The organism is Providencia rustigianii DSM 4541, assembly GCF_000156395.1.
Lineage (GTDB): Bacteria > Pseudomonadota > Gammaproteobacteria > Enterobacterales > Enterobacteriaceae > Providencia > Providencia rustigianii.
The window spans coordinates 1,639-59,309 of sequence record NZ_GG703821.1; the positions used below are offsets into that span (position 1 = coordinate 1,639).

Here is a 57,671-nt window from a genome sequence, read left to right on the forward strand (position 1 = left end):
GTATATTACGCTTCCCTCAGTGAGAGTCAAGCATTTTTTTTGCTTAATCTTTTCAGATTCTCTCGCTGCCGGTTCAGTGTCCATCGCGCTTTGCGTTGGCTTGTTCCCGGTCAGTGGATGCGCATTATAGGGAGTCAGAAAAATCTGGCAACCCTTTTTTTGATATTTTTTATCAACCGCCGATTATTTCAACAAATCGTGCAAAACAGCCACATTTTGTTGAAAAATAGTACTATAAATTCTCAAACTCTATAGCAAAAGCAGCAACACTATCCCAATTAGTATATTCAATTTCTGTTTTTGGGTCTGTTGGTCCCCCCGTCATCTTCATAATTAGCCGGATCATTACTTTATCAAGCCACTTATAACGAGGATAAAACAGCGCTCCTGCAAATACCGCCTTCAATGTTGGCTGCCACGGACATTTTTCTAAAAACTTGCGAGTATAAACATTTGTCTCAGCGGTATCTTTCCCCTCCTTTCTTGCTGTTAGGTTTACAGCAAAAAAGGCGCTCTTCATCGAATTGAGTTGGGTTTGATGTGTTGCTACGAAGCGTTCAAGTTGCTTATTAAAATGACCGTAACGGATAGATGCGCCAACCAATACTTTATTGTAAGCCGATAAATTGAAGTTTTTATCCGTATTTAAATCACGGATGTCACACTCACACCCAGAGCGACGTAATTGGTCTGCTATCTTTAAAATGATTTTTTTCGTTTGCCCATCAGTGCTGGAGTGTAAAAGTAGATAACTCATCTTCTGTAAAATTCCTAATCATTGCTATCCATTGTTTACTCACGCCAAAACGTTGGCGTAAATAAAACTAATAAAGTAAAGACTTCAAGACGACCAAATAACATTGTCACCACTAAAATCCATTTCCCAGCCGGATTCATACTTGTGAAGTTCTCGGCAACCGTTCCTAACCCAGGCCCAAGGTTATTCAATGTGGTAGCAATTGCAGAAAACGCGGAGAACTCATCAACACCGGTTGCGATAAGTAGCAGTAAACTCACTACAAATACCAAGGCGTATGCAGAAAAGAATCCCCAAACAGCTTCAATAATCCTTTCTGGTAAAGCTCTTTGGCCTAATTTAATGGTATATACCGCATTGGGATGTACCAATCGTTTCAGTTCACGGGAGCCTTGTAGAAATAAAAGAAGGATACGAATAACTTTTAATCCTCCACCTGTTGAACCCGCGCATCCCCCAACAAATGCTGCACATAATAAAAGCATCGGTAAGAATAGTGGCCATCCAGAGAAACTGTCCGTTGTGAAGCCTGCGGTGGTTGCCATAGAAACCACTTGGAAAAAGGCCTGATCTAATGTTTGCCCAAAATCAGCATACACAGAGTGGAACATCAACACTGCGGTACAGATCACCACCAGCACAAATTGGAAGCTAATAAACATTCTAAATTCAGGGTCACGCCAATAAATACCAAGGCTTCGTCCTGTTAATACTGCAAAGTGCAAACCGAAGTTACAGCCGGAGATAATTAAAAAAATACCAATAATGGTATTAATTGCTGGGCTATTGAAATAACCAATACTGGCGTCATGGGTAGAAAACCCTCCAATAGCAATAGTAGAGAAGCTATGAGAGATTGCATCAAACACATCCATACCCGCGATCCACAAAGCTATTGCGCACGCGATAGTCAATAGAACGTAGATCAACCAAAGTGTTTTCGCCGTTTCAGCAATCCTAGGACGCATCTTATTATCTTTTAGTGGCCCAGGCATTTCAGCTCGATAGAGCTGCATTCCCCCAACACCTAATAGAGGCAAGATGGCAACTGCCAATACAATGATCCCCATACCACCCAGCCATTGCAACATTTGACGATAAAATAAAATGGCTTTTGGTAACGAATCCAACCCCGTTAAGGTTGTGGCTCCTGTGGTGGTTAAACCGGAAAATGATTCAAAAAATGCATCAGTGACTGATAAGTTTGGTTTTTCCGAGAAGATAAACGGCAACGCCCCAACACTGCCTAGTACTGTCCAGAACAAGACAACAATAAGAAATCCTTCCTTTGCCTTTAACTCATGTCGACTATTGCGAGTCGGTAGCCATAGAAAAAGACCGATTAATAAGGCAGTTACGAATGTTTGGCTAAAAGCTCGCCCCGCACCATCGCGATATATAAGCGCAACAATGCCAGGAATGACCATCGTAAAAGAGAAAATAATGACGAGTAACCCAACGATACGGGTTATTGCGCGAAAGTGCATTCGGCCAGTTCCTTGCTTAGGCTATTTACTATTGCGATTGTTCGATGAGTTTTAATTCACCACGGCTAATATCGCGTAATTTATCATTGACCTCCTGCTCACAGCTAGCAGGAATAGAAATTTGCAAAGATACAGACTCATTATAATCACTGTGTAGAATCATACCATTTACCTGAGCCAATAATTGCTCAACTCCATTGATAAGGGAGTAATCACATATCAAATTAAAGATCTTTTGAGGAACTTTTATTTTTGTGGGCAGGATTTTAAGCGCTTGCTGTACGCCACTTCCATAAGCACGAACCAGCCCTCCTGTTCCTAGCTTTATCCCGCCAAAATAGCGCACTACAACACAGGTAACTTCACCCAAATGACTTCCAAGTAATTGTGCCATGATAGGCTTGCCGGCCGTTCCTGTTGGCTCCCCATCATCAGAAAATCCTAACTGCTGGGAATCATCAGGTCGACCAGCAACAAATGCCCAGCAATGGTGCCGGGCATCTGGGTATTGAGCTTTGATTGATTGGATATAATCTTTCGCGGCATCAATACCTTCGGTATGCGCTATATAAGTAATAAAACGGCTTTTTTTGATCTCTTCCGCGAAAGAGATCGTTTCTGCCGGAATTGAATAGGGTCTCATTACGGTAAATGCAAATCTCGAGTCATATTTTCAATATGGTTATGATGGATAACGATATTATCTTCAATACGAATACCACCATAAGGTTTGAATTGCTCGATTTTATCCCAATTGAAATGTTGACTAAACTCTCCAGCGCGCCAGCCAGATAATAAAGATTCAATAAAATAGAGACCTGGTTCGATTGTTAGCACCATTCTTGGCTCTAATACTCGAGTACAGCGCAAGAAAGGATACATTTTTGGTGCAGCTAAATGTGTACCATCCTCATCTTGCATAAAACCAGCGACATCATGAACTTGCAATCCAAGAGGGTGACCTAAACCATGAGGTAAAAATGGCGTCGTTAACCCATGTTCTACCATTGAGTCTTCGCTAATTCCTTTAACTATCCCATGTTTAACCAATAATCTGGCGATACGGTGATGCATATCAACATGGTAATCCGTATAACGAACGCCAGCTTTAATCGTATGAATTAACGCTAACTGCTCTGCATTTAAATCCGCGACTAATGCAGCAAATTCACTTTTACTTTTGGCGGCATAAGTACGAGTAATATCCGCAGCGTAACCATTATATTCAGCACCTGCATCAATCAGGAAGCTACGAACTTCATTGGGAACAGTTTGCTGTAATTTCGTGTAGTGAAGTACTGCGGCATTTTCATTAAGAGCCACAATATTACCATAAGGAACATTAGTATCTCGGTGCCCCGTAGCCTCTAGATAACTAATATTAATATCAAATTCGCTAGCACCTGCTTGGAATGCTTCAAATGCAGAAAGATGACCATTCACAGCCATTTTTTGCGCTTCACGCATGCAGCACAATTCATAATCTGTTTTATATGAACGGTGATAATGGTAGTAATCCAGCACTGGTTTTGGATTGATATTGTGAGAGGAGATACCTAAAGATTCTGCTTTCGCTGTCGCAGAACCAATATAAGCGACATGCTCTTTTGGCAGATTAGCTAAAAAATCTTTGATTTCATCTGCATTTTTCAGATGAATTAATTCAACTTCTTTCGTCCAAAAACTATTTGGTAATGGTTCTACACTGTGCCAGTAATCTACTGGTGAATAAAACCATAGCTTAGGCTTATTAACACCATCAACTAATAACCACGAGTGCGGGACATCGGTGACCGGCACCCAAGCTTTAAAGTGTGGGTTAACTTTAAATGGGTAATCACTGTCATCAAGGAAGATGCGAATCGGCTCCCCTGAGTGAATTAAGATGGCATCTAATTTACTGCGTTGTAAAACTTGCTGAGTTGTTTTTTGTAGTGTTTTGATGTGTTCAGCGTAGAGTCCAGCCAGTTTTTCCATTTCATTCAACCTTACAGTATTCGTTAGAAAAATAGAGCTTATCACGTTCTGATATTAACGTGTATGCACTCTATTATATTCATTTATTAATATATTGATAATTAACAAAAATACCATATTAACATTACGTTATTTCACTTTATTCCTGTGAGCAGCATTCCACTTTTGTTATTAAGCATTTGCAATTAATTAACATTCTAGTCACACTAAATTTCATCTGGTCATACCAGATAACTCAGTTATCTAAAGGAGAACAGCATGCTTTATCAAAGTGAAACAATCTATATTCAATGGTTGAAAAAAGGTATTGCAGAATTGGTGTTTAATGCATCAGGTCCAATCAATAAATTGGATACCCATACCGTTGCTTCACTTGATGAAGCTGTTACCGTTCTTGAACGGCAATCTGATTTGCAAGGTGTTATTCTGCGTTCAGATAAACCCGCATTTATTGTTGGTGCTGACATAAAAGAATTTTTATCTCTCTTTGAAGCTTCAAAAGAGACTTTAAGTGAGTGGTTATCTTACGCTAATCATATTTTTAATCGCCTCGAAGACCTTCCCGTTCCAACTATTAGCGCAATCAATGGTTATGCTCTCGGTGGTGGTTGCGAATGTATCTTAGCCACTGATTTTAGAATTGCTTCTCCAGATGCCAGAATTGGTTTACCTGAAACAAAATTAGGTATTATGCCCGGCTTTGGCGGTTCCGTTCGATTACCTCGTTTAATTGGGCTTGATAGCGCATTAGAGATTATTACCGCAGGAAAAGATGTTAGCGGTACACAAGCACTTAAACTCGGTCTCGTTGATGCTGTTGTAGAAACAGAAAAACTCCCACAAGCGGCATTACAAATTATCGAGCAAGCTATTGCTGGTGCTATTAATTGGAAGCAAAAACGTCAGCCAAAACTCGAAACTCTCAAACTATCTCCTATTGAGCAGACGATGAGTTTTAGTGTTGCTAAAGGAATGGTCTACCAAGTCGCTGGTAAACATTATCCAGCCCCAATGACAGCCGTAAATACAATTGAAAAAGCCGCTAACTGTACTCGTGAAGAAGCATTAAAACATGAAACAGCTGCCTTTGTACCTCTCGCACATAGTGATGTTGCCCGTGCATTAGTTAGCGTATTTCTTAATGATCAACAAGTTAAAGCAACCAGTAAAAAAATTGCTGGCAAAGTAACAGCACCGACACAAGCTGCTGTTCTGGGCGCGGGAATCATGGGGGGCGGTATCGCCTACCAATCTGCCAGCAAAGGCATTGCGGTCTTAATGAAAGATATCAACGAAAAATCTCTGGATCTTGGCATCAATGAAGCCAAAAAATTACTCAATGGCCAATTTGAAAGAGGCAAAATTACTGCCGATAGAATGGCGACAACATTAGCCTCTATTCATCCATCGTTATCTTATTCTGGTATTGAGAACGTGCAGATTATTGTTGAAGCTGTTGTTGAAAATCCCAAAATTAAAGCTGCGGTATTATCCGAAGTTGAATCATTAATCACATCGGAGACTCTACTTGCGTCAAACACATCTACGATCCCAATTACAGAGCTCGCTAACTCATTAAAGCGCCCAGAAAATTTCTGCGGGATGCATTTTTTTAATCCAGTCCATCGTATGCCTTTGGTCGAAATTATACGTGGAGAAAAGACCTCCGAAGAGACCATAGCCAAAGTTGTTTCATTCGCAAACAAGATGGGAAAAACCCCGATTGTTGTTAATGATTGCCCTGGTTTTTTTGTTAACCGAGTTTTATTCCCCTACTTCGCAGGCTTTAATTTATTGATTCAAGATGGTGCCGATTTTAGAGAAATCGATAAAGTCATGGAGAAAGAGTTTGGGTGGCCGATGGGACCTGCTTACTTACTTGATGTGGTCGGGATTGATACTGCATTTCATGCAGAGCAAGTTATGGCTCAAGGCTTTCCACAACGTATGCAAAAAGTGGGTAAAAATGCCATCGATATTATGTTTGAACAGCAACGCTTTGGTCAGAAAAATGGTAAAGGTTTTTATCTGTATGAAACAGATAAAAAAGGCAAACCGAAAAAAATCGATGACCCACATACAGACGAGTTATTATTCGCTATTCGCCAAAATAAACGTTCGTTTACCAAGGAAGAAATTATTGCCCGCATGATGGCACCAATGGTTAATGAAGTGGTTCGATGTTTAGAAGAAGGCATTATTCAAAGTCCTTCAGATGCTGATATTGCATTAGTTTACGGACTTGGCTTTCCACCATTCCGAGGAGGCGTATTCTGTTACCTTGATACCCTCGGCAGTCAATCTTATGTCAAAACTGCAGAATCTTATTCCCACTTAAGCCCGCTTTATCAAGTGCCAAATGGATTAAAAGAGAAAGCGGCAACCAATGCCAGATATTATCCGCAGCCACCCGTTGTGGCTATCGATGTCAAAAAAGTTGTGAGGGGTTAATCCTATGGAAAATGTCTTCATTATTGATGGTATACGCACTCCAATGGGGCGTTCCAAAGGTGGTGTATTTCGTCATGTAAGAGCAGAAGACCTCTCTGCACAACTGATGAATGCGATTTTTGAACGCAATCCCAATGCTCAAAAGAAAGAGCTTGATGACATCATCTGGGGCTGCGTCCAGCAAACCTTAGAGCAAGGGTTTAATGTTGCCAAAAATGCAGCCCTTTTAACGGATATTCCTCATACCGTTCCCGCAGTAACAATTAACCGCTTATGCGGTTCATCCATGCAAGCGATCCATGACGCTAGCCGCTTTATCATGACTGGGGATGCGCATTCAGTCTTAATTGGCGGAGTTGAACATATGGGGCATGTGCCTATGACCCATGGTATTGATTTTAATCCGAAGCTAACTTTGCGTGTAGCTAAAGCCGCTGGCGCGATGGGATTAACTGCAGAGATGCTGGCTAAGATGTATAAAATAAGTCGCGAAGAGCAAGATGCCTTTGCATTGAGATCTCATCAACGTGCCTCTGCGGCAACAAAAAGTGGCAAATTTGGTCAGGAGATCGTCCCTATTTTAGGCCATGATGCTGATGGTAATTTAGTTTCTGTTACATACGATGAAGTCATTCGCTTTGATGCAAGCTTAGAGGGTTTAGCTTCCTTACGACCTGCTTTTGACCCTGTCAGTGGCACCGTTACCGCAGGAAATTCATCCGCACTTTCAGATGGTGCCTCAGCCATGCTATTAGCTAGTGAATCCTACACAAATCAGCATGGCCTCAAGCCTAGAGCCAAGATCCGCGCCATGTCAGTTGTCGGCTGTGACCCTTCAATTATGGGGTTCGGACCAGTTCCTGCAACCGAGCTAGCTTTAAAACGAGCGGGATTATCTTTAAATGATATCGATATTATTGAGCTGAATGAAGCATTTGCAGCCCAGTCGATTGCCTGTATGAAAGGTTTAAGAATTCCAGAAAGCCAAATTGATCAAAAAGTTAATCTAAGTGGTGGCGCCATTGCATTGGGCCATCCATTAGGTTGCTCTGGAGCAAGAATAACAACAGCGCTATTAAACCAACTAGAACAGCAAGATAAGCAGTTTGGATTAGCGACTATGTGTATTGGATTTGGGCAAGGTATCGCCACAATCATTGAAAGAATTTAAGAAGTTTTGCCGTTACATTGTCATGTTTGTCAATGTTCCCGCCTAGTCAGGGGCGGGATTTTTTTTATCCACAAAACAGTCAAACTAGCTCAGTAAAACTCAACACATCATAATTTTAAAAACAACTCCACCAATCCTTTACGACATACTTAATAGCTCTAAATAGTTCAAGTTGTAGGTAGGCGGCTAATGAGGATATCCCTAGGAGCATACATGAGTATGTGACTTGGGTAACCGAGTGCAGCCAACACCCCTACAACTTGAAATATGACGAGTTACAGGAAATCAAAGGCATCGCCGAACAACTGAGCCGCCTTAGCATTCCTCTCGCCACAAAACCGATCTCTCGCAATCTTCGCCATCTCAAACCGACCTGCAATATAAATATCGTGTTCAGATAGATCGCCAAAATCTTCCAGCACCGAACTCAATACAGTCCCTGTTCTGCCTCGCCAATTTTCATCAGGTTGCTCAACAACAGGGATAACTTTGAGATTAGAATAACGTTCACTGAGAGCTTGCAGTTCACCCAAGTCGTATAGATGCTCTAACTGGCGGCCCCCCCAATAGAACGTAATATCTCTGTGAGGATTTTCTGCAAGGGCGGCAAGCAGGATGGAATGGGTATAAGAAAATCCCGTCCCCCCTGCAATTAAAATGATTGGATTTTGACTATTCTCACGGAACCATGCTTTGCCATGAGGGATATCGATATCAATCCGCTGTTGTTCTAAAATTCTATCTAACACGGCCATCGCATATAGATTGAATTCAGAAGCTCCGATATGCAGCTCAATAGACTGTTTATTTTCAGGTGTTGAAGCCATCGAAAATGGACGCTTATCCCTTTCATCCATAACAACCATGAGATATTGACCGGCTTTGAAATGAAAAGGACCATCTGGCAACAAAATAACCCGATAAACCGTATCCGTGATGGACTCGACAAATGTGACTTTACAGCTCAAAGTTGCCATGGATTTCCTCTTACTTTTCAAAAATATTCAATTGTTCCCAAATATCATCAACGCGGGATTTAACGCTTTCAGTCATCACAATTGGGCGCCCCCATTCACGACTCGTTTCTCCCGGCCATTTATTTGTCGCATCAAGTCCCATTTTTGAGCCAAGGCCAGAAATCGGAGATGCAAAGTCGAGATAGTCTATTGGCGTATTTTCCATCATTATCGTATCGCGGGCTGGATCCATACGGGTAGTGATTGCCCAAATGACATCTTTCCAATCACGGGCATTGATATCATCATCACAAACAATCACAAACTTAGTGTACATGAATTGTCGCAGGTAAGACCAGACCCCCATCATTACTCTTTTTGCGTGTCCTGCATACTGTTTTTTCATGGTTACCACAGCCAAACGATATGAACATCCTTCTGGAGGTAAGTAGAAATCGACAATTTCAGGGAACTGCTTTTGTAAAATAGGCACCAAGACTTCATTGAGGGCTTCACCTAATACCGCGGGCTCATCGGGTGGGCGTCCAGTATAGGTAGAATGGTAAATCGCATCACGGCGCTGAGTAACATGAGTGACGGTGAAAACAGGAAAATCATCAATTTCATTATAGTAACCAGTATGATCACCATAAGGTCCTTCAGGCGCCATTTCTCCAGGTTCAATATAACCTTCAAGAATAATTTCTGCGCCAGCAGGAACTTCGAGATCGTTAGAAATACATTTTACGACCTCAGTTTTATTGCCACGGAGTAACCCAGCAAAAGCATACTCTGAGAGCGTATCAGGTACCGGGGTCACTGCCGCTAGAATTGTCGCAGGATCTGCACCAAGAGCAACCGCTACAGGGAATTTTTCTCCTGGGTGTTGTTGGCACCATTCTTGGAAATCTAAAGCTCCACCACGATGGGAAAGCCAACGCATAATAACCTTGTTTTTCCCCAGGACTTGCTGGCGATAAATGCCTAAATTTTGGCGCTCTTTATGAGGACCTTTAGTCACCGTTAAACCCCAAGTAATCAACGGTGCGGCATCTTCTGGCCAACAGTGCATTACAGGAATTTTGGTCAGGTCAACGTCATCCCCAGCCCAAATTTGCTCCTGACATGGCGCTGAGTTTAAACGTTTAGCTGGCATATTAAGCACTTGTTTAAACTTAGGAAGCTTATCCATTAGATCACGGAAACCTTTCGGAGGATCAGGTTCTTTAAGAAAAGCGAGTAACTTGCCTACATCATGAAGCGCTTTAATATCTTCTTGTCCCATCCCCATAGCAACCCGTTTGGTAGTTCCAAATAAGTTACACAAAACAGGCATCTTATAGCCTTTAGGATTTTCAAATAGTAAGGCTGGTCCCCCTGCTCTTAGCGTACGATCTGCGATTTCAGTCATTTCCAAATAAGGATCGACTTCCATCGTAATGCGTTTTAGTTCGCCTTGCTTTTCAAGCTGCGCGATAAAATCTCTAAGGTCACGGTATTTCATTATCTTCTTTTACAATTACAGGGGGAACCTCATTATAAGGCTCCCAGCCAAGGTTACAAGTTACTGTTAAACATGCTTAATAATCAGTATTCTTGAGATTAAGTGTATCACTTTACTTACAATCAAACGGGACATAATCCGTCAATGATACGGTATCGAATTGTTCAGGGAATGTTTTGTTGTGCTGAAACAATTTAAAACCCTCGTTTTTGCCACTAAAGTAGCTCAATTCATTACCTTTAATTTGTAAGCCACTACCTTCACGTAACGCAACAACAACCTCATGAGGGTTAATTACACAAAATTCTTGCAAACGTTCATCACGAGTTTCGCCCATGTGCCCTGAAATGTGAGCATCGATGTAGTGAGGGTTAATTTGCATCGGGAACAATCCCAGCGATGGCATAATAACCGCATTGCTTACTGGCATATCATTAGTCGTACGGATACTTGGAGTTGCCACATTACAACCCGCACTCCAGCCAATATAAGGAACGCCACGTTCACGTACTGCACGCTGAATGGCAACAATCAATCCATTTTCATGCAGGCATTTATTCAGCCACCATGTATTACCACCGCTCACCAAAATACATTCTGCTTGTTCAATTGCTTCGACTGGACTTGAGAAATGTTCGATAGAAGTGACTTCGATACCTAGAGCTTCAGAGAGCTGAGCTGCTCTTTCATCATGAGAGCCACGTAAAACAGCATACGGGACTAATACCGCTGACTTAATTTTTTTACGCTCAATCATTTCATTAATACGTGGTAATGCATAACTCAGCCATACCGGATTGCCCGAAAGTTTGCCATTACTCAATAAAAAGATATCCATGGTGTCTCCTACAAAAAGTGTATTTGTTGCTGTGATTATAATGTACCCAAGTTTTGTAACTACTGAATTAATCTATACTTGTGGGTATGAATAATATTGCGTGGCTCATCATTAGTCACATTGTTATGCCTTAATTTGTTATCATAAGCATAATTTTGTTGGATGGGATCAAAAAATGGAAAAATGGTATTTGCTGTATTGCAAACGCGGTCAGCTTGATAGAGCGATTGAGCACTTAACTCGACAATATGTCACTTGCATGACTCCCATGACAGAAATGGAAAAAGTCGTTCGAGGTAAGAGAGTTATTGTTACTGAAGCGCTTTTCCCAAATTATCTATTTGTAAAATTCGACCATGAAAAAATCCACACGACCACGGTCCAATCTACTCGTGGAGTTAGCCACTTTATACGCTTTGGTAAACTTCCCGTCGAGGTCCCTGAAGAAATTATGGAGCTTCTACAGCAAGCTCCTATTGGTCATTCTAAAGCTCCAGACCTTCCTGCTCACGGGGATAGTGTCATTATTACTGACGGGATATTTGCTGGCGTAAAAGCCATCTTTGACGAACCAGATGGCGAGTCTCGCTCTATATTATTACTCAATATTTTAAACACTAATGTTGTTAAAGTAATTGATAATACTCAATTTAAAAAATTGACTGAATAATTTAATCGTTAGCGAGATATAAAAAGCCCATTATAAAATGGGCTTTTTAATGTCTAAATCATTTTAAAAATGATGATTATTCTTCGGTTTCAGCGTCTTCTTCATTTTCTTCTCGACCTTTTCTACCTTTACCAACATAGAAATTCGAGAGTAAAACCCCAAGCTCAAATAACAGATACATAGGCACTGCCAATAAAGTTTGAGATAAGACATCAGGAGGGGTTAAGAACATCCCCACAATAAATGCACCGACTAATATATATGGACGCTTACGTCTGAGAGATTCTGGCGTTGTTACACCAGTCCAGCACAGTAAAATGATAGCAATCGGAACTTCAAACGCAGCCCCAAACGCCATAAACAACGTCATGACAAAACTGAGATATTTACTGATGTCAGGTATGAAGTTAACACTGTCTGGCGTCGTTTTTACGAAGAAACCAAATGCTAACGGAAACACCACAAAGTAAGCAAATGCCATTCCCAGATAGAATAAGAAACTACTTGAAACTAACAGTGGCAACATCAACCTGCGTTCATGCTTATATAGCGCTGGTGCGATAAATGCCCAAATTTGGTACAAAATGACCGGTATCGAGACAAACACAGATACCATCATTGTTAATTTAATTGGGGTAAAAAACGTTGAAGCAACATCTGTCGCACTCATTTGAGAGCCAACAGGTAGCTTATCAATCAAAGGTGCAGCGACCAACCGGTAGATGTCATTTGAAAAATAAGCGAGTGCCGCAAATATGATTAATACTGTAATCAAACAGTTTAATAGCCGCTTTCTAAGTTCAATTAGATGGCTAATAAGTGGTTGAGTATCATTGACAGCCATGTGTTATTTTTCACTTTCTGTTTGATTGGAGTTTGTTACTTTAGCATCGAGTGGCTTGGTGTCTGTTAATGTTGTTGAAGCAGGTTTTTCTTCAACGACCGCAGCCATTTTAGCAGCATGCTCAGGATCAGGATCTGATTCTTGAATTTGCTGAGAACTCGCATGGGATTCCTTTACCGCAGCATCGTAGTTTTCTGTGAGCTCTTTTGCTTTGTTCAACTCAGATTGAACACCATTGGACGTTGCTTGATAACCGCTTTGTAAGGACAAGGCAGCATGACGCAAATCATCCATCGACTTTTTAAGTTCAGGAGAAAGTGTTTCTAGACCAGCCTTCTCTTCAACTTTTTTTAGAGTCTCTTGCAGCTCTTGCAATTTTAGTTCTTGTGATAGCTCATTCTGTACATTTGTCGCCATAGAGCGCATAGCACGAATCCAACCAGCAACAGTTCGCACTGCTACTGGAAGGCGCTGAGGACCGAGTACCACAAGACCAATAATAGCAACAAGCAGTAGTTCACTAAAACCTATGTCAAACACGGTTTATCCCTGCTCTTTATTTTTGCTCTCAACTGGGCTGTCTTTCTTTTCAGAAGCCTGTTGTTCAGTAATATTTTTCGTTGCAAAATCAGCATCTTGCTTTTCTTGCTCTGCTTTCGCTTTCGCAGCTTCATCATCATTCATGGCTTTTTTAAAGCCTTTAAGTGATTCACCTAAATCAGAACCTAAAGAACGTAGTTTTTTGGTACCGAAAATCAAAATGATAAGCAAAGCAATAATAATTAATTGCCAAGGGCTGCCGAAAGAAGCCATTGCAAAAGTTGATTCCATTGTTAATACCTCTATAGTTTTGGGATCAATTGTATCTAACTCTATTATATACAACCTACTCTAAATACGGAAATGTTCACAGCCTTATAAACTTGTCGCAAAACAAAGTCTACTTAATTATCGTCTCCTTTACACCAACCCACAAGCCACGATAATGCCCCCACAGTCATAAATACTGCTGCAATTCGAGTTAAGTCAGAGATAAAGAATAAACTACCACAAAGAATAAATGTTGCTCCGATACCTAAAAGGTACTGAGATTTACGCTGCTTAGCACGTTGATGCTTTAATTCTTGAGTAAGCTGCTCAATATTAGATTGTAAAAATCGGTGCTGCTTTAGTGCTCCGTATATAAGGTCAGGAATTTCTGGCATTTTCTCAGCCCAATAAGGGGCTTTTTCTTTTAAAGCTTTTGTGATCGCTGGAATACCGACCTGACTGTGAATCCAATCTTCTAAAAAGGGTTTTGCCGTCTTCCATAAATCTAATTGTGGATACAGTTGACGCCCCAGTCCTTCAACATACAACAGCGTCTTTTGTAGTAGCACCAATTGTGGCTGAACTTCCATATTAAAGCGGCGGGCGGTATTAAAGAGATTTAATAACACATGCCCAAAGGAAATTTCAGCGAGTGGTTTTTCAAAAATTGGCTCACATACCGTACGAATAGCAAATTCAAAATCTTCTACATTGGTATCAGGGGGAACCCAACCAGAATCGACATGTAGCTCTGCGACTTTACGGTAGTCACGGTTAAAAAAGGCAATAAAGTTTTCCGCTAAATAGCGCTTATCTTCTTTGTTCAATGAGCCAACAATTCCACAATCAATCCCAATATAGAGCGGATCTTCAGGATGTTCACGACTTACAAAGATATTGCCCGGATGCATATCAGCATGGAAGAAACTGTCACGAAACACCTGCGTGAAAAAGACTTTTACCCCTCTTTCTGCTAATAGCTTCATGTTAGTACCTTGCGCTTCTAGTGCCGCTATATCCGATACCGGAATACCATAAATACGTTCCATGACCATGACGTTTTCACGGCAATAATCTGGATATACTTCTGGAATATATAGCATTGAGCTATTTTCAAAATTACGTCTTAACTGAATTGCATTAGCCGATTCACGCAATAAATTTAGCTCATCAATTAGCGTTTTTTCGTATTCACGCACAACCTCTTTTGGACGTAAGCGTCGCCCATCAGGAAGAAGGGGAATCCAATTAGCAATACGATACATCAGCTTAATATCTGCTCTGATGACGGGCAAAATATCAGGTCGAATTACTTTTAATACAACATTTTTACCATTTTCTTTCAGAATTGCCGTATGCACTTGGGCAATAGAGGCAGAAGCTAATGCTTGCTCATCAAAATCATCAAACCATTGTTCTAGGGGACCACCAAGCGACTCTTCGATGTAACGACGCGCTAATTTACCATCAAAACTTGCGACTTTATCTTGTAATAAAGAAAGCTGATCGGCAATTTCTGGTGGAAAAAGGTCTCGGCGAGTTGACAGCATTTGACCAAATTTGATCCATACTGGACCGAGTTCCTGCAATGCTAAGCGAAGTCTTTCACCGACATCTTTATCTTTATGTTTATTTCTGATCCAAAAAAAGCCTAACCGCCCAATTCTTAACGGCAGTGTTAACTTAATTTTAGGGATCAGCTCATCTAACCCGTAAGAGAGAAAAACCCGAATAATGAAGTAAAGGCGTTTTATTTCACCGGGAGTCATTCTTCTCCTCCAACTGATTGAGCCGTTGTTCTAATTGGCTCATTGTGTTTGATATCTGTTCAACTTCATCACTAAAGTAGACGAGTTCTAACTGGCTAGGCGCCATTTTCCACTCTTCAAGGATGACATCTTTCACATAGGTTTTCTGGCTTTTGACTAAACGAGAGGCCAGACAAGCACCTTTACTCAACACCTTGCTAATCCCTTCAGCCGCAACATCACCAATATAAGGTGATAAATAATGGGCAGGATTCCAAATAGCCAAGTCCAATAATGAAGACCAATGCTGAACAATCTGCATATCGCCTTCAATCACGATGTCACCACGACTGATCAACTGTGAAAGTTGCTGTTTATCTTTCAATTTAATCAACGTAAACAGGGATGTTTTGATCGTGCAATCGGCAGGTTCTTGCCATTCACTCAATACATCCACATGATTTTCAGCAAAAATCAGGGTTAACGTTTTATTCAGCTCTTTCAACTCAATCGCCATGACTTTGCCTGCCAGACGCATTCTTGCAGGTTGCAGAACTTTCTCCTTAAACAACATATGGTTTAAAGAGGTTTCCATCATTGCGGTAACCAAGGAGTACAAGACCGTATTTGGATTTTCACTATGTGTTGATGGTGCTTCCATCTTAGAATTTAAACCCTTTATGCAATGCTACAATACCGCCAGTCATATTGTCGTAGGACACTTGCTCAAAACCTGCATTTTCCATCATCCCTTTTAGGGTTTCTTGGTTTGGATGCATACGAATAGACTCTGCTAAATAGCGATAGCTATCCGGATCATTCACAATCGCCTGACCTATACGAGGTAATATATGGAATGAATAAGCGTCATAAGCTTTATTTAGCGGTTCAATAATAGGTTTAGAGAACTCAAGAACTAATAAGCGTCCACCTGGTTTTAATACGCGGAACATCGAGCGCAGCGCTTTATCTTTATCGGTAACATTACGTAAACCAAAAGAGATGGTGATACAGTCAAAATAGTTATCTGGGAATGGCAGTTCTTCTGCATTAGCTTGTACGTAATTTACATTACCTACAATACCGAGATCACGCAGTTTCTCACGACCCATTTTTAACATTGAATCATTGATATCAGCGAGAACGACTTCACCTTTTTCGCCTACTAATCGAGAGAATTTTGCGGTCAGGTCACCGGTTCCACCAGCAAGGTCAAGAACACGTTGATTACGACGTACCCCGCTCGCTTCAATTGTGAAACGTTTCCAAATACGATGAATACCGAATGACATCAGGTCATTCATCAGATCATATTTTGCAGCTACAGAGTGAAAAACATTCGCAACTAGGCTCTCTTTTTCTTCTTTCTCTACAGTACGGAAACCAAAATCAATGGTTTCTTTATTTGGTTCGGTCATTTCTATTATGCCTGTTAATCGTTCAAACTTTTTTGAGAAGTGTACCAGCCTTTGAGGTAAAACCCTATTAGAAGTCTAAGATTCCGCACAATTAGACTTCTGAGCTCGCTCAATGAGTTGAGTGTCTATAGACTGCTTTACTTCTACGCCTAACTCTTTAAAACTTTCCGCCTGAGCGAGTAAATTACCTCGCCCATCAGCAAGACGTTTCATCGCTGATAGATAAGTATTATTGGCTTTATCTAGGCTAGAGCCCAAAACTTGCATGTCATCAACAAATAAGCGTAGCTTGTCGTACATTTTAGCTGCTCTATCTGCGATCTCTTGTGCATTTTGCTCTTGCCGTTCATAGCGCCATAAATTATTAATTGTGCGTACTGCCACTAATAATGTGGATGGGCAAACCAACATAATATTCAGTTTCAACCCTTCATCAAGTAGCTCAGGCGCCTCTTTCAGCGCCAGCAAATACGCTGGTTCAATGGGAATAAACATCAAAACATAATCCAGTGAACGTACACCCGGTAATTGGTGGTAGTCTTTACGACTTAGCATTTTCATGTGGTTACGAATTGATGCCACATGATCTTTAATCCCTTGTTTTTGTTGCTCAGGATCGTCACTGTTAAAATAATGTTCATACGCGACCAATGACATTTTCGCATCGACAACAACATCTTTACCCTCTGGAAGATGGATAATCACATCCGGTTGATATCGACTATTATAGCCAGTATTTATACTAACTTGCGTTTCAAACTCACTTCCTTGACGTAGACCAGAAACTTCTAAGATACGGGTTAGAATTGTTTCACCCCAATTTCCCTGAATTTTATTATCGCCTTTGAGTGCGCGAGTCAGGTTTATCGCCTCTTTGGTCATTTGATTATTCAGTTGTTGAAGTTGGCGAATTTCATAAGCCAGAGTATGGCGCTCTTTGGCTTCTTCACCATAACTTTGCTGGACTTGTTGGCGAAAACCTTCCAATTGCTCACGAAAAGGTGACAACATGGCCATTAAATTTTTTTGATGTTGTTCTGATGCCCTGCGCTCATTTTGTTCAAAAATACGATTAGCTAGGTTTTCAAATTGTGCAGTGAGACGCTGTTCACTATTTTGTAGTATGCGTTGTTTTTCTTCATTCGCTAGTTGGCTTTGTTCGAAGCGGGTCATGACTTCCCGTAATTCGGCTTCTTGCTCACGATTAATATCTCGCTGTGTTCTGAGTTCTTGATCCAATCGGTCACACTCATCTTTCCATTGAGCGAGATGACTGTTTTTTTCATCACTGACCGCTATTTGACGATAAGCTTCTTGTAACTCTCTCTCCTTTACGACTACTTTTTGAGCAATAGAAAACCAGACCGCTAAACCACCAGTCAAAATGCCACTCAAGGCGCCAATAATTGCATATAAAAGAGAGGTATCCACAGTTAAACCCTTACTTTACAGAACCTAGAGTAAGGTAATGGGATACTGTATAAGTGTCCAGAGGGAAATCACTATACTGCGACTTTTTTGCGAGCCGCTTCGCAGCTTATCCCATCCAACTCGCAAACCAGCGAATCCCTAAAGCCCCCGGAGCGAGGATCCCAAAAGCCCACACCATCGCAGAGCCCATATTCGCCAACTGAAAATAACGTTGTGGCATTTCACAAATACCCGCAACAAGGGGGATAACAGCCCGAATAGGGCCAAAGAAACGACCAAAGAATATTCCCCAAACACCCCAACGCTCAAAGAAGCGATGTCCTTTATCAATCATTTCAGGGTTACGGGAAAGTGGCCACATCTCACGCACTTTGTCTTTGTAGTGAAAACCAAACCAATATGATACCCAGTCCCCAAAGAAAGCCCCTAATGCTGCGGCGATCCAAATTGGGAAAAAGGCAATTTCACTCTCACCTATCAATGCCCCTAACCCCAGTAAAATAACCGTTGCGGGCAATAATAAAGATAAAAAAGCGAGAGATTCACCAAAAGCGAGAAAGAAAATGATAGGCCACGCCCACACTTCATGCTCGCGTGTAAAATCCGTGATGAGAGTAACGATTTCATTGAGGGTCAAAGGCGATGTCCTATCACTAATTAGTTTGATAATATTATTATAGTGAATTGAAATAAATAAAGTTGCAACGAAACCGCAGGGTTGCAACTTGAAATAATCAGACAGTATTATTCGAGAAAATGGCTCTGTAGCACGCTTCGTTGGGCACTATCTAGCCCAAAATCTTTTTCTAACCACTTGTCCACATTACCATAATTTGTATCGATACTTTTCAACGCGGTGAGTAAAAATTCTTCACGTACAGAAAAAATATACTCGAATTTTTTCAGCACATTTTCGCTCATGGTTTTTGAAAATTCTTCTAGTAGGTGATTACGGAATGGAGCCAATGTTTCATTGGTTAATAAATAATCGTCCATAACCGTATTTACATCGGCCCCAAGTGCAAATAAGACTAATGCAGAACCAATTCCTGTACGATCTTTCCCCACTGCACAGTGTTGCACCAGCCCACCCTTTTCAGGCTGTTTCAACATACTGACTAACTGATGATAAGCCGCATTATTAAGCGGTAGCAATTCATAAAGGCGGAACATAAAGGATTGAGGATCAAACTGTTCTAGCACTTCCGGCGTTAGTTTGTCTAAATTTGCACTCACTTCTTTTGCCAATGGATTTGCCGGTGCATGAACATAATGGGCACCGTTCCAGACGATATCTGGCTTATCTATGATTTCAGCTTCATCTCGATAATCAATGATTTGAAATAGATTTTGTGACTGTAAAACTTTCTCGTCATCTTGCGTTAAGCGGTCGAGAGCCCCCGAGCGAAACAGTACTCCAGGCTTAATTTTCCCACCATTTGCTAACTTCTTGCCGCCTAAATCACGAAAATTTATCCCTCCCTTTAAAGGAAGTACAGAAGGATGAAGGTAAGGTTTTGTTGACATGTATTTTCCCTTTCCATTCCTATACCAACCAAATTAACAAGTAAGAGAGTTAAGGCAATTACCTATAATTTGAGTAAGTTAAGGAGTTTTTGTGAGTCTGATTAAAAAGACAATAACAGATTCATCGACTAAGTGAATAAGAAAAAATGAGAAAAGAAATAGGGTTTTAATAAAGCGACGAGGTATGAGTTCCAAGAAAAAAACGCGTTCTGATAACGTAAATAGATAACTAAACCCGCTTACTCGTTATCCACAACCGAGTGAAATAAGTAAGCGGGTCAGTTAATTAGAAAACTAGAGGAGGCGACGAGCAGCTTCAACAACAATGCTCAATACGTTGCCTTCTGTCTTTTTCAGTAATGCTTCATTTGGAATTTCTTGCTGAGTACGGTTCACAATCACACCAGCAACCATACCTGCACGTAAACCTTGGCTTGCACACATTGTTAACAGTGTTGCAGATTCCATTTCATAGTTCATCACGCCCATATCTTGCCACTCTTTCATCGAGCCTCTGAAATGGCGCATAACACGACCAGTGTAGGTATCATAACGCTCTTGACCTGGGTAGAAAGTATCTGAAGATGCGGTAACACCTACGTGAACTGTCGCTCCCGCATCTTTCGCTGCTGCGTACAATGCATTAGTACAGGTGAAATCAGCAACCGCAGGGAATTCGATTGGTGCAAAATGCTGGCTAGCACCATCTAAACGCACCGCACCAGTGGTAACGAGTACATCACCAACATTGATATTTTCTTGAATGGCGCCAGTTGTACCAATACGCAAGAACGTGCGGATACCCAGTTGAGCTAACTCTTCAACTGCGATAGACGTTGATGGGCCACCGATACCCGTAGAGCAAACAATAACCGCTTTTCCATCAAGCTCACCACGCCATGACGTAAATTCACGTAATGAAGCAAGATGTACAGGGTTATCCATCAGACGTGCAATTTTTTCAACACGGTTAGGATCCCCAGGAACAATTGCAACAGTAGCGCCCTGTAAGTCACTCTTTTTTAAACCTAAGTGGAAAACGTCAGACATATAAAACTCCTTTACACAATGGCATCATTGAATTAGTACATTAGGGTTAATATAGCGTTTAATACGGACTCATTTAGTGATGAATGTCTCTTTTAATGAAAACGCAACTGATTCATTTTCAGTAAAACGAGATCTTGATCATAAAAAAGGCTGCAAAACTTTAAGCCCAAGAATGAGATACAACCAGTATAGATGAATGCATGCGATTATCGAAAAAAAGCGCCCATAAGGGCGCTTTAGATAGGCTGAATAGAAATATCTTGTAAAATCAGAGCACAACATCAAGGATCAGAACACCAATCAATCCGATACCCCAAGCTATTGTGGTTGGAATAGACCAAACAATCATTTGTTGCTTAACGTCCTTAATCCCCATCATTCTGTTCACAACCCAGTAAAGGCTGTCGTTAAAATAACCGAAGAACAGCGATCCCATCGTTGCCGCTTGGGCAGCAACTAATAAGTTAATATCCGGTATTTCACTAATAATCGGTGCTGAAATAGATGCCGCGGTAATCATTGCAACCGTTCCAGATCCCTGAATTAAACGCACTAATGTTGCGATAATAAATGGAATCAATACTGGCGTAATTGGCAGGTTTGCCACATGCTCCGCCAAAATATTGCCTGTTCCACTATCACGTAAAACTGCGCCTAATGCCCCACCAGCCCCCGTGACTAAAAGAATAATTCCCGCCGCCTGCAAACCTTCTTCCATGCGGTCAATGACTTCTTCTTTAGAAGCTTTTGGCATCAATGTATAAACTGAAATCAGTACACTGATAGAAAGCGCGATTATTGGTGCCCCCAAGAATTGGAATGATTGGAAATACCAATTGTCATCCATACCTTGGAATGTTGAAGTTTTTAGTAATAATCCGTTGATGGCATTAATAAAAATTAACAGAATTGGTGTAATGATCGGTAATAATGATAAGAATAAGCTGGGTAATGGTTTGTTAGCTTTTTCTTCCATATAACGAGCATGCACGTCTTTTAAATCATCATTACCCGTTTCATCTGGAATAAATTCTGGGTATTTTTTGCCTAACCATTTTGCATAGAAAACAATACCAATAACGCAAGGAATAGCCAGCGCCATACCTGCTAGAATCATCGCACCAACATCAACACCAAAAATACCCGCAACACCCAAAGGACCCGGAGTGGGTGGCACTGTATGATGCGTGACAACTAAGCCACCCGCTAATGCAACCCCAAGCGTTAATATACTGCGCTTTCCATTCTTAGCTAATGCTTTTGCTAGTGGGTATAAAATAACAAAAGCGGAGTCGACGAAAATAGGGATACTGACGATATAACCGGTAATTGCCAGCGCCCATTCCTCACGTTTTTTACCCAACCATTTAATAAAACTGTAGGCTATCTGCTCAGCAGCGCCGGAAACTTCCAGCACTCTTCCCATCATGACCCCAAGACCGATAACAATACCAATGCTACCAAGAGTTGAACCAAAACCCTTTGTAATCACGGTAACCGTTTCCGCAGCCGTTAATCCCCCCGAAATCCCAGCAATGGCTGCAGCGATCAACATCGCTAACAGTGCGTGTACACGCGTACGTAATACTAAGAAAATAAGGACAAATATGGCCACCGCTAGGCCAATAATAGGAATATAGGACATTATTTAATCTCCTATTTGGCCGAGCCATGATGCTTAATGAACGAACGGATCCCATCACTGAATGATCCATCCGCGCGGAACCCCAAGCTCAAAGCACGGGTAATATCGAATTTACCCGGCCAGCTTGCCACAATACGATTAATTGCTTCATCTGGCTCAAAACGGATTAAATCCACCGCTTTTTGCCCAGCAACATCACGCAGTGCGTCAATCATATCCTGTACCGTAACGGTAATTCCCGGCAAATTAACGGTGCGAGATTGACCAAATTGTTGAGCAGGAATACTGACTGCATGGATAAAGTTACTAATGACCGTTTCAGGACTTGATAGCCATAGAGCTAAGTTAGGAGAAACAGGGCAAACACTTTCGATGCCATTTAATGGCTCACGAATAATGCCGCTAGCGAAAGAAGAAGCGGCTTTATTAGGAACTCCAGGACGAATACTGATTGTTGGTAAACGCATCACCCGCCCATCAACATAACCTTTGCGTGAGTAATCATTCACCATCAGTTCGCACATGGCTTTTTGAGCGCCGTAAGATGACTGCGGATTAACAACGCATAAGTCAGTAATCACATCCGGCAATTCACCACCAAATACTGCCAGTGAGCTAGTGAATAAGAATTTGATTGCTGGATTTTTTGCACGAGCAACTTCCAGCAACTGGCGAGTTGCTTCAAAGTTCACCTTCATACCTAAATCAAAATCACTTTCTGCATGACTACTAACAATGGCGGCAAGATGGAAAATAACATCAGTTTCAGCATCAATTAATTTATCTGCAGCGCCAGATTGAGTTAAATCTAATGCGATACAACTTACTCGAGGATCTTCAATAGGCGATGTAGGGCATTGAATATCCACTAGAATAAGTTGGTTAAATTTTAATCCTTGGTTATTTTTAAGCAAAGCAGCGGCTAGCTGCTGGCCCAGAAAACCTGCGCCACCAGTAATAATAACTTTCATTGTCATTCTCCTTGCTATAACTCTTAAGAGCTATGCATCACTAGGTAAGATGTTTTTTTATGTATTTATTAAATGAAGTTTTATATTTTTTTCGATTATCTGCTGCACAACATCAGCAGGCAGTTGGTTATCACAAATAATGTCGTGCAACTGATCTAATGGGCAAACACGGAACATGCCATATTTACCGAATTTACTGCTATCTGAAACGAGTACACAACGGCGAGCAACATCAAGTAATGTCTGTTTAATTTGCACCTTTTCTTCATGTGGAGTTGATACCCCATGGAGTAAATCCCATGAACTGGTGCTAATAAAAGCAATATCCACATTCAGTGTTCGTAACATCGATGCGGCAGTATTTCCCACGCAAGAATGATTACGCTTATCCACTTGTCCACCCGTGTGATACAAGTTGAGCTGCGATTTATTCATCAGATACTGCATGATGGAAAAATCGTTCGTCACTATCGTTAAATTAAAACGCTCTCCTAACACTTTCGCGATTTCAAACGTGGTGGTTCCTGCATCGAGATAAACCACTTGACCGTCTTCAACTAATGAGCTGGAGAATTGCCCTATTTCACGCTTAGTTCGATGATGTAATCTTGCTTTCTCACTCCATGGGAGCTCTTGGCGTAATGCGTCATTAAGTTTCACACCACCACTAATCCCGATGACCTTACCCTCTTCCTCCAGCATGCGAATATCGCGTCTTACCGTCATGTGAGATACATTCATTAACTCGACCAAGTCACCAATAGACACAGTCTGATGTTCATAGACATAACGATAAATAAAATCACGACGTTCGGAAGGGATCATAAGGTTCTCCTAGAGATTAGCTTGCTTTAGCCAGCCCAAACCATCTTCTGTACGCCCTGCGGGATGATATTCACATCCAAGCCAACCTTCATATCCCATTTCATCTAATTGATTGAAAATCCATGGATAATTGACTTCACCGCTATCAGGCTCATGACGAAAAGGAACTGACGCTATCTGAATATGACTAAATTTACCCCATAGACGCTCAATTGTTTTCAATAAATCACCCTCCATAATTTGGCAGTGATATAAATCCAACTGAATAAAGACGTTATCGCGATCAATTTCGGGTAATAGTGACTCTGCTTGCTTTTGAGTTGTTAAAAAATACCCCGGCATATCACGAGTATTAATTGGCTCGATAAGTACACGAATTCCATGCTCCGCCATCACATCAGCAGCATATTGAATATTCTGAATAAAACAGGCTTTTTGCTGTTCTGGCGTGAATTTTTCATTCATTTTTCCAGCCATAGCATGGACTTGCTTGCAGCCGAGTGCATTGGCATATTTCAGTGCCGTTTGAACGCCTTGAGCGAATTCATCTTCACGACCCGGAATTGATGCCATCCCTCGCTCCCCTGCCCCCCAGTTTCCGGCTGGCATATTAAACAGAGCTTGGGTTAAATGATGTTTTTTAAGTTCGGCGGCGATAGCCTCTGCATCTTCTTCATAAGGAAAAAGATACTCAACACCCGTAAAGCCAGCATTAGCTGCACGTTCAAAACGTTGCATAAATGGAACTTCGTTAAACATCATACTGAGATTTGCTGCAAATTTAGCCATTTCTATGCCCTCATTTCTGTGGATAACGGCTTTCGAGCTCTTGAACTTGCTCTGGCGTTAGCGTGGTAAAACCATGTGGACGCAATGTGATATACAAGCGTGCCGTATCTTCTAATTCTTCAGCATTAAAAAATGCTTGTCTTAAGGTTTTCCCACCCACAACAGGACCATGGTTAGATAACAAAACGGCATTATGATTAGGTGCCAATTTTGCAATTTCCTCTCCAATGCGATCGTCCCCTGGAGGTAAATATTCAATGAGCGGTAATTTTCCTACGCGCATCACGTAATACGGTGTAATCGGTGGTAGGCAATTTGTTGCATCCAAGTTAGGTAAACAGGATAGCGCCGTTAGCCAAGGTGAATGAAGATGCACCACGGCTTGGCAATCTGGACGCTGCAAATACATCGCCATATGCATGGAAACTTCTTTTGTGGGCTTATCACCATCAATCCAATTTCCTTGCGCATCAAGCTTACTCAGGCGCTCGGGAACAAGGTCGCCAAAGCTTGAATTGGTTGGCGTGACAATAATGCAACCATCAGGTAAACGAGCACTAATATTGCCTGCACCACCACTGCTGTAGCCTCGGTTAAACATCGATTTAGCCCAATCGACTAGCTCTTGGCGTAGCGTCTGTTCGTGACTACTCATTAAACATCTCCTGTGCTAACTGGAAAAAATTTTCCTGACCGAAATTTCCGGATTTCAGTGCTAACCAGTTACCATTTGCTAAATCCTGTACCCATGGCACTCCCGGTGCGATAGGCGAACCAATACTTAATTGTTCAGTCCCAAGGCTTTGAACCACTTTTCCTGAGGTTTCTCCACCAGCAATAATGAACGTGTTATAGCCTTGTTCTTCGAGTAACTTGACCACATCACCAAAGACGTTTTCTACCGCTAAACTGGATTGAGATGCACCGTATTTTTCTTGAGTTTGCTTCAATAGCTCTGGTGATTGAGTCGCATATAGCAAAGGGGCTAAACCCGTTGTTTTCTGGGACATAACCCATGCTGCCAGTGATTTCGCATACTCTAGGTTATTCAAGCACTCACCAACATCCAAAGCCTTACTTGGCGCAACTTGAAGGTAATGTTGTACTTGCTTGTTAGTCATTAACGAGCAACTACCTGACAAAATCACCGTTTTACGATGTTGCCCAGTAGGTTTGCTACCATGGCTTATTCCTGCCCCCCAAGTTGATTGACTATCAATATTGGCTATTGCAGCACCTAAACCCGACCCTCCTGTTAATAACGGCATTGACTTAGTCGCTTGAGCAATTGGCAGTAAGTCATCCATCGTCAGCGTGTCAACGACGGCATAACTCACACCTTGCTGACGTAACGAATCTAATTGTTCTTTAATTGCCGCACTTCCTGCTTGAACATCCACTAATTTGATCAGTCCTGCTTTTCCTGATGACTGCTTTTCCATCACTCTCATCAGATTTGCATCTGTCATTGGCGTCACAGGATGATGCTGCATGCCACTTTCATTAAGTAGCTGCCCATTAACAAACAAATGACCATGCACAACGGTACGACCATTTACGGGTAAAGCAGGGCAAACTAACGCTAAGTCGGTACCAAGTTGCTTCATTAGCGCGTCAGTCACAGGGCCAATATTGCCTTTTTCCGTTGAATCAAACGTAGAACAATATTTAAAAAATACTTGCTGGCAATTCGCTTTATTCTTCAACCAATCACACGCATTTACCGACGCATTTACCGCTTCATCTACTGGGCAAGAACGACTTTTTAGACTGATAACAATTGCATCCACATTGTGTGGTACTTGGGTATGCTCAGTGGGTTCATTCAGTAACTGAACCACTTTCCAGCCATTTTGAACCATGAAACCTGCGATATCGGTGGCTCCGGTAAAATCATCAGCAATCACACCTAATTTCACTGTCATGCCTTTTTCTCCGGTAAAGTAATGCCTTTAAAGGTTTTAATCACCGCACTATCATCCTGTAAGCCAAAACCTTCATTACTGGCTGAAATAAACATTTGATGTGCTGTTGCTGCTAGAGGTAATGGAAAATTCAATGCTTTGCCTGTTTCCATTACTAAACCAAGGTCTTTCACAAAGATATCAACCGAGGATTTTGGTGTGTAGTCACCATCAAGAACGTGCTGCATTCGGTTTTCGAACATCCATGAATTGCCCGCAGCATGGGTAACAATGTCATACATCACATCCAAATTAATGCCTGCCTTAGCGGCAAGAGCCATACTTTCAGCTGCTACAGCAATATGCACCCCCGCTAAAAGCTGATGGATAGTTTTTACTGTAGAACCTAAGCCAACCTCATCGCCCACGCGATATAAACGCTCTGAAATTGCATCGAATACCTGAGCAAGTTGATCGAATAGCTGCGACTCACCGGATGCCATTACTGTTAACTTACCTTCAGCTGCCTTAACGGCTCCACCGGAGATAGGCGCATCAACAAGCGGTAACTGATATGGTGCAAGGCGCGCAGCAATATTTTTAGTTTGCTCAGCGGCTAAGGTGCTATGCAATACAATAATGGTATTTGGACGAAGCTGCTCAACCAGCGGCTTCTCTCCACCAAATAGAATATTGTCGACTTGGCGACCATTAACGACCACCATCAGCAACGCATCAAGTTGTTGAGCAAATTCAATTGCACTGGCTCCAGCAGCTTTAGCGCCATACTCAAGTAACGCATTGCAAGCTTGTGGATTTAAATCGAATCCATAGGTAGGAATATTTTTTCTTATAAGAGACTGAGCTATCCCCATCCCCATGGAACCAAGGCCAATAACACCAATATTTTTCATTGTGACCCCTGATATTGTTAATTCTCGTGAATGTTGTGAATTTTCACATAACAAAATTCACAAACATATGACAATCATCACATTGACGAGAATATAAAAATCAACAATAAAAACATCAATATATTGATATTTAATGGCATTTTAAATACAGGACAACCAAACAACATTCACAACGTCATGTGATAAAATTTGTGATCTTTATACTGTTTTTCTAATATCGCGCTTTTCACTCCACTTTTATTCTCACCTAATTCTTTATTTTCATTGACGTGTGATACAAATTACTCAAAATAGCCGCCTATTAATTTTTATAAAATGTTCCATACTTTGTATTGAGCACATAATTACCTTATCGAGGAATCTAAATGGGTCTGTTTGATCAAATGTTAAGTCTGGTTGCTGGCGATAAAATGCAGCAGTTTCAATCTGTTATTGATTGGGTTGAAAACCAAGGTGGGCTTTCAGGTGTGGTCGATAAGTTTAACCAAGAGGGGTTAGGCAATATTGCAGCATCGTGGATTGGTGAAGGTGAAAATTTACCGATTGATGCTAGCCAATTAACTGAAGTATTCGGCAATTTAGGAATTGAAGAATTAGCACAGCATGTCGGGTTAGACCCGCAACAAACATCTGATTTAGTTGCTAAATACCTGCCTACATTAGTCGACGGTGCAACGCCAGATGGCGTCTTACCTGAGAATATTGACTTAGCATCTATTGGCATGAATCTACTTAAACAAAAACTGTTTGGCTAAGTTTTATATAATGAAAGCCCACTCATTCGTGGGCTTTTGCTTCCTTCATTAACGCTGATACTCATTTCTCAATTTTTTCGCGGCTTCCACCATGTTGGCTAACGCTTGGCGAGTTTCTTCCCAACCTCGCGTTTTTAATCCACAATCAGGATTCACCCATAAACGTTCCACAGGTACACGTTTCGCAGCCTTGCGCAGTAATGCCACAATCCATTCCACATTTGGTACGTTTGGTGAATGAATATCATAAACCCCCGGCCCAATTTCATTTGGATAATCAAAGTGTTCAAATGCATCCAATAAATCCATATCAGAGCGTGAAGTTTCGATGGTGATAACATCCGCATCCAGCGCAGCAATAGAATCCATAATATCGTTGAACTCGCAATAACACATATGGGTGTGAATTTGCGTGTCATCTTCGGCGATAGCAGCGCTTAGTTTAAAAGCATCCACAGCCCAAGTCAGATATTCTGCCCACTCATCACGGCGTAATGGTAGACCTTCACGTAACGCAGGTTCATCAATTTGGATAATCCCAATTCCCGCCTTCTGTAAATCATCCACCTCATCACGTAAGGCTAATGCAATCTGCTTCGCGATAGTTTCACGGCTAACATCCTCGCGAGGGAATGACCAACACAATATCGTGACAGGGCCAGTTAACATCCCTTTGACCGGTTTTTCCGTTAAGGATTGTGCATATTTGGCCCACTCAACCGTAATGGCTTCGGGGCGACTAATGTCACCAATAATCACAGGCGGTTTTACGCAACGGGAGCCATAGCTTTGCACCCAGCCATTTTGCGTAAAAATATAGCCATCGAAATGTTCCCCAAAATATTCCACCATGTCATTACGTTCGGCTTCTCCATGCACCAAAACATCAATATCTAAAATCTCTTGTTCCTTAATGGCTTGCTTAATGTGTTCACTAATGTTGGTGCGATAACTCAGTTTATCCACATTTCCCTTTTTGAAATCTAAACGTAACGTTCTGATTTCACTCGTTTGAGGAAATGAGCCAATCGTCGTCGTTGGCAATAATGGTAAATTAAAGCGTTGACGCTGACGCTCTGCTCTACTTTCGTATGCACTAGCACGCTCCACATCATTCTGTTGAATTGCGGCTAAGCGTTGAGCAACGGTTAGATTATTGACGCGAGAAGATGTCTTACGCGCACGAATTGGCGTGCTATAAGCTTCAAGTTTGGCAATATTATCCGCCGTAGGCTGGTTCAGCACTTTCGTCAGTAAGGCTAGCTCTTCACATTTTTGTAGCGCAAATGCAAACCAGCTTTTCACTTCCGCATCTAAGCGAGTTTCACTATTTAAGTCGATTGGACTATGCAACAGTGAACATGATGAACCAATCCACAATTCACGTAGACCAAGTAACGGCTTCACACGTTGGAATTTCTCGCCAAGATCCCCTTTCCACACGTTACGTCCATTAATCAGCCCGAGAGACAATACCCAATCGGCAGGTAAAGCTTGATGCAGTTTCTCAATATCATCTTTGCCAGCCACAACATCCACATGTAAACCTTGTACAGGAAGTTGCTTAATGACATCCAGATGATGACTAATACCATCAAAATAAGTGGTCAGTAGTAACTTAGTTTTACCTGATAGAGCCTGATAGGCTTGCAGATAAGCCTGTTGCCACTCAATCGGTAAATCAAGCACCAATGCAGGCTCATCAATTTGCACCCATTCCACACCTTTTTGTGCCAAACGAGACAAAATTTCCTGATATACCGGAAGTAATTCATTAAGTAATGATAATCGCTCAAAAGCTGGCCCTTTTACTTTACCTAGCCATAAATAAGTCATCGGTCCAATCAACACGGGTTTTACTTTATGACCTAATGCCAACGCCTCGTCCACTTCATCAAACAATTGCGTCCATGACAGTGAGAATGTTTGCCCTTGTTGAAATTCTGGCACGATATAGTGGTAATTAGTGTTGAACCATTTCGTCATTTCTCCCGCTGCTGCGGGCGTCCCCGTCGGTGCACGACCGCGGGCTACACGGAATAACGTATCTAAATCGATAGAGCCATCTTCATTTTGATGGCGAGGCGGCACGTTCCCCAGTAATAAACTGGTGGTTAATACTTGGTCATACCATGCAAAATCACCAACGGGTAGCAGTTCAACGCCCGCATTTTTTTGTTGTTCCCAGTGACGAGCACGTAATTGATATCCCGTTTCAAGAAGAGCACGTTGATCAATCTTGCCTGCCCAATAATCCTCTTGAGCACGCTTTAACTCTCTTTTCAGTCCGACACGTGGAAAACCAAGTATATGATTTATAACAGACATATTGACCCCTTAAAATATTTAGCCGTCTAGATGTTTACACATCCATAATCAACAGGTACTGTATAAAGCACAAGCGCAAATTATTCATCGCAAACTTGAAGGTTTCTCATGATCGAATTAAAACACTTAAAAACGTTGCAGGCGCTAAGCCAACACGGATCATTAGCCGCCACCGCAACCTACCTGCATCAGACTCAGTCTGCGCTATCTCACCAATTTAGTGATTTAGAGCATCGCTTAGGCTACAAACTGTTTATACGTAAAAGCCAACCTGTTCGTTTTACACCGCAAGGAGAAGTGCTGCTTCAGCTAGCACAGAAAGTTTTGCCAATGGTAAAAGATGCCATTCGTGTCTGTAATGAACCCAGCGTATGTGCGCTGCGCATTGCGATTGAATGCCATAGTTGCATCCAATGGCTAACACCGGCTTTACAGCAATTTAGGCAAACATGGCCGCAAGTAAATGTAGATTTTAAATCTGGTGTCACTTTTGAGCCGCAGCCAGAGCTGCTCTCAAGGGAGCTCGATATCGTCATGACCTCAGATATCCTGCCAGAGCAAGAACTACACTACACACCAATGTTTGATTATGAAGTGAAATTAGTGGTTGCCAATGACCATCCATTGGCAAAAAAACCGTTAATTGAGCCACAGGATCTGGCTGATGATACCTTGCTTCTTTATCCTGTTCAGCGTCAACGCTTTGATATTTGGCGCCATTTTTTACAACCAGCGGGGATTTCACCGAATGTAAAAACCGTAGATAACACGCTGATTTTAATACAGATGGTGGCCGCTAAAATGGGCATTGCCGCACTGCCTCACTGGGCGGTAGACTCCTTTGAAAAACAAGGATTAATTAAGACAAAAACCTTAGGCAGTGGGTTATGGAGCCGACTGTACGCTGCATGCCGTGAGGGGGAGCAGCGCCAGCCAGCGATTGAGACATTTATCAATACCGCGACTAATCACGCAGTGGAGAATTTGTCTTACGTGAAGTCGGTGCGAGGATCCAACGCTTATGCACCCACAGAGACGCAATTATCAGGCTCGAGCCTATGGTAAAACTTAGCCAATCAGGATGCTGTTGCCAGAGTGCAAAATTCACTAATAAACCAGCTGGAACCATCATGTTATTCATAATAGCAAGGGTTCCGGCATCCACTTTCGTGGCACCATAGTTCCACATAAAGTAGCCAATTCCCGACGCCGCTATCCCCAACCATAACAACACAATCCACTGTGCATTCGAGGTTGGAACTAACGCTTTATTACCAAATAGTAACCATCCAATCAGCGCAATCAATGTTGCCCCAATATAAAACCACGAAAAAGCTTGATGCTGAGGAATAGGGTGTATTTCCATCAGGCGCTTATAGCCGACCTGACCAATCGCAAAGAAAATATTCGCGAGCTGTACAAATAATAAACCTAACCAGAATGACTCACTTAAATGGTCATAACGAATGATCGCCGCCCCAATTACTGCCAGCAAAGAGCTAAATAAATACCCTTTACGTAGGCGCTGACGCTCTAAGAGGTCATAAATCAATGTCACATACAACGGTGTTAATACCGTAAAGAGTAAAAACTCTGCAACGCTAAGGTATTTATAGGCTTGGAAAACAAAGAAATACATGATCCCCAGTTGGCAAGCACCCACCAGCATGTACAGCAAAATGACTTTAGCGCTGAAGTTACGCCAACGTAGAAAAGGAAGGAAGACTAAGGCCGCAAGGCTAACGCGAATTAAGACAGATAACCAGCTATCCACCTGCCCTGCAAGGTATTCCCCAATTAGACTAAAAGACGCTGCCCATAGCAGCGTCGTTATCACCAGTAGCCACATTATTATTCAATCTCAAGCACAATTATATTTCACACAAGAATGCTCAGTAGAATACGCGTTTTTTCCGCTTAATGCTCTTTATCAATCAATACTGCTTCTAGCAAATCCAAATCCATCAGCAAGTTTTGCAGAGTCTCATTGCTGATTTTACGGGTTGCACGTAAGTGATAAAGTTCACCACGTTCAGCACGCAGTGCCGTTAAGCGGAAGCGGCGCTCAAGATCTTCAATCAGTAGATTATGCTCAATCTCATCTTGGCCTGCTGTTCGGCGTCGTAAATAACCGATGACTCGTGTCGCCACCTCATTAATATCTTCCGAATCCAACTTCTCTTCAACATCCGCAGATAAACGCTCTTGCATTTTGTTTAAGCTGACAATGGCGACTTCCGCCATTGCGGATTTAGCCATGCGGATCTCATTAATATCGGCTTCTTTATCACCCACTTGGAAGTTTCGTAGCAACAGCGGTAAAGCCACTACCCCAGCAAAGATAGAGAATAAAATGACCCCTGCCGCAATAAATACCAACTGATACCTAGCAGGGAACGGTGACCCATCCGTAAGGAATAAAGGCACCGATAGCACACCGGCGAGAGTAATCGCACCACGAACGCCTGCAAAAGAGGCAAGCCATAATTCACGAACCGTATAGTTAGCAAACTGTAATGGCTTTTTCTTCAAAAAGAGCCGACTGAATCTCTTCATCAGCCACAGCCAGCAGAAGCGTAAAAGTAGCAAAGCAAAATAGATAATTACTACCGCCGCAAACAGCATCCACGTTTCAACGCTCGGGTCTAACTCAGCTTGAATAACTGACGTTTCCCAGATCCCCGGCAATTGTAAACCGAGCATGATAAAGACTAATCCGTTGAAAACGAATTCAAGCATCGACCACACATTATCCGCTCGTAAACGCATAGCTAAAGGCGCATTGCGGATCACGCCGGATTTTGTAATTGTCATACCTGCGGCGACTGCCGCTAAAATACCAGAAAAACCGATATGCTCTGCAATCATATAGGATGCAAATGGCAGCAGTAACATAAAAACAATTTGAGTCGCAGGATCATCCCCACTCCAACGGCTCATTAAACGAAGTGATTTACTGTATAGCCAAGTAACTGCAATCCCAGCTAGCAAGCCACCGACAGCTACTTTAAAGAATTCAATAGTGACCTCAGATACACTGAAGACCATGGTTCCCATAGCAATGGCTACCGCAAATTTTAGTGCGACTAGGCCTGAAGCATCATTCATTAATGCTTCACCTTCCAGCACACTCATCATGCGCTTAGGAATGCGCCCTTTCCCGACAATAGAGGATAAAGCAACCGCATCCGTTGGTGAAAGTACCGCTGCCAATGCGAACGCGGCAATTAACGGAATACCCGGCATCAACCAATAAATTAAATAGCCAATCCCCACAACGGTCACAAGAACTAAAACCAAAACTAAAATGAATATTTCCCGCCCATTTTGGAAAAACTCGCGAGTTGGGGTTTTCCATCCGTCAACAAACAGCAATGGCGGGATCAACAGAACCATAAACAGTTCAGGGTCAAAAGTGACATGCAACCCAAATTGAGGCCATGCTAATAAAGCACCAATGGCGATTTGAATCAGAGGAAGGGGAATACGGATGGGAAGGACTTTCGTCACAACGCCAGAAACAGAGACAGCCAAGATCAAAATAAGAATAGTAAAGAAAATTTCCATGTTGCCCTTACTTATTGACTCAATGCATACCCTAAATAATGCAACTTAAAGTATAACGCGATAGCCCAAATTTTGCCTGCCGCCGCATAGTAAGAGATAGCACCGTCCAGACCATGATGTTTTCAATCAAGGCAGTAAGTAGCCGAATACATGTTATTTCACCTAATTTACAGCCTTATCTATATTCTATCCTCAACCAGCTATCTGACGGGAAAATAATTTGCACTTTGAGATTAATCGCCATAATCCATTAAAGGGTGGCAAATGCTGCCACCCCATAACTAGAATTACCTTTAAATTGCTAAGCCCGCAGCATAAAACGCTACCAAAAGAACCGCAATAACAACACTTCCGATGTTCAGCTTGCGCCATTCACCAGCAAAAATACGCCCGATAACGAGTGCAGCAAAACCTAACATGATGCCCGTAACAATATTACAAGTTAATACGATGAAAACTGCGCACAGTAAGCCAGACATAGAATCAACGAAATCGTCAAAATCTAACTTAGACACATTGCTCAGCATCAGCAAACCAACATACATTAACGCAGGTGCCGTTGCATAAGCTGGAACCAAATAAGATAGTGGTGATAAGAACAAGATAAATAAGAATAAAACGCCAACAACAACCGCGGTTAAGCCTGTACGACCACCTGCTGCGGTACCTGCGGCGGATTCAATATATACCGCTGCTGGAGAAGCCCCGATAGCACCAGCAAAAATGCTACTCACTGAGTCCGCAGTTAATGCTTTTCCACCATCAATAATTTGGCCGTCTTTATCTAGCAGATTCGCTTGTCCTGCAACTGCACGAATAGTTCCCGTCGCATCGAAAACTGCCGTCATCACTAACGCCAATACGCTTGGTAATACCGCGGCCTGTAATGCGCCCATGATGTCCATACTAAACATCAGAGACAAGCCATCTTCACCCAGTGATGGCAACTTGAAAAAGCCTTGATATTTTACTGCCGGATCAAAAATCAAACCGATAATTGAAATGGCAATAATGACCAATAAAACTCCACCTGGAACACGGCGTTTCTCTAAGCCAAAAATAACCGCTAAGCCAATCAGTGACATTAAAACAGGAAAGGAGGTAAATTCACCCAACGCCACAGGCAAGCCGGCATTTGGGTTTTTAATTACTAAGCCCACACCGGTTGCTGCGATCAACAATAAAAATAACCCGATGCCGATACCCGTACCATGGGCAACCCCCATTGGCATATTGCGTAAAATCCAGCTACGAATACCTGTTACAGAGATAAGAGTGAATAAGCACCCCATTAAGAATACTGCGCCTAAAGCCACAGGAATACTAATGTGCTGACCCAGAACCAAACTAAACGCGGTAAATGCTGTTAATGAGATTGCACAACCAATCGCCATCGGCAGATTTGCCCACAAGCCCATTAATAGGGAACCGAAACCTGCCACTAAACAGGTTGCAATAAATACCGCTGTTGGAGGAAAACCTGCTTGTCCTAACATACCCGGTACGACAATAACCGAGTAAACCATCGCTAAAAATGTTGTTAATCCCGCAATGATTTCGCGGCGTACTGATGAGCCACGCGCTGTTATCTTAAAATATGAATCCAACTTGCAATTGGATGACGCCTGCTGGCTTGCCATGGTCTACCTCTATTATTAATTTTCGAAAGTAATCTATGCCACTAATTTTACTATACAATTTTTATTGTCTAGTTATTTTCACCGACTCACTAAAAACCACGTAAACGATTACTTTTTTAATAAAGTTAACTGAACCGACATATTTTTCGATACAAAATCATGTACTGGATACAGCGCGCAATCGTTTGGCTTTTTGAATAAAATGCGGCAAATTGTGAAGGGCGTAATTATCGTTCTAAAGCGGTGGGTTAATCAAGTGTTTTATGATGCCCATAACAGCGACTAAAAACGTAAACAACGCGACTATCCCTCACAAAAAACAAGCAAATATACTTATTATTCTTCCTTATATACTCTTTGTTTAAATACAATTTTGATTATCTTGCTAGTATTCTCAATCCAAATTTGTTTATTTAAATAAATCATTTTTATAACGTATTATTTTTAATATTTATTAAATAAAAATTAAAAATAATATTACTTTATATAAACAATAACGCTTTTATTAATCCATTTAATTTTTAAAATAAAAATGTCAATTATTACTTCATTATTTAAAGCATCCGAAAAAAGAATTGTAATTCTTTTTTTCCTATTTCTACTCATTTATCTTTTACCTGGGATTTATGCTCATAGCCCATGGAAGCAAGATGAAAACTACAGTTTTGGTATTATCCAAACGATGTATGAAACAGGAAACTGGCTAGTCCCGACGAACGCAGGTGAACCTTTTATGGAGAAGCCCCCAATATACTATTGGGTAGCGACCCTGACTGCACATTTATTCTCCGGTATCATGCCACTTTATGATGCCGCTAGAAGCGCAACACTCATTTTCTCCATAATCAATTTTTCATTTTTTGTTTTACTTGCTCGTCGTTTTTTTAACGCAAAAAATTTATCCGACTCACGAATTTGGATTGCATTTGCTTTATATGCCTGCGCTCCAGGAATATTACGTCACTCCCATGAAATGTTCACTGATGTGGCATTAATGGCGGGAGCAACCATCGGTTTATATGGGTTATTAGGGCTAATTCAACAACAAAAAATTATCGCCTCTACTTGCTGGTTATCTCTTGGAACAGTTATTACAATGCTGTCAAAAGGGATATTTATTCCCGGTGTGCTATGGATTAGCTTATTTTTAGCCCCCATATTCCTAACTGAATGTCGACGAAAACAATTTTGGATACCCACCATAATTGCGGGGGCTGTCGCATTATTATTAATTCTTCCATGGCCAATTATCCTTTATCTAAAGCACCCTGAGCTATTCGTAACCTGGTTTTGGGAAAATAATATTGGGCGTTTCTTGGGCTTTTCTGTTGAAAAATTAGGCGCAAAAGCCAACCATACCCGAATACCTGCGGCGATTGCCTTTTTTGCCCTACCTTCAGGTCTGTTAGCGACCGCTTATTTTCTTCGAAATCCACTCAAACGCCTTTTCGATAAAAATGAGTATCTGGTCACTATTTTTCCATTACTGGGTATTGTATTTTTACAGCTATCCGCCAGTGGTCGAGCACTCTATTTATTGCCGTTTATTGCGCCAATGGCCATTTTAGCCTCACTGGTTATTCAGCAGTTTTCAGATAGACTTCTTCGGCTATTCTCGCACTTTGCTACCATTTTTTGGTCTTTACTGATAATTATCCTGTGGGTTTGCTATTTCATTGCGTTATCTAACCATCATCGAGAGTGGCTAACGATTTTTTCTCGCTGGCTTCCCATGACCTATCAGATGCATTTTTCTGCAATTGCATTTATTTGGGCATTATTCATTACGCTAATTTGGTGCTTTCGTAACACCATAATTCCTACCTCAGAGACAGCCTTGCAAAGCATGAAAAATTGGTTACTTGGCATGGTCACAGTATGGGGAATTATTTTAAGTTTATTCGTCGGCTGGGTGGACTATTCGAAAGGATATGAAGGGGTGTTTACTGATCTCAACCAACACCTCACGGGACAATTTACAGAGCAGGATTGTATGGCATCCGATAACATCGGCGAATCTGAAGCTCCCATGTTGTACTACTACACCGGCGTATTACATCAACGGCAGGATACCTTTGAAAAACCCGCCCACTGCCGCTGGTTGATTGTGCACTCGAAAGAGATAAAACCGGCCCCAGAAGGTATGAAAATATTTTGGGCTAACCATCGTCCTGATGAATTTCGTGAAAATTTAGTGGTTTACCGTGTCATTGAATAACTGCTTGATAAATCCCCGACAGACTATTCGGGGATTTTTTTCATTGAAATTTATTGCGATTGTTGCTGAATTGCCTGAGCACCGTATTTTTCTCGTGTAAACCATAGAAATAGCCCAGCGACTGAGATCAATAATACGGGTAATCCCGACGGCGAAATTGTCGTTGCAACACCGGCCAATAATGGACCTGAAAGGTTACCAATTCCCCATAACATAGCCGCTGCTGCGTTCGCAATAATTAGCTCGTTACCTTTAAAGTATTGACCAATTTGTACCAAGGCAATGGTATAGATTGCCCCCGCCGTTGCGCCGAGTACGAACAGTAACACCCAAATTAAATAAGTGTGGGTAATGAGTAACGGCAATAGCATGCTCGCACCTAGCGTAATAACACCGCAGATACGATACAATTTTTCTCGATTCATATGGTCAGCTAACCACCCAAACGGCATCTGCATAATGGCATCACCCGCTAATATGGCGCTAATCATTAGCGCAGCTATCGCTTCTGTATGACCCATCCCCATACCATAAATCGGGAACATGGATAAAATTGTGCCATCAAAAAAAGCAAAAAATAGTATCCCACCACAGATACCGGGAGCCACTTTAACAAATTGAATAATAGAAAAATTCGATTTTGACGCCGTTTCTGCAAGACGGTCTCCAATTTTCTGATCCATCACTAAAAATAGTGCCACTGAAATTAAATGAATCAATGTACAAATAAATAGAGGCGATTTATCTTCTACGCCGTAATACGCAATAAACGAAGGTCCTAATAATTGGCTAACTGTAAATACGGTAGTGTAAATCGCCAATATGCGTCCGCGCTTATTTTCAGATGATAATTCATTGATCCACGTCTCACCCAAACAAATCAAGACCCCACTTGCTAAGCCAGTAATTAAACGCAGAGGAAACAGTAACCATAGCGGTAAAGAGCTTAATAACGGCAACAGGCTGATAGCGGAAATAATTGTCGCAATCAACATCGCTTTGCGTTTACCGCACCATTGCACAATTCGCTGCACCATAGGGGCAATCAAAAACATCCCTAAAGCTGGTGCCGCGGATATAACGCCAATATATAACTCACTGACCCCAAAATTATTTAATCTCAGGGCGACCATTGGAATGCTAAGACCGATAACAATGCCGATGACCGCAATACTGGTTGTAATCGTAAAAATAGCAAAGGAAGCAGAACGTCGAAAGTGTTGAAAACGCTGATTGTCAGGGCTCATTTTTGTATTAATCTGCTTAATTTAAATTAATTAACAGATATAAACTCCGGAAGTTTATTATTTGATTGAAATAAAATATTATTGAAAATTCAGATAATAGAATAATGCAAAAATGATTATACCATGTATTTATTCGATAATAATAACAGACTGAAAAACCAAATTATTTTTAGCTTAACCTATATCAACAAAACATTATTTCCATATTAGCTGATTTCTGACATTTCATTTTCAAAATGATAGAATTATCAGCATAATTTAGATATCACGGAAGGTTTATTGTGAGTAACAAAATAAATATAAAAATTGGACAGAAAATACGATTGCTTCGTCAAGCGAGGAATCTCTCCCTAAATGAACTTTCTCAGCTCTCCGGGATATCTAAAGCTGCCCTGTCAAAACTGGAGTCCGGCGATTCAAACCCGCGTATCGATACTCTGGAATCTATTGCTGCCGCGCTGCGTTTTCCACTCAGTGACTTATTTACTCGTCAAAATGAATCTTACCCTTATTTTGTCAAAGCAATACCGCAAGAAGGGGATTACTTAGAGCAATTTAAATTTCGCATTAGCATGGGAAATGTATCCGAAATTTGGCAACTTAGTATGAAAAGAGGGGCGATTATTAATAGCCCTGCCCATATGAGCGGAACTCATGAACACATCATGCTGCATTCCGGTTCGTTAATGTTACGTTTTAATAATGAGCAGAATATGGTTTTAGATGCGGGGGATTTTTATGCTTTTAGTGGCGACTTGCCCCACTCTTATTTATGCATTGAAGGGGATTTACACGCAACGGTTGTGATGACCTATTCCCATTTAAGTGATGGTGTTTAATTATCAGCCCACAACGATTGTAGGCTGATAAATTCAATTAAGAATTACTGCAAATAATTCTGCATGGTTTCGAAGACTCTGAGGTCATCACTAAAACGCACTTCACGCACGTCTTCCAACTTTTCTACCTGATTCACCATCTGAGATAAACGGTCGTCTTTTTCAACTAACAGCCAAATGCGGCTTTCATCTCTGCCCTTAATTGGCAAACATAAAATAGCGTCAACGTTAAAAGCCCTACGCGCAAATAGCCCACAAATGTGGGACATGACGCCTGGGTGGTTACGAACAATTAATTCTAAGGCGATTGGGTGATTTTCAAATTCCATAATTACGCTCCGATCATATCAATGTTAGCAGCTCCAGGAGGAACCATTGGATATACCTTCTGATTCACATCGATCAGGGCATGAATTAAACAAGGGCCTTTAGTATTCATCACCGCGTCTAACGCCATCTCAGGGTCGGCTTCATGATTTAAATCGCAAGTTTGTAAACCAAAACCCGCTGCAATTTTAATAAAATCAGTTTGGTATGGATAAGCCGCAGCAAAAATACGATTTTCAAAAAATAAATCTTGCTGCTGATGTACCATTCCCAAGGCTTGGTTGTTCATTAAAACAATTTTGATATTTAATTGATGCTCAGCTGCGGTGGCTAATTCCTGAATATTCATCATCAAGCTACCATCACCTGAAAAACAAACAATCGTTTTATCGGGATTGGCCAATGCGGCTCCAATTGCCGCTGGTAAACCAAATCCCATGGTTCCCAATCCCCCCGACGTTAACCATTGGCGTGGACGCGATAGCGGATACACCTGAGCCGCCCACATTTGATGCTGTCCAACATCGGTGGTCACTATCGCTTCTTCACCCGCGGCACGCGCGGTTGCTAATACCAAACCATAATGATCCAGTGGATCTTCCGCATTCGCTAAATTTAATGGATAGTTTTTCTTCAAGTCACTAACTTGTGCAATCCACTCTTCGCGATCATCGCGTTCAATCAAAGGTAATAATAATTCTAAAATTTGCCCTGCATCTGCATGAATAGCGATATCTGGGCGCTTAATTTTACTGATTTCAGCTTTATCAATATCAACGTGAATAATTTTTGCATTCGAGCAAAATTTCTCCGCCTTACCAATCGCACGATCATCAAAGCGTGCTCCGATAACAATCAATAAATCCGCTTCCTCCATGATCATATTCGTGCTGCGCGCCGCATGCATTCCTAACATTCCCAAATACAGCGGATGACGCATCGGGATCGTCCCTAATGCCATCAATGTCATCGTGGTCGGTAAAGAGGCTTTTTCTGCAAATGCTATCGCTGTTTGCGTAGAGTTAGAGCTAATAACACCGCCGCCAAAGTAAAGTACAGGACGCTTAGCGTGGTTAATCATTTCTGCCGCTTGGATAACTTTTTCCATATCAAAACTTGGTGTTTTATCCTTCGGCATGACATCAGGTAACGCCTCTAATTGAATCGTCGCGGTCTGAACATCTTTAGGAATATCAATCCATACGGGACCCGGACGCCCCGACTCTGCAATACGGAAAGCTTCACAAATAACGCCCGGCAATTCTTCAATGCTACGGACTAAATAATTATGTTTAGTCACTGGAATTGAAATTCCGTAGGTATCGACTTCCTGAAATGCATCCGTACCAATCATAGAGGAAGAAACTTGAGCCGTGATACAAACTAGTGGAATAGAGTCCAATTTTGCATCTGCAATGGCCGTGACTAAGTTAGTCGCACCGGGGCCACTGGAAGAGATACATACCGCAGCCTTTCCCGTTGTACGAGCAATGCCTTGAGCGATAAAACCAGCACCTTGCTCATGACGAGCCAATATGTGGCGGATTTTTTTACTTTGACCTAATGCATCATAGAAAGGCAATGCTGCGCCACCGGGAATTCCGGAGACGATTGTAATTCCGTGTTTTTCCAGCAAATGGACGATTAATTCTGCACCTGTGTAACAGGTTTTTTGTGATGATGTATTGCCCGACTCGCTCATAATTTTTTCCTTCACTAGCCTGCGGAACTGAGCTTTGGGTCATAAAAAACCCCGCTCGGTTTGCGCCGGCGGGGTTTCTAAATCGTGTGATTTGTTCCCGTTACGGCGCTATGCCCACGACCACCACCACACGCACGACTACCGCGGCCAGTGGCGCGGTAAGTAGTAGGTTTGAACGGTTAGCGGTCATTTTCACGGGATCTTCCTGTAATTAAATTAGTCTAGCTAAATTCTGTCTGATTTTTTCATTATTGTGTTTGCTGCATCTAAGAAACCATAAAAAACTAATCCCCACAACCCTTTTTTCTATTTTTCTTGGTTGTGGATGCTAAACGAGACATTCATCACATGCTCATGTAAGAATGTCATTTTAACTTTATAATCTTCAGTAGAAAAAATTAAAGCCCTTAAAATTAAGGGCTTTAATCAATGATATCAGTTATCTAAAATCAATTTTAGAACGGAATATCGTCATCGAAATCCATTGGTGGTTCATTAGTTTGAGGTGCAGGTGCTTGAGTACGTGCAGGAGCTGCGCCGCCGCCACTGAACTGTTGAGCCGCTGCTGGCTGTTGTGGTTGACCCCAACCGCCTTGCCCACCTTGACCTTGTGATGGCGCATCACCACCACGACCACCCAGCATCTGCATTGAACCGCCGATGTTCACAACAACTTCGGTGGTGTAGCGATCTTGACCGCTTTGGTCTTGCCATTTACGTGTTTGCAATGAACCTTCAATATAAACTTGTGAACCCTTTTTCAGATATTCACCGGCAACTTCAGCTAATTTGCCGAAAATCACAACACGGTGCCATTCTGTTTTTTCACGCATTTCACCGGATTGCTTGTCACGCCAACTTTCAGAAGTCGCCAGAGTCAGGTTAGCTACAGCTCCGCCGTTAGGCATATAACGGATTTCTGGATCTTGTCCTAGGTTACCGATAAGAATTACTTTGTTTACGCCTCTGCTGGCCATTTATTACTCCTGATGCATTGAATTTTAATCTCTGGACTAGCCGTGAAGTTTACCACGACCTATCTGTATTGCACCATAAATTGAAATTGCTTAATTGAAGTTGCGAAGGGCTTTCCAAATTTAAGTGAAATCTGCATTACTGGTTTTTAGTATAGACACTAATTAATCTAAATTGCAGATAACTTCCAGATAATCTAACGAGACGACGAAATAGAAACAGCACATATACTGTATATTCATTCAGGGAAAAATATGTCATACTTCTCCGCTTGTTCACTATCAATTCATTCGGGAAGTGGTAAATGGAGAATATCGAAGTCCGCGGTGCTCGCACACATAATCTAAAAAACATCAATCTCATCATCCCCCGAGACAAGCTGATAGTTATTACAGGGTTATCTGGCTCAGGTAAATCATCCTTAGCCTTTGATACCTTGTATGCTGAAGGTCAACGTCGTTATGTTGAATCTTTATCGGCTTATGCTCGCCAGTTTCTTTCTTTAATGGAAAAACCGGATGTTGACCATATTGAAGGGCTATCTCCAGCCATCTCTATCGAGCAAAAATCCACTTCCCATAACCCACGTTCAACGGTGGGGACAATCACGGAAATTCATGATTATTTGCGATTGTTGTTTGCCCGTGTGGGTGAGCCGCGCTGTCCTGACCATGGTATTCCGTTAGCGGCACAAACTGTCAGTCAGATGGTAGATAATGTGATCGCACAACCGACCGATCGTCGAATGATGTTACTTGCGCCTGTCGTGAAAGATCGTAAAGGTGAGCATGTTAAATTACTCGATAACCTAGCTAGCCAAGGCTATATTCGCGCGCGAATTGATGGTGAGGTTTGTGATCTTTCCGATCCACCAAAACTCGAATTACAGAAAAAGCATACTATTGAAGTGGTCGTCGATCGCTTTAAAGTCCGCGATGATATTGCCCAGCGCCTTGCCGAATCCTTTGAGACCGCATTAGAGCTCTCGGGAGGAACTGCTGTCGTCGCCGATATGGACGATCCAAAAGCGGAAGAATTAATCTTTTCTGCCAATTTTGCCTGTTCAGTCTGTGGCTATAGCATGATGGAATTGGAACCGCGCCTATTTTCCTTTAACAATCCAGCGGGGGCTTGCCCAAGCTGTGACGGCTTAGGCGTTCAACAATTTTTTGATCCTGAGCGTGTAATCCAGAATACCGAAATTTCCCTTTCAGGTGGAGCCATTCGCGGTTGGGATCGTCGTAATTTTTATTATTTTCAAATGCTGATGTCCTTAGGGGAGCATTATAAATTCGATGTTGAAGCTCCCTTTGATACATTAAACCCTGAAATACACAAAGTTATTTTATATGGCTCTGGCAAAGAGAGCATTGAGTTCAAATATCGTAATGATCGTGGTGATATCACTGTTCGTCACCATCCGTTTGAAGGCGTTCTGAATAATATGGAGCGCCGCTATAAAGAAACCGAATCTACTGCGGTACGTGAAGAGTTAGCGAAATATATTAGTAACCGTCCTTGCGTAACATGCGATGGAACTCGCTTACGTAAAGAAGCACGCTTTGTATTTGTTGAAAATACCACATTGCCAGAAATTGCTAATTACAGCATTGGTCATGCGATGGAGTTCTTCCAAAACTTAAAATTAAGCGGGCAGCGTGCTCAAATTGCCGAAAAAATCCTAAAAGAGATCAGTGAGCGTTTGAGATTTTTAGTCAATGTAGGACTAAATTATTTAAGCCTTTCTCGCTCCGCAGATACATTGTCGGGTGGTGAAGCTCAACGTATTCGTCTTGCAAGCCAAATTGGTGCAGGTCTAGTTGGTGTTATGTATGTATTGGATGAGCCATCAATTGGGCTTCATCAGCGTGATAATGATCGCCTATTAGAAACCTTAATCCACCTACGTAATTTAGGTAATACCGTGATTGTCGTCGAGCATGATGAAGACGCTATCCGTGCTGCTGACCATGTGATTGATATTGGTCCCGGTGCAGGGGTTCATGGTGGGCAAATTGTGGCACAAGGTAAACTGGAAGATATCGTCGCAAATCCAGATTCACTGACCGGTAAGTTCCTAAGTGGTGAACGCAAAATTGAGATCCCTCAGCAACGCGTGCCAATCAATAAAGATAAAATGCTGACCGTCGTTGGTGCGACAGGCAATAACCTTAAAAATGTCACCTTAGATATTCCTGTTGGCTTATTTACATGTATTACAGGGGTTTCCGGTTCAGGCAAATCAACACTGATCAATGATACACTTTTTCCCATTGCACAACGCCAACTGAATGGTGCGACGGTAATTACCCCAGCGCCTTATTTAGAAGTCGAAGGTTTAGAACATTTTGATAAGGTCATCGATATTGACCAAAGCCCAATTGGGCGGACACCACGTTCTAACCCTGCGACCTACACTGGAATATTTACACCGATTCGTGAGTTATTTGCAGGTGTTCCAGAGTCTCGTACCCGAGGCTATAATCCTGGACGTTTTAGTTTTAACGTCAAAGGCGGTCGCTGTGAAGCCTGCCAAGGTGATGGAGTCATTAAGGTTGAGATGCATTTCCTACCGGATGTCTACGTGCCTTGTGACCAATGTAAAGGGAAGCGCTATAACCGTGAAACCTTGGAAATTAAATACAAAGGTAAAAGTATTCACGAAGTGTTGGATATGACTATTGAGGAGTCCCGTGAATTCTTCGATGCGGTTCCTCCACTGGCGCGTAAACTACAAACACTGATGGATGTTGGTCTGTCTTACATCCGTTTAGGGCAATCTGCGACAACCCTTTCGGGTGGTGAAGCACAGCGTGTGAAATTAGCGCGTGAATTGTCTAAACGCGGGACTGGGCAAACCATCTATATTCTGGATGAACCGACTACTGGCCTACATTTTGCCGATATTCAACAACTGTTAGTGGTGCTTCATCAACTACGTGATCAGGGCAATACTATTGTTGTGATTGAGCACAACCTCGATGTTATCAAAACTGCTGACTGGATTGTGGATTTAGGCCCAGAAGGTGGTAGCGGCGGTGGTGAGATCCTTGTTGCCGGTACACCAGAACAGGTTGCGGAATGTGAAAAATCACATACAGCTCGATTCTTAAAACCAATTTTAGAACGCGGATACTAAGCAAAATCGTATTAAAAAAGGGGAACTGAGTTCCCCTTTTATATCAAAAATAATGCATTATTGGCTTACAGCCGTGAACGCTTCGACAATACGTTTCACGTTATGACGGTTAACTCCAGCCATACAGACACGTCCTGTTCCTACCAAATACACTGCAAATTCATCTCTCAAACGGTCAACTTGTTGCTGAGAAAAACCGGTATAACTAAACATACCGCGCTGTTTTAACAGATGGTCGAAGTTTTTATTTGGCAGGGCTTTCTTCAATTCATCCACTAATACGGTACGCATTTCTAAAATACGCAAACGCATTGCTTCAACTTCTTCCAGCCATTTCATTTTTTGTTGGCTATCAGTGAGCACCGCTGCAACAATTTTTGCACCATTTGATGGTGGGCTTGAATATAGACGACGAACACCCGCTTTCAACTGACCTAACACACGGTCACGCTCATCCTTATCTTTACAGATAACGGATAAACCGCCAGCACGCTCCCCATAAATACCAAAGATTTTAGAGAATGAATTACTGACAAATACCGGTAAACCAGCTTTAACCATCGTACGAATGGCATAAGCATCTTCATCGATACCTTCAGCAAAACCTTGGTAAGCGATATCTAAGAATGGAATTAGTTTATGCTCTAATGCGACTTTGGTGACTTCATCCCACTGAGCAGGCGTTAGATCGGAACCTGTTGGGTTATGGCAGCAAGGGTGCATTAAAATGATGCTATTTTCTGGTAACTTCTTAAAAGTTGCCAGCATTTCATCAAATTTCACACCTTTGGTTTTTTCATCAAAGTAAGGATAATAGTGAACCTTGGTTCCTGCGCCCGAAAAAATAGATGCATGGTTTTCCCATGTTGGGTCACTGCACCAGACTTCAGAGTTTGGGAAATAGTGATGTAAAAAGTCTGCACCGATTTTTAATGCACCAGAACCACCGATAGTTTGGACTGTTGCAATACGCTCTTGGCCAATCAGCGGGCAATCTTCACCAAATACTAACTTTTGCAGTTCAGTACGATAGTCTTTCAAACCTTCCATTGGCAGATATAGTGAAGCACTCGCTGGGAGTTTACGCAGTGCAGCTTTCGCTGTGCCGACGGTTTCCAGCTCAGGGGTTTTCCCTTCTGCATCATAATAAAGACCAATACTCAGGTTAATCTTGCCTTCACGAGTATCTTTATTAAATTCATCCATCAGCGATAAAATTGGGTCGCCCGGATAAGCATCAACATGTTGGTACACAGGATATCTCCCACTTGTAGGTTATCTTTTTACTTTTTGTCTTGTGAAAATAACCCGTTATGATCTATTCGTCTACATATTCCATTGCGACTCGCGAGGTGAGCTTAGTGAGAAGCTCATAGTTAATAATGCCCGTTTGCGCTGCAATTTCTTCCACTGGCAGTGCATTACCCCATAGAATGACATCATCACCCACTTTATCTGTGGAATCTGGACCTAAATCCACCACAGTCATGTCCATGGAAATTCGCCCAATAATTGGGACTTTTCTTCCATTAACCAGCACTGGCGTACCTGATGGAACATTACGTGGATAACCATCTCCGTAACCAATTGCGACCACGCCCAAGAGAGTATTGCGTTCACTGCGCCATGTTTCGCCATAACCCACACACTGCCCAGCAGAATGCTCTCTCACGGCAATCAGGCTCGATTTTAAGGTCATAACGGGGAGTAAACCGAAGCTTGCGGCACTTTTGCCTTCTTGAGGAGATGCGCCATACATCATAATTCCTGGGCGAACCCAGTCATAATGTGCTTCTGGCCATAGTAGGATCCCAGCTGAAGCCGCGATCGATTTTTCACCCGGTTTATCGGATACAAACTGTTGGAAGCATTCGATTTGTTTCGCGGTAGTAGGCAGTTCAGGAGCATCTGCTTGGCAAAAATGACTGACAATATTGATAGGCAGGTCAACGTTCTGGCAGCTTTGTAGACGTTGATAAAAACTTTCAGCGTGTTGAGGAAGTACGCCTAAACGATGCATGCCGGTATCCAACTTCATCCACACTTTGATTTGTTTGGCAAGCTGAGCACTTTCTAGCATTTCCAGCTGTTCAACACAGTGGATTACCGTATCGATATTGTACTCTACCATCAGCTGTAAATCCGATTGCTCGAAGAAACCTTCAAGTAAAACAATCGGTTTATTGATACCTTGATGTCTCAGGAGCAAAGCTTCATTTAAACGCGCAACACCAAACCCGTCCACAAGCTCTTGAACTTCAGTGCCCACTCCCACTAACCCATGACCATAAGCGTTTGCTTTAACAACTGCAATCAGGCGGCTATTTGGTGCCAACTCTCTAACTCGTTGCAGGTTGTGTCGCAGAGCGCGGCGGTTTATTAATGCTGTTGCCGCTTTCATTTCTTCCTCTTAATTATTCATTTTAAAATTTATCAACCAACTGCCAAAACTTAAATTAACCGAAATAATCTTTAATCTTCTATAAGCTCAAAATATGACGAGATTACCAACCTCTAAATAATTCGCAATGTGGCTAGGCGGCAAGAAAAGCTAAGCCTGGGGAACATACATAAGTATGTGACTCAGGTTAGCGAGCGCAGCCAACAACGCCACAGTGTGAAGTATGACGAGGGTTACTCGTCCTGATAGGCCGGCCCGGCATAATTATCAAACCTCGACCACTGCCCATTAAACGTCAACCTCACCGTCCCTATTGGACCATTACGCTGTTTACCCAAAATAATCTCTGCAACCCCTTTGAGGTCACTATTATCGTGATAAACCTCATCACGATAGATAAACATAATTAAGTCAGCATCTTGCTCGATAGACCCAGATTCACGTAAATCGGAGTTCACAGGGCGTTTATCTGCTCGTTGCTCAAGGCTACGGTTTAACTGAGATAGTGCTACAACGGGTACATTGAGTTCTTTTGCTAACGCTTTCAATGAACGCGAAATTTCTGCAATTTCTAATGTACGATTATCCGATAACGCGGGCACTCGCATTAACTGAAGGTAGTCGATCATAATGAGACTTAACCCACCATGTTCACGATAAATACGTCGTGCACGGGAACGAACTTCCGTTGGTGTCAAACCAGACGAATCATCGATGTACATATTGCGTTTTTCCATCAAGATCCCCATGGTGCTGGAGATACGCGCCCAATCCTCATCATCTAATTGCCCCGTACGAATACGCGTTTGGTCGACGCGAGAAAGGGACGCTAACATACGCATCATGATCTGGTTACCGGGCATCTCCAAACTGAAAATGAGTACCGGTTTTTCTTCCGTCATCGCTGCGTTTTCGCATAAGTTCATCGCGAAAGTCGTTTTACCCATTGATGGACGCGCAGCCACAATTATCAGGTCAGAGCCCTGTAATCCCGCGGTTTTCTTATCCAAATCTTGATAACCCGTCGAGACGCCGGTTACCCCATCGTGGGGCTGCTGATATAGCTGTTCGATTTTCTCTACCGTTTCAGACAGAATCGCTTCGATCCCTTTTGGACCATCTTCTTTATTTGCTCTAGATTCTGCGATTTGGAAAACTTTACTTTCTGCTAAATCAAGCAAGTCCTCACTACTGCGCCCCTGCGGATCATAACCCGCATCGGCAATTTCATTTGCCACAGAAATCATATCGCGAACAACTGCACGTTCACGAACGATATCAGCATAAGCATTAATATTCGCCGCACTTGGCGTATTTTTTGATAATTCAGCTAAATAAGCAAAGCCGCCAACACCATCTAATTCCCCTTGTTGTTCAAGGGATTCAGAAAGCGTGATTAAGTCAATGGGCTTGCCTTGTTCCAGCAAAAATTGCATTTGCGAAAAAATAGTACGGTGAGGACGACTAAAAAAGTCTGCCGATGTGACGCGCTCTGAAACCGTATCCCAGCGCTCATTATCCAACATCAGTCCCCCCAAAACAGACTGCTCCGCTTCAATAGAGTGCGGTGGAAGTTTGAGCCCTTCCATTTGCCGATCTCGCGGTGTATTTGTCTTGTAATCTGAGGAGGGTTTTTTAGCCATACTTAAAATATCCACGTCTATAATTAACCAACAGTTAGTATACGCCAATCTGTGATGTCGTGTGGCGTCTTTATCAATCTCTCAACAAGATATTATTGCCATCATCACCAACACAACGCACAAACCGATAATTCTTATTATTAAAGCATCGCGTTATGATGGCGCAATTGGTACTGTGAATAAAATAAACTAAAGCATTGGAGATAATCATGGCAAAACGTATTGAATTCTCGCAGCATGGTGGTCCTGAAGTTCTCAATTTTGTTGACTATTCCCCAAAAGAGCCCGCCGAGCACGAGATCCAAATCGAAAACCGCGCCATTGGTATAAATTTTATCGATACCTATGTTCGCAGTGGATTGTACCCAGTGCCAGCTTTACCGAGTGGTTTAGGAACCGAGGCGGCGGGTGTGGTCGTCAAGACAGGCTCTCAAGTCACTGGTTTCAAGCCAGGAGATCGAGTGGTTTATGCTCAAAGCCCTTTAGGTGCCTATAGTGAAGTCCATAATGTCCCGGTTAATGCAGTGGCTCATTTGCCAAACGATATCTCCTTCGAACAAGCTGCCGCCAGCTCACTCAAGGGAATGACCGTCTACTACCTCCTAAATCAAACCTATAAAATTCAAAAAGATGAAGTGTTTTTATTCCATGCCGCAGCGGGTGGTGTGGGATTAATTGCCTGTCAGTGGGCAAAAGCATTAGGCGCAAAAATGATTGGCACTGTTGGCTCAGAAGAGAAAGCACAACGCGCCAAAGCTGCGGGTGCTTGGGAAGTGATCAACTACCAAACTGAAAATATTGCAGAGCGAGTTAAAGAAATCACTCACGGCGAAAAAGTGAATGTGGTTTATGACTCGGTCGGGCAAGCCACTTGGCTAGCTTCTTTAGACTCACTAAAACGCAGAGGATTAATGGTGAGTTTTGGAAATGCGTCGGGGGCAGTAACTGGTGTAAACCTTGGTATTCTTAACCAAAAAGGCGCGCTATATGTTACCCGCCCATCACTCGGCGTCTATGTGACTAACAGAGCTGAGTTAGATCAAGCCAGTAATGCACTGTTTGATATGATTCTAAGTGGTAAGGTCAATGTGGATGTTCCTGCATCACAAATCTTTGCACTAAAAGATGCACAAAAAGCACACCAAACGCTGGAACAGAGAAAAACGCAAGGTTCTAGCCTGCTAATCCCTTAAGCAATAAAAAAGCGCCGAGCGATTGATAACTCGGCGCTTTTTTGATTAGTAAATACCTTTGCGAGCTTGCTGCTCTTTATATCTCTGCTGATTTTCTTTGATGGTATTCAGTACACTGCCCTCATAGGGATCTTGTTTTGGAGGATCAGCAGGTTTACCACCTGTATTTGAACAACCAGCAACAACTAAAATTAATGAAGCCATTAATAACAGTTTCATTTACCACCTATTTTATTTATCAACATTATTTTAAGCATAGCATGCAGATAATCTGATACCTTGGTGTAAATACAGAAACTGTTATTTCGTTTAATTGGTATTTACTCGCCTCGAGTGACAAAGGCTAATGCTTGTTCAACTACCGTCAAGTCTGCCCCTTTTTTGTGAGCATTTTCACTTAAATGACGACGCCATTGACGAGCTCCCGGAATACCTTGGAAAATCCCTAGCATATGGCGGGTCATGTGCCCTAAGTAGGCACCATTAGACAGCTCTTTTTCAATGTACGGATACATGCGACGTACCGCTTCAATGTTGTCCACAATTGGCATTGTTTCATCAAACAGTTGATTATCAACCGCCGTTAAAATTGATGGATTCTGATAGGCTTCGCGCCCCATCATCACACCATCTAAATACTTGAGATGTTCTTTGGCTTCTTCAAGGGTTTTAACGCCGCCATTTATCGCCATTGTCAGATGAGGAAAATCACGTTTTAGTTGATAAACTCGCGGGTAATCTAAAGGCGGGATTTCACGATTTTCTTTCGGACTAAGACCTGATAGCCATGCTTTTCTAGCATGGATAACAAATGTATCGCAGTCACCTTTGGTCGAAACTGTATCGATAAAATCACAGAGAAATTCGTAGCTATCTTGCTCGTCGATACCAATACGAGTTTTGACTGTCACGGGAATCGACACCACATCACGCATCGCTTTCACGCAATCTGCCACTAATTGGGCGTCAGCCATCAAACAAGCACCAAAACGCCCATTTTGTACGCGATCCGACGGGCAACCCACGTTAAGATTGATTTCATCATAACCGCGCTCTTGCGCCAACTTGGCACACTGAGCCAGTGCCGCAGGATCACTACCACCAAGCTGTAAGGAAACTGGATGCTCTTCTTCGCTATACGCAAGATAGTCACCTTTACCAAAAATAATCGCACCAGTGGTCACCATTTCGGTATACAACAACGTATTTTTAGTCAGTAAGCGATGGAAATAACGGCAATGACGGTCTGTCCAATCTAACATCGGCGCAACCGAGAAGCGGTTAAGATTTTTGTCACCATCGGTTGTTGATGGGGTATTTTGTTCTAACGTTTGATTTTGTTGCATGCTGGTCTTTTGGTGTTGGTATCGAATTTAAGGCTTATGCTTTGTGAAATAGCAAAAGAAAGCCGCATTTTAGCAGCTAGCTTTCTTTTGTCATAATAAACTGTGCGGTTGTTTAGGCGACTTTCTGTGATTTTTGTTTTAGAAAATCTTCATAATGCAAAATATGACTAATTTCTTCCTGCAATCGAGGATCATTTTCAACCTCCCAGATATCTAGAGCCTGTTGTAAATTTATCCAAAATTGCTTACTGGTTCCAAACGCTTTTGCGAGCTTAAATGCCATGTCAGTTGATAACTTTCGATTATTATTAATCAAAGAGCTTACCGTGTTTCTATGAACACCTAATAATTCTGCCAGCTCATGAATTTTCATCCCTGTAGGGAGTAAGTATTCATATAACAAAATATCCCCCACACTTGCAGGTTTTCTCGTCGCTTGCATCAAATCCTCCGGTTTTTCTATTCCAAATAAATCATCTAGCTAAACATCTTTATGAGGATCCAAATACAATCCCTCGACTGTATCTTTCCATTTAAATATAAGCCGATACTGCCCATTAACTCTAATTGAGTAAAATTCTTCCAACGGTGGTTTCAGCTGCTTAAACCGATTTCCTGGGGGACTTTTAAAATCCTGTAATGTTTTTGCTGCATTTAGCATGTCTAACTTTCGGGCTAAAACAGTGCAGATGATAGACGGAATTAGACGATGTAACTTGCCATAGACATAAAATAGTCGTAAATACTCATCTCTAAAAATTAAACGACAATCATTATCTTCATTCACATAAACCTCCTCCATGAGTCATTTATGATCCTGTAGGTAGCAATGACTAAAATAGCATTACGGCATTGAATGCACAATAGCACAGTGCATAGATGCGTACCATTTTTATTAATAGCGACCTATAGGAAAATAATAAATTAATTGATGAGATGGAGAAATATAGGCTATTTAGAAAAACACTTTTTCCTAATAAATCTTAGGAAGCTAATCATTAATTTGAAAAGGTTGAATGAAGCACCCTCTTTATCAATGATAAAAAGGGCGTTTGACTTATTCACGACTAGATCAGAATACGATTTTTATTAACCAATATTTTTCAGTGCATCAATGACCATTTTCCAAAACTTATCACGATCTAATTTCACCGCGACTTGGGTATGGCAATCTTCAGGAATAGGATAACGAAAATCCGCCACCGTCATACCGAGAGTCAATGTACCGGTTAATTCAATATTCACAGGTACTTTCTGAGTCGTCATGACTGACGGATCAATGACATATGCAACTGCACAAGGATCATGAACTGGGGGTGCATCAAAGCCTTGAGCCTGCTTGTACATTTTTCCAAAGAAATCTAATAGTTCGACAACAAATTGCGAGCAATTAGTCCCAATATCTGCAATTTTTGCGACAACTTCGGGGGTTGCTAGGGCTTGGTGAGTAAGATCCAATCCCACCATGGTTAACGGCCATGTTTCATTAAAAACAATGTGTGCTGCTTCAGGGTCAATTTTGATATTAAATTCCGCGACCGGACTCCAATTACCCACGTGGTAACCGCCACCCATCAATACCACTTCTTTCACTCTCTCCACAATGCGGGGTTCTAATCTCGCCGCTAGAGCAATATTGGTCAGCGCGCCTGTTGGCACTAATGTGATGGTTTTTGGCGGATGGGCCATAATCGTTTCAATGATTAGCGCGACAGCATGGCGCTCATCTAACTGTAATGTGGGAACTGGAAGCTCAGGCCCATCAAGCCCTGAGTCACCGTGAATATCTGGTGCAACTTCAACTTCACGCACTAATGGACGAGCCGATCCCGCCGCAAACGGAATGCCGCAAATATTTGCCATTTTGGCAATCGCTCGAGCATTATAGGTGACTTTTTCGAGGGTTTGGTTGCCAGCTACCGTGGTGACAGCCAGTAAATCAATCTCCGGATTACCGTAAGCCAATAACATGGCGATAGCATCGTCATGCCCTGGGTCACAATCAAGAATAATCTTTTTTGTCATAGCGTTACCTTGTCGTTAATTGGGATCAGCATTTTACTGATCCCAATTTAGCTATCTCATAAGGCAAAATCTATGATTAGTATCTGAATACGAAGAAAATTATTTCAAAACATGCGCATACACGCGTTTAGGCCCATCTTCATTTTTCGAGATATAGACACCCTGTAGTTCAGGAGCAAAGCCCGGTAGCGCATTAATCCCCGCTTCCAACGCTTTGAAGTATTGCAGGACAGGGCCTGACCACACTTCTCCCGGCACCACACACAGTACTCCCGGAGGATAAGGTAATGCTCCCTCTGCGGCAATGCGCCCTTCTAATTCATTCAATGGCAATAACTCCACATTTCCACGAATAAATTCAACGTGAGCCTGTTGTGGGTTCATTTTCACTTGCGGGAAATGCACTTTCCTGAACATCTGTTTTTGTAGCTGTTTAATATTGAAATCCACACTTAACTGGTGCATTTCTTGGCATAAGCGACGTAAAGTATAGCCTTGGTATTGTTCTTGATAACGCTGATAAACTGAAGGTAAAACCTCTTCTAATAACGCATCTTCATCTAAAAGTTGCTCAAAACGCACCAAATGAGAAACCAGCAGCTCAAGCTTTTCTTGTGACTCTGCGGGGGTTAACAGGAACAAAATGGAGTTTAAATCGCATTTTTCAGGGATCACCCCATGCTCACGCAGGAAGTGCGCCAGAATGGTGGCTGGAACCCCGAAAGACTCATACTCACCACTTTCCACATCAATTCCCGGAGTGGTCAGCATTAATTTACAAGGGTCAACAAAGTATTGATCTTGTGCGTATCCATCAAAGGCATGCCAACGTTCTTTTGGAATAAAATTAAAGAAACGCTGTTCCGAAGCAATTTGCTCGGTAGGGTATTCATCCCACGGTTTACCATCGACGAATTCAGGCACAAACGGTTTAAAGTAACGGCAATGCTTAATTATGGATTTACGGACTTCAATCCCTTGTCTCACACACTCCATCCACATCATTTCTCCAGCCTCTCCTTGATGCATACGTGCATTCACATCCAAAGCGGCAAATAACGGGTAAAATGGGCTAGTCGAGGCATGCATCATAAAGGCATTATTGAGTTTTTTATGGGATACAAATCGCTGCTGCCCTTTAATATGATTATCTTTTTTATGAATTTGCGAGGCTTGGGAAAAACCAGCGAGTTGTTTATGTACCGACTGCGTAACCATAATTCCTGGATCATTTTCATTTAATTCCAGCAATAATGGGGAGCATTGGCGCATCATTGGGATAAATTGTTCGTAACCAACCCATGCAGAATCGAACAAAATATATTCGCAAAGATGCCCAATTTTATCGACCACTTGCCTTGCGTTATAGACCGTACCGTCGTAGGTTCCTAACTGGATCACTGCCAGACGAAATGGCTTCTCAGCTTGCGCTTTTTCTGGCATCACTTCATTAATGCACTCACGCAGATACTCTTCCGCGAAACAATGAGCATCAATGCCGCCAATAAACCCAAATGGGTTACGGGCAGTTTCCAAATAAACGGGGGTTGCTCCTGCTTGAATAAGCGCCCCGTGATGGTTTGATTTGTGATTGTTTCGGTCAAAGAGCACTAAATCTCCCGGTGTGAGCAAGGCATTCAGAACCACTTTATTCGATGATGAAGTACCATTGAGCACAAAATAGGTTTTATCGGCATTGAACACTTTCGCTGCAAATTTTTGTGCTTCTTTTGCCGCTCCTTCATGAATCAACAAATCTCCCATGGCGACATCGGCGTTGCACAGGTCAGTACGAAATAAGTTTTCACCGTAGAATTGATAGAATTGCTCTCCGGTAGGATGGCGACGGAAAAATTGTCCGCCTTGATGCCCCGGACATGCAAAAGTCACATTGTGTCCAGCAGCATAATCCATCATTCGAGCAAAAAATGGGGGTAATAACTGCTCAAGATATTGATTCGCCGCCTCACGTAACTGACGGCTATTTTCTTCACGAGCCGCAGGGGCTGGTGGCAATAATGCGGTTAAATAGGGTGGTTTATTTCCATGTTCTGGTAGCTGTTTATCACTAATGATAAACAGTGGAATACTGAGCTTACTATCAGCAACCCTCTTCCACAGCCCTTGGTTGGCATCTTGTTCAGATAGCACAACCGCAGCAATATTGTTTAACTGTGCATCGCGAATATCTACCCACTGAAAAGCACCAGTAAAATAGATAGCGACCCCCTGGCTACATGCCACATTGATTTTCTTCATAGCAGTCTGGCTCTTGGTTAGCTGAGGTAAAGAGGCGGTCAATATACTTGATAGATAACGAGATTGAAACAATCGAAGCGTGAGCAGAAAAATTCAAATTGACCTAAGTTGAATCTTTTTTATAACTTGCTGGTTAATAGCATAAAAATTTCAAAGGAGGACTCACGACTCATCAGCATTAAAACATAACATAGAAATAGTTTGCAGATTAACCGACTAATTCACATTTATATTACAGTGAATGAGTCGGTTAATTTTACAGGATTGGGAAGTTACTGGTTTTTTTCCACATACAACGTTTGAGATGGGAAAGCAAAGTCTGCACCGTGCTTTTTAACGATCTCAATAATCTTTAAGTAGACCGTTTGCTGTGCATCTAA

Annotated in this window: 52 protein-coding genes (1 of these 52 running past the window's edge); 9 read left to right on the forward strand and 43 right to left on the reverse strand. The window is 42.0% G+C overall.

What is annotated here, in order from left to right:
* Positions 1-232: 232 nt before the first annotated feature.
* From hemG to pepQ, 4 genes are read right to left on the reverse strand one after another with little or no spacing between them, the layout of a single operon-like run.
* The gene (gene hemG / locus PROVRUST_RS15955) at positions 233-757 is read right to left on the reverse strand and encodes a menaquinone-dependent protoporphyrinogen IX dehydrogenase (protein WP_006815924.1); all 525 of its coding nucleotides are present in this window, start codon (positions 755-757) and stop codon (positions 233-235) included.
* 35 nt (positions 758-792) lie between these two features.
* Entirely contained in the window at positions 793-2,244 is a 1,452-nt protein-coding gene (gene trkH, locus PROVRUST_RS15960; protein WP_006815925.1) for a Trk system potassium transporter TrkH, read from the reverse strand.
* A 28-nt stretch (positions 2,245-2,272) separates the two neighbouring features.
* A complete protein-coding gene (locus PROVRUST_RS15965; RefSeq protein ID WP_006815926.1) occupies positions 2,273-2,887 on the reverse strand; it encodes an IMPACT family protein in 615 nt (204 codons plus the stop codon).
* Positions 2,887-4,221 carry a Xaa-Pro dipeptidase gene (pepQ, locus tag PROVRUST_RS15970; RefSeq protein WP_006815927.1) on the reverse strand — a complete coding sequence of 445 codons (1,335 nt, stop codon included), beginning with the start codon at positions 4,219-4,221 and terminating at the stop codon, positions 2,887-2,889. The genes PROVRUST_RS15965 and pepQ overlap by 1 nt, the downstream gene beginning before the upstream one ends.
* 258 nt (positions 4,222-4,479) lie before the next feature.
* Here pepQ and fadB point away from each other — a divergent pair, with 258 nt between their 5' ends.
* Positions 4,480-6,672: a fatty acid oxidation complex subunit alpha FadB gene (fadB, locus tag PROVRUST_RS15975; protein WP_006815928.1), complete on the forward strand. Its 2,193-nt coding sequence runs from the start codon at positions 4,480-4,482 to the stop codon at positions 6,670-6,672.
* A 4-nt stretch (positions 6,673-6,676) separates the two neighbouring features.
* Complete coding sequence (gene fadA, locus PROVRUST_RS15980; RefSeq protein ID WP_006815929.1) at positions 6,677-7,843, forward strand: acetyl-CoA C-acyltransferase FadA; 1,167 nt, start codon at positions 6,677-6,679, stop codon at positions 7,841-7,843.
* 275 nt (positions 7,844-8,118) lie between these two features.
* Here fadA and fre read toward each other — a convergent pair whose 3' ends face one another.
* From fre to pepE, 3 genes are all read right to left on the reverse strand, one after another.
* Entirely contained in the window at positions 8,119-8,820 is a 702-nt protein-coding gene (gene fre / locus PROVRUST_RS15985) for an NAD(P)H-flavin reductase (RefSeq protein ID WP_039855704.1), read from the reverse strand.
* Between the two features lie 10 nt (positions 8,821-8,830).
* Positions 8,831-10,303 (reverse strand): 4-hydroxy-3-polyprenylbenzoate decarboxylase, encoded by a 1,473-nt coding sequence (ubiD, locus tag PROVRUST_RS15990; RefSeq protein WP_006815931.1) that lies wholly within the window; start codon positions 10,301-10,303, stop codon positions 8,831-8,833.
* 112 nt (positions 10,304-10,415) lie between these two features.
* Positions 10,416-11,141, reverse strand: a complete 726-nt coding sequence (pepE, locus tag PROVRUST_RS15995; protein WP_006815932.1) for a dipeptidase PepE — start codon at positions 11,139-11,141, stop codon at positions 10,416-10,418.
* Positions 11,142-11,316: 175 nt separating this feature from the next.
* Between pepE and rfaH the strand changes: the two genes are divergently transcribed.
* Complete coding sequence (gene rfaH / locus PROVRUST_RS16000; RefSeq protein WP_006815933.1) at positions 11,317-11,811, forward strand: transcription/translation regulatory transformer protein RfaH; 495 nt, start codon at positions 11,317-11,319, stop codon at positions 11,809-11,811.
* Positions 11,812-11,887: 76 nt separating this feature from the next.
* Here rfaH and tatC read toward each other — a convergent pair whose 3' ends face one another.
* From tatC to ltnD, 17 genes are all read right to left on the reverse strand, one after another.
* Positions 11,888-12,655, reverse strand: coding sequence for a Sec-independent protein translocase subunit TatC (tatC, locus tag PROVRUST_RS16005; protein ID WP_006815934.1), 768 nt, complete (start codon positions 12,653-12,655; stop codon positions 11,888-11,890).
* 3 nt (positions 12,656-12,658) lie between these two features.
* Complete coding sequence (tatB, locus tag PROVRUST_RS16010; RefSeq protein ID WP_006815935.1) at positions 12,659-13,195, reverse strand: Sec-independent protein translocase protein TatB; 537 nt, start codon at positions 13,193-13,195, stop codon at positions 12,659-12,661.
* A gap of 3 nt (positions 13,196-13,198) precedes the next feature.
* On the reverse strand, positions 13,199-13,486 hold the full coding sequence (gene tatA, locus PROVRUST_RS16015) for a twin-arginine translocase TatA/TatE family subunit (RefSeq protein WP_039855708.1): 288 nt from the start codon (positions 13,484-13,486) through the stop codon (positions 13,199-13,201).
* Between the two features lie 113 nt (positions 13,487-13,599).
* A complete protein-coding gene (ubiB, locus tag PROVRUST_RS16020) occupies positions 13,600-15,234 on the reverse strand; it encodes a ubiquinone biosynthesis regulatory protein kinase UbiB (protein ID WP_006815937.1) in 1,635 nt (544 codons plus the stop codon).
* A complete protein-coding gene (locus tag PROVRUST_RS16025; protein ID WP_006815938.1) occupies positions 15,221-15,874 on the reverse strand; it encodes a ubiquinone biosynthesis accessory factor UbiJ in 654 nt (217 codons plus the stop codon). The genes ubiB and PROVRUST_RS16025 overlap by 14 nt, the downstream gene beginning before the upstream one ends.
* Before the next feature lies 1 nt (position 15,875).
* Positions 15,876-16,631, reverse strand: a complete 756-nt coding sequence (gene ubiE / locus PROVRUST_RS16030; protein WP_006815939.1) for a bifunctional demethylmenaquinone methyltransferase/2-methoxy-6-polyprenyl-1,4-benzoquinol methylase UbiE — start codon at positions 16,629-16,631, stop codon at positions 15,876-15,878.
* A 75-nt stretch (positions 16,632-16,706) separates the two neighbouring features.
* On the reverse strand, positions 16,707-18,062 hold the full coding sequence (rmuC, locus tag PROVRUST_RS16035) for a DNA recombination protein RmuC (protein WP_006815940.1): 1,356 nt from the start codon (positions 18,060-18,062) through the stop codon (positions 16,707-16,709).
* Positions 18,063-18,168: 106 nt separating this feature from the next.
* Positions 18,169-18,699, reverse strand: a complete 531-nt coding sequence (locus PROVRUST_RS16040) for a DedA family protein (RefSeq protein WP_039855712.1) — start codon at positions 18,697-18,699, stop codon at positions 18,169-18,171.
* Between the two features lie 107 nt (positions 18,700-18,806).
* Positions 18,807-19,589 (reverse strand): tyrosine-protein phosphatase, encoded by a 783-nt coding sequence (locus PROVRUST_RS16045; RefSeq protein ID WP_006815942.1) that lies wholly within the window; start codon positions 19,587-19,589, stop codon positions 18,807-18,809.
* A 294-nt stretch (positions 19,590-19,883) separates the two neighbouring features.
* A complete protein-coding gene (gene udp / locus PROVRUST_RS16050; RefSeq protein ID WP_006815943.1) occupies positions 19,884-20,639 on the reverse strand; it encodes a uridine phosphorylase in 756 nt (251 codons plus the stop codon).
* A gap of 268 nt (positions 20,640-20,907) precedes the next feature.
* Positions 20,908-22,284: a GntP family permease gene (locus PROVRUST_RS16055; protein ID WP_006815944.1), complete on the reverse strand. Its 1,377-nt coding sequence runs from the start codon at positions 22,282-22,284 to the stop codon at positions 20,908-20,910.
* Between the two features lie 11 nt (positions 22,285-22,295).
* Positions 22,296-23,255: a D-erythronate dehydrogenase gene (gene denD / locus PROVRUST_RS16060; RefSeq protein ID WP_039855716.1), complete on the reverse strand. Its 960-nt coding sequence runs from the start codon at positions 23,253-23,255 to the stop codon at positions 22,296-22,298.
* A 57-nt stretch (positions 23,256-23,312) separates the two neighbouring features.
* A complete protein-coding gene (locus PROVRUST_RS16065) occupies positions 23,313-24,080 on the reverse strand; it encodes a DeoR/GlpR family DNA-binding transcription regulator (RefSeq protein ID WP_006815946.1) in 768 nt (255 codons plus the stop codon).
* A gap of 9 nt (positions 24,081-24,089) precedes the next feature.
* Positions 24,090-24,869, reverse strand: a complete 780-nt coding sequence (gene otnI, locus PROVRUST_RS16070; protein WP_006815947.1) for a 2-oxo-tetronate isomerase — start codon at positions 24,867-24,869, stop codon at positions 24,090-24,092.
* A 10-nt stretch (positions 24,870-24,879) separates the two neighbouring features.
* On the reverse strand, positions 24,880-25,524 hold the full coding sequence (gene otnC / locus PROVRUST_RS16075) for a 3-oxo-tetronate 4-phosphate decarboxylase (RefSeq protein WP_006815948.1): 645 nt from the start codon (positions 25,522-25,524) through the stop codon (positions 24,880-24,882).
* A complete protein-coding gene (gene otnK, locus PROVRUST_RS16080) occupies positions 25,517-26,794 on the reverse strand; it encodes a 3-oxo-tetronate kinase (RefSeq protein WP_006815949.1) in 1,278 nt (425 codons plus the stop codon). The genes otnC and otnK overlap by 8 nt, the downstream gene beginning before the upstream one ends.
* Positions 26,791-27,687, reverse strand: a complete 897-nt coding sequence (gene ltnD, locus PROVRUST_RS16085; RefSeq protein ID WP_006815950.1) for an L-threonate dehydrogenase — start codon at positions 27,685-27,687, stop codon at positions 26,791-26,793. Before ltnD ends, otnK begins: the two co-directional genes overlap by 4 nt.
* 365 nt (positions 27,688-28,052) lie before the next feature.
* Between ltnD and PROVRUST_RS16090 the strand changes: the two genes are divergently transcribed.
* Positions 28,053-28,442, forward strand: coding sequence for a YidB family protein (locus PROVRUST_RS16090; protein WP_006815951.1), 390 nt, complete (start codon positions 28,053-28,055; stop codon positions 28,440-28,442).
* Positions 28,443-28,490: 48 nt separating this feature from the next.
* Here the strand turns inward: PROVRUST_RS16090 and metE are convergent, their stop codons facing one another.
* A complete protein-coding gene (gene metE / locus PROVRUST_RS16095; protein WP_006815952.1) occupies positions 28,491-30,770 on the reverse strand; it encodes a 5-methyltetrahydropteroyltriglutamate--homocysteine S-methyltransferase in 2,280 nt (759 codons plus the stop codon).
* A gap of 108 nt (positions 30,771-30,878) precedes the next feature.
* Here metE and metR point away from each other — a divergent pair, with 108 nt between their 5' ends.
* The gene (gene metR, locus PROVRUST_RS16100; RefSeq protein ID WP_006815953.1) at positions 30,879-31,835 is read left to right on the forward strand and encodes an HTH-type transcriptional regulator MetR; all 957 of its coding nucleotides are present in this window, start codon (positions 30,879-30,881) and stop codon (positions 31,833-31,835) included.
* Here metR and PROVRUST_RS16105 read toward each other — a convergent pair.
* The 3 genes from PROVRUST_RS16105 to PROVRUST_RS16115 form a co-directional block, all read right to left on the reverse strand.
* Entirely contained in the window at positions 31,735-32,619 is an 885-nt protein-coding gene (locus tag PROVRUST_RS16105) for a carboxylate/amino acid/amine transporter (RefSeq protein WP_006815954.1), read from the reverse strand. The genes metR and PROVRUST_RS16105 overlap by 101 nt on opposite strands.
* Positions 32,620-32,687: 68 nt before the next feature.
* Complete coding sequence (locus PROVRUST_RS16110) at positions 32,688-34,337, reverse strand: Na+/H+ antiporter (protein WP_006815955.1); 1,650 nt, start codon at positions 34,335-34,337, stop codon at positions 32,688-32,690.
* A 293-nt stretch (positions 34,338-34,630) separates the two neighbouring features.
* Complete coding sequence (locus tag PROVRUST_RS16115) at positions 34,631-35,977, reverse strand: NCS2 family permease (protein WP_006815956.1); 1,347 nt, start codon at positions 35,975-35,977, stop codon at positions 34,631-34,633.
* A 532-nt stretch (positions 35,978-36,509) separates the two neighbouring features.
* Between PROVRUST_RS16115 and PROVRUST_RS16120 the strand changes: the two genes are divergently transcribed.
* Positions 36,510-38,195 carry an ArnT family glycosyltransferase gene (locus tag PROVRUST_RS16120; protein ID WP_006815957.1) on the forward strand — a complete coding sequence of 562 codons (1,686 nt, stop codon included), beginning with the start codon at positions 36,510-36,512 and terminating at the stop codon, positions 38,193-38,195.
* A 50-nt stretch (positions 38,196-38,245) separates the two neighbouring features.
* Here PROVRUST_RS16120 and PROVRUST_RS16125 read toward each other — a convergent pair whose 3' ends face one another.
* The gene (locus PROVRUST_RS16125; RefSeq protein WP_006815958.1) at positions 38,246-39,442 is read right to left on the reverse strand and encodes an MFS transporter; all 1,197 of its coding nucleotides are present in this window, start codon (positions 39,440-39,442) and stop codon (positions 38,246-38,248) included.
* 281 nt (positions 39,443-39,723) lie between these two features.
* On the opposite strand from PROVRUST_RS16125, the gene PROVRUST_RS16130 reads away from it, so the two are divergent.
* Positions 39,724-40,281, forward strand: coding sequence for a helix-turn-helix domain-containing protein (locus tag PROVRUST_RS16130; protein WP_006815959.1), 558 nt, complete (start codon positions 39,724-39,726; stop codon positions 40,279-40,281).
* 44 nt (positions 40,282-40,325) lie between these two features.
* On the opposite strand, the gene ilvN is transcribed toward PROVRUST_RS16130, so the two are convergent.
* The 4 genes from ilvN to PROVRUST_RS16145 form a co-directional block, all read right to left on the reverse strand.
* The gene (gene ilvN / locus PROVRUST_RS16135) at positions 40,326-40,610 is read right to left on the reverse strand and encodes an acetolactate synthase small subunit (RefSeq protein WP_006815960.1); all 285 of its coding nucleotides are present in this window, start codon (positions 40,608-40,610) and stop codon (positions 40,326-40,328) included.
* A gap of 2 nt (positions 40,611-40,612) precedes the next feature.
* Positions 40,613-42,310 carry an acetolactate synthase large subunit gene (ilvB, locus tag PROVRUST_RS16140; protein WP_039855720.1) on the reverse strand — a complete coding sequence of 566 codons (1,698 nt, stop codon included), beginning with the start codon at positions 42,308-42,310 and terminating at the stop codon, positions 40,613-40,615.
* 100 nt (positions 42,311-42,410) lie between these two features.
* A complete protein-coding gene (ivbL, locus tag PROVRUST_RS19790; RefSeq protein WP_112837526.1) occupies positions 42,411-42,500 on the reverse strand; it encodes an ilvB operon leader peptide IvbL in 90 nt (29 codons plus the stop codon).
* A gap of 265 nt (positions 42,501-42,765) precedes the next feature.
* A complete protein-coding gene (locus PROVRUST_RS16145) occupies positions 42,766-43,287 on the reverse strand; it encodes a single-stranded DNA-binding protein (RefSeq protein ID WP_006815962.1) in 522 nt (173 codons plus the stop codon).
* Positions 43,288-43,589: 302 nt separating this feature from the next.
* Between PROVRUST_RS16145 and uvrA the strand changes: the two genes are divergently transcribed.
* Positions 43,590-46,424 carry an excinuclease ABC subunit UvrA gene (gene uvrA, locus PROVRUST_RS16150; protein WP_006815963.1) on the forward strand — a complete coding sequence of 945 codons (2,835 nt, stop codon included), beginning with the start codon at positions 43,590-43,592 and terminating at the stop codon, positions 46,422-46,424.
* A gap of 57 nt (positions 46,425-46,481) precedes the next feature.
* Here the strand turns inward: uvrA and PROVRUST_RS16155 are convergent, their stop codons facing one another.
* The 3 genes from PROVRUST_RS16155 to dnaB all read right to left on the reverse strand — a co-directional run bounded on the left by PROVRUST_RS16155 (position 46,482) and on the right by dnaB (position 50,468).
* Positions 46,482-47,678, reverse strand: a complete 1,197-nt coding sequence (locus tag PROVRUST_RS16155) for an amino acid aminotransferase (protein ID WP_039855722.1) — start codon at positions 47,676-47,678, stop codon at positions 46,482-46,484.
* 64 nt (positions 47,679-47,742) lie between these two features.
* Entirely contained in the window at positions 47,743-48,825 is a 1,083-nt protein-coding gene (alr, locus tag PROVRUST_RS16160) for an alanine racemase (RefSeq protein ID WP_006815965.1), read from the reverse strand.
* Positions 48,826-49,058: 233 nt separating this feature from the next.
* Positions 49,059-50,468, reverse strand: coding sequence for a replicative DNA helicase (gene dnaB / locus PROVRUST_RS16165; protein WP_006815966.1), 1,410 nt, complete (start codon positions 50,466-50,468; stop codon positions 49,059-49,061).
* A gap of 209 nt (positions 50,469-50,677) precedes the next feature.
* On the opposite strand from dnaB, the gene PROVRUST_RS16170 reads away from it, so the two are divergent.
* Positions 50,678-51,661: a quinone oxidoreductase gene (locus PROVRUST_RS16170; protein ID WP_006815968.1), complete on the forward strand. Its 984-nt coding sequence runs from the start codon at positions 50,678-50,680 to the stop codon at positions 51,659-51,661.
* A 45-nt stretch (positions 51,662-51,706) separates the two neighbouring features.
* Here the strand turns inward: PROVRUST_RS16170 and PROVRUST_RS19900 are convergent, their stop codons facing one another.
* The 7 genes from PROVRUST_RS19900 to PROVRUST_RS16200 all read right to left on the reverse strand — a co-directional run.
* Positions 51,707-51,880 (reverse strand): hypothetical protein, encoded by a 174-nt coding sequence (locus PROVRUST_RS19900; RefSeq protein WP_006815969.1) that lies wholly within the window; start codon positions 51,878-51,880, stop codon positions 51,707-51,709.
* Positions 51,881-51,981: 101 nt separating this feature from the next.
* Positions 51,982-53,007: a tRNA dihydrouridine(20/20a) synthase DusA gene (dusA, locus tag PROVRUST_RS16175; RefSeq protein ID WP_006815970.1), complete on the reverse strand. Its 1,026-nt coding sequence runs from the start codon at positions 53,005-53,007 to the stop codon at positions 51,982-51,984.
* Between the two features lie 112 nt (positions 53,008-53,119).
* On the reverse strand, positions 53,120-53,452 hold the full coding sequence (locus tag PROVRUST_RS16180) for a HigA family addiction module antitoxin (protein ID WP_039855724.1): 333 nt from the start codon (positions 53,450-53,452) through the stop codon (positions 53,120-53,122).
* A gap of 36 nt (positions 53,453-53,488) precedes the next feature.
* On the reverse strand, positions 53,489-53,809 hold the full coding sequence (locus PROVRUST_RS16185) for a type II toxin-antitoxin system RelE/ParE family toxin (protein ID WP_006815972.1): 321 nt from the start codon (positions 53,807-53,809) through the stop codon (positions 53,489-53,491).
* 287 nt (positions 53,810-54,096) lie between these two features.
* A complete protein-coding gene (gene uriH, locus PROVRUST_RS16190) occupies positions 54,097-55,032 on the reverse strand; it encodes a uridine-preferring nucleoside hydrolase UriH (RefSeq protein WP_006815973.1) in 936 nt (311 codons plus the stop codon).
* Positions 55,033-55,131: 99 nt separating this feature from the next.
* Positions 55,132-57,291 (reverse strand): ornithine decarboxylase, encoded by a 2,160-nt coding sequence (locus PROVRUST_RS16195; RefSeq protein WP_006815974.1) that lies wholly within the window; start codon positions 57,289-57,291, stop codon positions 55,132-55,134.
* A gap of 272 nt (positions 57,292-57,563) precedes the next feature.
* Positions 57,564-57,671: the final stretch of a mechanosensitive ion channel family protein gene (locus PROVRUST_RS16200; protein WP_006815975.1), read on the reverse strand. Its footprint extends 906 nt past the window's final position; the window shows 108 of its 1,014 coding nt (coding positions 907-1,014); the start codon falls outside the window, past its right edge; the stop codon is at positions 57,564-57,566.

Bases quoted from the DNA above. Each gene is read 5' to 3' on its own strand.
- otnI (WP_006815947.1), bottom strand. From the start codon at position 24,869: ATGGCTAAATTTGCAGCAAATCTCAGTATGATGTTTAACGAAGTTCCA.
- ilvN (WP_006815960.1), bottom strand. From the start codon at position 40,610: ATGGAATTTGAAAATCACCCAATCGCCTTAGAATTAATTGTTCGTAAC.
- PROVRUST_RS16025 (WP_006815938.1), bottom strand. From the start codon at position 15,874: ATGGAAGCACCATCAACACATAGTGAAAATCCAAATACGGTCTTGTAC.
- hemG (WP_006815924.1), bottom strand. From the start codon at position 757: ATGAGTTATCTACTTTTACACTCCAGCACTGATGGGCAAACGAAAAAA.
- ubiD (WP_006815931.1), bottom strand. From the start codon at position 10,303: ATGAAATACCGTGACCTTAGAGATTTTATCGCGCAGCTTGAAAAGCAA.
- rfaH (WP_006815933.1), top strand. From the start codon at position 11,317: ATGGAAAAATGGTATTTGCTGTATTGCAAACGCGGTCAGCTTGATAGA.
- PROVRUST_RS16195 (WP_006815974.1), bottom strand. From the start codon at position 57,291: ATGAAGAAAATCAATGTGGCATGTAGCCAGGGGGTCGCTATCTATTTT.
- PROVRUST_RS16185 (WP_006815972.1), bottom strand. From the start codon at position 53,809: ATGGAGGAGGTTTATGTGAATGAAGATAATGATTGTCGTTTAATTTTT.
- uvrA (WP_006815963.1), top strand. From the start codon at position 43,590: ATGGAGAATATCGAAGTCCGCGGTGCTCGCACACATAATCTAAAAAAC.
- PROVRUST_RS16125 (WP_006815958.1), bottom strand. From the start codon at position 39,442: ATGAGCCCTGACAATCAGCGTTTTCAACACTTTCGACGTTCTGCTTCC.
- pepE (WP_006815932.1), bottom strand. From the start codon at position 11,141: ATGGATATCTTTTTATTGAGTAATGGCAAACTTTCGGGCAATCCGGTA.
- metE (WP_006815952.1), bottom strand. From the start codon at position 30,770: ATGTCTGTTATAAATCATATACTTGGTTTTCCACGTGTCGGACTGAAA.
- fre (WP_039855704.1), bottom strand. From the start codon at position 8,820: ATGGCAACTTTGAGCTGTAAAGTCACATTTGTCGAGTCCATCACGGAT.
- PROVRUST_RS16055 (WP_006815944.1), bottom strand. From the start codon at position 22,284: ATGTCCTATATTCCTATTATTGGCCTAGCGGTGGCCATATTTGTCCTT.
- trkH (WP_006815925.1), bottom strand. From the start codon at position 2,244: ATGCACTTTCGCGCAATAACCCGTATCGTTGGGTTACTCGTCATTATT.
- metR (WP_006815953.1), top strand. From the start codon at position 30,879: ATGATCGAATTAAAACACTTAAAAACGTTGCAGGCGCTAAGCCAACAC.
- PROVRUST_RS19900 (WP_006815969.1), bottom strand. From the start codon at position 51,880: ATGAAACTGTTATTAATGGCTTCATTAATTTTAGTTGTTGCTGGTTGT.
- PROVRUST_RS16090 (WP_006815951.1), top strand. From the start codon at position 28,053: ATGGGTCTGTTTGATCAAATGTTAAGTCTGGTTGCTGGCGATAAAATG.
- PROVRUST_RS16120 (WP_006815957.1), top strand. From the start codon at position 36,510: ATGTCAATTATTACTTCATTATTTAAAGCATCCGAAAAAAGAATTGTA.
- ubiE (WP_006815939.1), bottom strand. From the start codon at position 16,631: ATGACCGAACCAAATAAAGAAACCATTGATTTTGGTTTCCGTACTGTA.
- PROVRUST_RS15965 (WP_006815926.1), bottom strand. From the start codon at position 2,887: ATGAGACCCTATTCAATTCCGGCAGAAACGATCTCTTTCGCGGAAGAG.
- PROVRUST_RS16045 (WP_006815942.1), bottom strand. From the start codon at position 19,589: ATGTCAACAAAACCTTACCTTCATCCTTCTGTACTTCCTTTAAAGGGA.
- uriH (WP_006815973.1), bottom strand. From the start codon at position 55,032: ATGACAAAAAAGATTATTCTTGATTGTGACCCAGGGCATGACGATGCT.
- PROVRUST_RS16110 (WP_006815955.1), bottom strand. From the start codon at position 34,337: ATGGAAATTTTCTTTACTATTCTTATTTTGATCTTGGCTGTCTCTGTT.
- PROVRUST_RS16115 (WP_006815956.1), bottom strand. From the start codon at position 35,977: ATGGCAAGCCAGCAGGCGTCATCCAATTGCAAGTTGGATTCATATTTT.
- fadA (WP_006815929.1), top strand. From the start codon at position 6,677: ATGGAAAATGTCTTCATTATTGATGGTATACGCACTCCAATGGGGCGT.
- ltnD (WP_006815950.1), bottom strand. From the start codon at position 27,687: ATGAAAAATATTGGTGTTATTGGCCTTGGTTCCATGGGGATGGGGATA.
- dusA (WP_006815970.1), bottom strand. From the start codon at position 53,007: ATGCAACAAAATCAAACGTTAGAACAAAATACCCCATCAACAACCGAT.
- PROVRUST_RS16065 (WP_006815946.1), bottom strand. From the start codon at position 24,080: ATGATCCCTTCCGAACGTCGTGATTTTATTTATCGTTATGTCTATGAA.
- PROVRUST_RS16145 (WP_006815962.1), bottom strand. From the start codon at position 43,287: ATGGCCAGCAGAGGCGTAAACAAAGTAATTCTTATCGGTAACCTAGGA.
- dnaB (WP_006815966.1), bottom strand. From the start codon at position 50,468: ATGGCTAAAAAACCCTCCTCAGATTACAAGACAAATACACCGCGAGAT.
- ubiB (WP_006815937.1), bottom strand. From the start codon at position 15,234: ATGACTCCCGGTGAAATAAAACGCCTTTACTTCATTATTCGGGTTTTT.
- fadB (WP_006815928.1), top strand. From the start codon at position 4,480: ATGCTTTATCAAAGTGAAACAATCTATATTCAATGGTTGAAAAAAGGT.
- alr (WP_006815965.1), bottom strand. From the start codon at position 48,825: ATGAAAGCGGCAACAGCATTAATAAACCGCCGCGCTCTGCGACACAAC.
- otnC (WP_006815948.1), bottom strand. From the start codon at position 25,524: ATGAGTAGTCACGAACAGACGCTACGCCAAGAGCTAGTCGATTGGGCT.
- ilvB (WP_039855720.1), bottom strand. From the start codon at position 42,310: ATGAGCGAGTCGGGCAATACATCATCACAAAAAACCTGTTACACAGGT.
- denD (WP_039855716.1), bottom strand. From the start codon at position 23,255: ATGAAAGTTATTATTACTGGTGGCGCAGGTTTTCTGGGCCAGCAGCTA.
- pepQ (WP_006815927.1), bottom strand. From the start codon at position 4,221: ATGGAAAAACTGGCTGGACTCTACGCTGAACACATCAAAACACTACAA.
- tatA (WP_039855708.1), bottom strand. From the start codon at position 13,486: ATGGAATCAACTTTTGCAATGGCTTCTTTCGGCAGCCCTTGGCAATTA.
- PROVRUST_RS16170 (WP_006815968.1), top strand. From the start codon at position 50,678: ATGGCAAAACGTATTGAATTCTCGCAGCATGGTGGTCCTGAAGTTCTC.
- PROVRUST_RS16105 (WP_006815954.1), bottom strand. From the start codon at position 32,619: ATGTGGCTACTGGTGATAACGACGCTGCTATGGGCAGCGTCTTTTAGT.
- tatC (WP_006815934.1), bottom strand. From the start codon at position 12,655: ATGGCTGTCAATGATACTCAACCACTTATTAGCCATCTAATTGAACTT.
- udp (WP_006815943.1), bottom strand. From the start codon at position 20,639: ATGTCTGACGTTTTCCACTTAGGTTTAAAAAAGAGTGACTTACAGGGC.
- ivbL (WP_112837526.1), bottom strand. From the start codon at position 42,500: ATGACCGCTAACCGTTCAAACCTACTACTTACCGCGCCACTGGCCGCG.
- otnK (WP_006815949.1), bottom strand. From the start codon at position 26,794: ATGACAGTGAAATTAGGTGTGATTGCTGATGATTTTACCGGAGCCACC.